Raw genomic sequence first — 57671 nt, forward strand, 5'->3', positions numbered from 1 at the left:
AACTCTTCGTCATCCAGTGCTACAGCTCTGATCATCTAAGGTCGATGTAAAGTTTAACGGCATAAAAGTCGCTTCGGTGGTCAATATCCAATTGGTATTTATCTGGATAAAAATAATCCAATCTTTTTTTGGTGTTCCGATTGCCTTCGGTGGTCTGCTCTAAAAGTGAATTTGGCTTCACCGTAATCTTGTTTTCCACAATGAGTTCCACCCCTTTGGTGTCCACATTTATAAAAATAGTGATTTTGGAAGGTTCATCCGGGTTGACCCCATATTTAAAGGCATTTTCAACATAGTTGACCAAAATGATAGGTGCGATCCGTTTGCCGCTCAAGTTGCCCTTCACTTCATAGGTAAAGTCGGTATGCTTTCCCATTCGTAATTTTTGAAGGTCGATATAGTCGGAAATGTATTGGATCTCATATTCCAACGGCACTTTTTCCGAATCACTTTCCGTGACCACGTAGCGCATCATTTCGGACAACCGCAACACGGCCCATGGGGCTTGGTCCGATTTTTTAAGGGTTAGCGCATAGATACTGTTCAAGGTGTTGAACAAAAAATGTGGGTTGATCTGTGCCTTCAGGTAGTTCACCTCGGCCCTAAGTTTTTCATTCTGCATTTCTTTCAACCTATTATCCAAGCGAAGCAACATGGACAAAATGGTCACGGTAAGGAACTGTATCAAAAATGAATCCCTTAACTCAAAAATATTGATGAATGGTTTTCCTCTAAAAGGCCCGAAAGGTCTTTTGGGAAAATTATCAGGGATTGGCATTCTTCCATCGGGTATAGGAAAAGGTGGATCGGGAAGTGTTGGGAACTGTGGTCGGGCCACTACAAGATTAGGGATAAGGGTGATGGCGGCAAAACAGACCAACAATATAACCGCGTAGGCAATCTTTTTTTTATTGGTGTATAACTGGGGTACGAACCAGTAATAATTGAGATAGTAAAAGACCAAAAGCAACAGGTAGCCCAAAAAATTACGTTGAAACCCAGTTGCTTTGAGCATATCTTCAAAAGAGCTCGAATCAGGGGAAGTTAGTATAGGGATGCTCAATAATCCCATACCGATGAGCAGGTTGATCCAAAGGTCCCTATTTTTTAACACAACAGTTTTTTTGAAATAGGGCTAAAACTATGTAAATCAAGTTTAGGCGTTTAAAAATTGAGGTAAACATACTTGATTCAGCGGTGAACAAAACCATGGCAACACGCTAAATTGCCTTTTGAATGACCTCAAAGACTTTGCTGCCATCGCACTTCAGCGTTTTGTGCGGGTACTTTAAAATCAAAGCGTAATCATGCGTGGCCATAATGATGGTGCGCCCATTTTGGTTGATATCCTGTAGCACCTTCATTACTTCAACACTGGTCTGAGGGTCCAGGTTGCCGGTAGGCTCGTCCGCCAAGATGAGCTCGGGATCATTCAGTAGGGCACGGGCAATGGCAATACGCTGTTGTTCCCCTCCGGAGAGTTCATGAGGAAATTTAAAACCTTTGGTTTTCATGCCCACCTTGGTCAACACCTCTTCTATTTTGTCGCTCATTTTTTTGGGGTCCGTCCATCCGGTTGCCTTCAAAACAAACTGAAGGTTGTTGTTAACGTTCCGGTCAGACAACAATTTGAAATCCTGAAAAACAATGCCCAGCTTCCTTCTTAAAAAGGGAATGTCTTTTTCTTTTAGCGTCTTCAAGTCAAAATCCACTACATTTCCTTCGCCCTGTTTTAGCGGAAGATCGGCATAAAGTGTTTTCATGAAACTACTCTTGCCGCTCCCGGTTTTTCCTATCACATACACAAATTCACCTTTTTTTACTTCAAGGTCGATGTGGTTCAAAACCATGTTCTCGTTTTGAAATACGGCTACATCTTGTAATTTTACAATGGTTTCGGGCATAGTGTCACTTTCTGGAATAAAGGTACTAAGTTCTAAAAATATTCGCCATTATTGTCCCGTCAACCAAACAAGTTTATGCCTAAATATACTTTGGCTTAAATTTTGACGTTATGTAAAAGTCAATCGAGAACAGCGTAGAACACTATGAATCGAACAAACCTCCTTTTTATTCCCATTTTGCTGGGATCTTTTTTTATACTTTCTGCCCAAGAAACCGAAATTTATTCCCACGAAAACAAAGCATACCAAGATGCTCTGGCGTTGTACAACGATCAGCAGTACCAAGCGGCGCAGACCATTTTCGAGAAAGTCAAGGCAAACACGAGCGATTACGAGACCGAGGCCAATAGCGCCTATTATGCGGCCAATGCCGCCATTCGGTTGAACCAACGTGGGGCCGACAAAATGATGGAAGATTTCGTGGAGCGATATCCAACCTCCACCAAACGCAACTCCGCTTTTTTGGATGTGGCCGATTATTATTTTGAAACGGGAAAATACCCTTATGCCCTAAAATGGTACAAGAAGGTGGACGAGTCCTCCATGTCCTATGGCGATAAGGAACGGTTCAACTTCAACAACGGTTATGCTTTGTATGCTTCCAAAAATCCGAAGGAGGCCGAACGATATTTGAACAAGGTGTCCACATCCCAAAAGTATGGTTCACAAGCCAAATATTATTTGGGTTACATCGCCTACGAACAGGATGATTATACCGAGGCAAGTGCCCGATTTGACCAGATTACGGACCCCGAATTGCTCAACGAAAAACTTTCCTACTATCAGGCCGACCTGAACTTTAAACTGGGAAAATTTGAGGAAGCCATCGCCATGGCGGAAAAGCAATTGCCCAAATCCAACAGGGAAGAAGTATCCGAACTTAATAAAATCATCGGGGAGAGTTACTTCAACCTCGGAAAATATGACCAAGCCATCCCTTATTTGGATAAGTATAGGGGCAAACGCGGTAAATGGAGCAACACCGATTACTATTTGTTAGGGTACAGCCATTATAAATTGGGCGATTACCAAAGTGCCATCCAACAGTTCAACAAAATAATTGGGGGCACCAATGATGTTTCCCAAAACGCCTATTATCATTTGGCGGAATGCTATTTAAAGTTGGACAAAAAACCGGAAGCCCTCAATGCATTCCGGAATGCTTCCCAAATGGATTTTAGTGCAAAGATCCAAAAGGATGCCTTGCTCAACTACGCCCGTTTGAGCTATGAGGTGGGTAATGCATATGAGCCTGTGCCGCAAGTGTTGACCACTTATCTTGAAAAATATCCAAGGGATGAACACCAAATGGAGATTCAGGAACTTCTGGTGGATTCCTACATCACCTCCAAAAATTTTGAAGGTGCCATGAAACTTTTGGAAGAGAACAAAAATTACGCGAGCAAGGAAACCTATCAAAAAGTGGCCTATTACCGCGGCGTGGAACTTTTTATTGATGGGGATTATGAAGGCGCATTGGAGCGTTTTTCCAAATCTTTGAAAAGTGCCGATAATACCAGTTTTCAGGCAAAAGCCTTGTATTGGAAAGGGGAATCGGCCTATAGGTTGAACCGTTTTGATGAAGCCTTGGCAGATTTCATGAAATTCAAGGGACTGTCTGCGGCCAAATCAATGCCCGAATATCAAGAATTGGACTATAATCTGGGCTACTGCTATTTTAAATTGAAGGACTACGGCAATTCCATTGCCTATTTCAAGAATGTGGTCAATTCCAATGCCCTTGATGACGATCGAAAAAATGACGGATATCTGCGTTTGGGGGACGGGTATTTTGTGACCAGTCAATACCAACTGGCCATGAAGGCCTATGATGCGTCATCAAAGATGAACGGTCCTGAAAGGGATTATGCGGCTTTCCAGAAAACCCTGTGCAGCGGATTTTTGGGGAACAATAAGGCCAAGATCGATGGGCTGAACGAGTTTTTGAGCATGTTCCCAAGTTCTTCGCTTCGGGATGATGCCCTTTTTGAGCTCGGTAATACGTATATCGCCAATAATCAAGAACAATTGGGTCTACAGACTTATGACCGATTGGTGCAAGAATTTTCCAAGAGCAAGTACGCACCACGTGGACTTCTGCGAGAAGGTTTGGTGCATTACAACGCGAGTAGAAACCAACAGGCATTGACCAAGTTGAAGGAAGTAGTGCAAAAATATCCAGAAACCCAAGAGGCCAAACAGGCTGTGGCCACGGCCAAATTGGTCTATGTGGATGAAGGCCGGGTGAGCGAATATGCTGCTTGGGCACGTAATCTCGATTTTGTGGAAGTTACCGACGCCGAGTTGGACAATGCCAGCTTTGAATCCGCCCAAAGAAAGCAGATGGAAGGGAAGACCGATGCTGCCCTTCGTGGATATGAGGATTACCTGAAACAATTCCCAAACGGACTACATGCCCAAAATGCCAACTTCGCTTTGGCGCAGTTGTATTTTGCTGCCGGAGATAAAAACAAGGCACTGCCCAAATACAAGGCCGTTGCCGATGGAGGCAATGGGGAATACACGGAACAAGCCCTGACTCGCGTCTGTGAAATTTATGTGGAAAAGCAGGATTACACCAGTGCCATTCCGTATTTGAAACAATTAGAGAATACGGCGGAAATTACGGAGAACCGAACCTTTGCACAATCCAATCTCATGAAGGGGTATTACGGTCAAAAGGATTATTCCCAGACCTTGGCCTATGCTGAAAAAGTGTTGAAGGCACCAAAAATCGATGACCGTATCAAGAGTGATGCACAAATCATGATCGCGCGTTCTGCCATTGCCACGAACAATGAAAACTTGGCCAAAACCGCTTATCAAGAGGTGAAGAAAATCGCCACGGGCGAGTTGGCTGCAGAAGCCTGGTTTTATGATGCTTTTTTCAAAAATGCTGACGGTAATTTTGAATCGTCCAATGAGTCGGTGCAAAAATTGGCGAAGGATTATTCCGGTTATAAGCAATGGGCCGGTAAGGGATTGGTGATTATGGCAAAGAATTTCTACGGTTTGGGCGATGCCTTCCAGGCAACCTATATTTTGGAGAGTGTGATTACCAATTTTGCGGAGTTCGATGAAATCGTCATCGATGCCAAAACACAATTGGCGACCATCAAGGCGAAGGAGGCCGAGAGCAATTCATCCGTAAACCCAAACCAAAATTAAATCGAGACACAACATGCAAACGAGAGCAACCTATATATTTTCATTACTTTTTTTGAGCCTTTTTGGAGCGATGTACGGTCAGGAGAAGACCGATGATATTGGTACGGAAACGGTGACGGTGGTAAAACCTTATTCGCCCACCGTTTCAGATGCCTTCAAGATCAAGTCGACACCAAGCCTGAACGATTCCATCGTCCTTCAAAAAAAGAAAATAGATTACAGCATATTTTCGGTGCCAGTGGCATCTACTTTCACGCCGGCAAAAGGCAAGGCATCCGCAGTGAAGAAGACCCCGCCTCCAACCTTGTACAATTCCTATGCATCGGTAGGGTTGGGCAATTACAACAATGCCTTGGTCGACTTTTACACCAGTAGGGAGTTCAATCGCGGAGAAGACTTGTTGGATTTTGGTCTTACCCATAATTCGTCTCGCGGCGATTTGGATTCCACACCTTTGGATACGGATTTTTACAACACCAAATTGGATGTTACCTATGGTAAAAAAGACCGTTATATGGACTGGGGAGCAGCTGTGGGGCTTCAACATCAACTGTACAATTGGTACGGTATCCAGAATGATGTGTATTCCGAAGATCTTGTGGCCAGCATGGATGCGAAACAAAACTATTTCAATGCCGAGGCAAAGGCCCATTTGAATATGGAGGATTCCTTTTTCAAAAATGGGACCATCTTGTTGAGACGTTTTTGGGATGCTACCGAGTCAGGGGAAAATAGGGTAGTGGTGAATCCAACGATCGAACTGCCCATTACCGAAGAACTGATCACCATTTCTGCCAAGTTTGATTATGTGGGCGGTAATTTCAAAAATGCATCCTTGAACAGCACCACCAATGATGGTGAAATCAACTACAGTCAATTTCAGGCTGGGGTAACACCAAGTTTGTTGATCTTGCGTGATGATCTTACCGTGAATCTTGGGGCCAACATCGTGTACGGTTTGGATGCCGAGAATAGCGACAGTAATTTTTATATCTATCCCGCGGTTACCGCTTCCTATCGCGTAATGGATGACAACGTGATCGCTTATGGTGGGATAGAGGGACAGTTAAAACAGAATTCATACCACGATTTTGTGGATGAAAATCCATATGTGTCCCCAACTTTGGATATTCAACCTACGGACCAACAATATGAAGGTTATGTAGGGTTGAAGGGACAATTGACTTCCAACATCGGGTACAACCTTAAAGGATCGTACATGGCCGAAAACCGTAAACCGTTGTTCTACTTGAATCCTGAAAATACTTTTAGGGATGATGAAAAAAGCTATTACTACGGCAACTCTTTTCAAGTGTTTTATGACGATGTTAAGACTTTGGGGGTGTTTGGGGAAATCAATGTAGACGTGAACCGAAACTTCACTTTAGGGGTCAATGCCGAGTTCTACGATTACGATACGGAAACCGACAATCCCGCTTGGAACCTTCCTTCCATAAAAGGATCTTTGTTCATGGACTATCAGATTACAGAACAATGGTACATGGGCGCCAATTTGTTCTATGTTGGGGAACGGGATGACTTGATGGCCGTGGCACAACAAAATGCCTTGCCGAGCGAGTTTCCTGCCATGATCGTGACCTTGGATGGCTTTTTTGATGCGAATGCCCATGTGGGGTATCGGGTGAACGACCAGTTGTCCATCTTTGTAAAGGCCAGCAATATTGCCGACAACAATTACCAGCGATGGGCCAATTTTAGGGTGCAGGGCTTTCAGGCTTTGGCCGGGGTTTCGTATAAGTTCGACTTCTGATTTGTAGGATAATACGCAATAAATAGCAGGTTAGGTCGTTTAATACTTCCTGCCAATCTTTTGAAAATCATTTGATTGGTGGTTCCAAGTAAATTGGAAACCATGCTATTACGACCTTTGCACATAGCGTCCCAACTAGTTCTTTGCCTCTGTTTTGCGATAGGATTTTCCCAAAATTTAGTGCGAAATGGAAGTTTTGAGGAGTTCAGTTCATGTCCAGAAGAAATGAGCAATCTTACTAAGGACGCGGATTATTGGAGCGCCCCTACCTTGGGCACCACAGATTACTTCAACGATTGTAGCAAAACCAAACTGGGCATTCCCATGAATTTTAAGGGAAAGCAAGATCCTTTTGATGGTAGCGCCTATGCCGGACTGTATCTGTATGCCCCGGACGATTATCGGGAATACATTCAGGTGCCTTTGACCGAAACCTTGGAAAAAGGCAGTCGATATAGGCTGACCTTATATGTGAGCTTGGCCGAAAAATCCGATGGTGCCGTTATGGACATGGGTGCCATTTTTGCCGAAAAGCCACTTTCCATCCATACCAAAAGGCATTTGTCTCAAGGCGTGCTTTTATCCGTGGCAACCGAAACTACACCCATCAAACAGTTTCCGGCCGATAACTATTATGAGGACAAGCAGAAGTGGATGGAACTGAGTTTCGATATGGTGGGCAAGGGGTTTGAAAAATATCTGATCCTTGGTAATTTTAAGAGCAACGCTGGAACCAGTTATCTCGATTTCGGGCGTACGACCAACAATAAAGGTGGGTATTCCTATTATTATTTGGACGAAATTTCATTGACGTACTTGGGTCCGGATTATCAACCCAATGAGGTTTATGTGCTGGATCATGTCAATTTTAATTTTGACAAATTTGACCTTCAGCCCAAGGCCAAACAAAGTTTAAAGGACGTATTTGAGTATTTACAAAAACATCCAAAATTGATGGTTTCCATAAGTGGCCACACTGATGACCTTGGGTCCGATGAATACAATAATGTCCTTTCCAAGGAAAGGGCTCAGACTGTGGCCAAATATCTAATGGCTTTGGGGCTCGATAAAAAGAGAATTGCCTCCAAAGGTTTCGGCGATAAGATTCCTTTAGATTCTGCTTTAACGGATGAAGCCAGAAGAAAAAACCGCCGTGTAGAATTTGTAATGACCGAGTTCGAGGACGAAAATCCATAATATTTCAAGGGCATTTTCTATTTTTGGAACAAACCATCATCCAAAATGAAAAAGCTCACCCTCCTTTTTTTAATCCTTTTAATTTTTGCTTGTAACCCAAAGGAAGAAGTTGACCTGATTGTCTACAACGCCAACATTTATACCGTAGATGATACTTTTTCCAAGGCCAATTTTGTCGCAATCAAGGATGGTAAGTTTGTTGCCGTTTCCGATAAGGCCGATATCTACAAAAAATACAACGCCAAAGAAGAATTGGATGCCGAAGGCAAGACCATTGTTCCCGGATTGATTGATGCCCATTGTCATTTTTACGGACTTGGATTGAACCAACAAGTGGTGGATTTGGTGGGTACCACCAGTTTGGAGGAGATTTTGGAAAAAGTGGTGGCATTTCAAAAAGAAAGACCTTCGGATTTTATCCGCGGTAGAGGTTGGGACCAAAACGATTGGGAAGTAAAGGAATTCCCGACAAAGGATAAATTGGATGAATTGTTTCCCGATACCCCTGTTGCCTTGGAACGTATAGACGGTCATGCCTACCTCGTCAATCAAAAGGCATTGGATCTGGCCGGAATTACGTTGGAAACGAAAGTGGACGGCGGGGAAATTGTGATTGTGGATGGCAATCTTACCGGTGTTTTGGTGGACAACCCCATGGGATTGGTGGATGCGGTCATTCCACAACCTTCTCTTGCACAACAGATACAGGCCTTGAAGGATGCAGAGCGCATCAGTTTGGATTACGGACTTACGACGGTCAATGATGCCGGTCTTACCAGAGAGACCATTGAATTGATCGATAGTTTGCAACAAGCGGGCGATTTGTCCATTCGCGTCTATGCCATGGTTTCCAACTATCCGGAAAACTTGGATTACTTTTTGGCGAAGGGAATTATTAAAACAAATCGGCTGAATGTTCGTTCCGTAAAAGTATATGGGGATGGCGCTTTGGGCTCGCGGGGTGCCGCTTTAAAAGAACCGTATTCAGATAAGCCTGGTCATTTTGGGGCCATGGTAACCCCTGTTGATGAAATTGGGGCCTTGGCCGAGCGTATTGCCGCTTCTGATTATCAAATGAACACTCATGCCATTGGAGACTCGGCCAATGTGGTAGTGCTCCGAGCTTATAAAAAATCCTTGGAGGGCAAAACGGACCGACGTTGGAAGGTGGAACATGCCCAAGTGATATCCATGGAAGATTTCGATTATTTTAAACTCGGCATTATTCCATCCGTACAGCCTACCCATGCTACAAGCGATATGTATTGGGCAGAGGATCGTTTGGGGTCTGAACGTGTGAAGGGTGCCTATGCTTTCAAGAAACTTTTGGATGAGGCTGGAATAGTAGCATTGGGAACCGATTTTCCCGTGGAGCAAGTAAGTCCCTTTTTGACTTTTTATGCTGCAGTGGCTCGTCAGGATTTGAAAAATTATCCGGAGGGCGGCTTTCAAATGAAAGATGCCCTATCTAGGGAAGAAACATTGAAAGGGATGACCATTTGGGCAGCCTATTCCAATTTTGAAGAAGGGGAGAAGGGAAGCATTGAACCTGGTAAGTTTGCCGATTTTGTAATCCTGAGCGATGATATCATGACGGTTCCCGTTTCGGAGATTCCCAATCTAAAAGCCGAGCAAGTTTTTGTGGGAGGAGAAAAACTCAAATAATCCCCACGTCATTCTAAACGAAGTGAAGGATCTCAAAAATACCCTGTTCCTTAAAAATCTCTTTTTTTCCTTGTTTCTGGTTACGCATTTCAGTTGCAATAGGGAAAATCAACCTAAATACGAGGATTATAATGAAGAGGATTTTTTGCTTGTACCTGGAATTGTTACTAAAGTAACAAGAACACCAATTTTTGCACGTGGTTGGTGGTATGATTACAATATTTTCTATGCATATTCCCTCGATTCAGATACCATTTCAGTTGGCAAAGAAATGGACGTGGATATGGCTGTAAGTGAGGGGGAAGCTATATATATTTTAGTGCATAAGTATAAAAAAGGCTTAAGCTTTCCGACGGGGAGAAGAATTACTCCAAATGATGAAAAGGTAATCCAACGCTATTTAAAAAAATCCCAGGATCATGGGGTGAAATATTTTGGAATTGACGAAAAATAAAAAAGCCCCAAAAAAGGGGCTTTCGTTTTTATAAAAGTTTGCATTAAATGCTGATCGGTACGGTAACCCTTGTGGTTCCCCAACCCATGACCATAGCGCCGCTATCATCAAAAGCAATGGAAAAAGCCTCCAATTCTTCACCGTCAGAACTTGCTTTTGCCATCACGCGGGCAACATCGGCTTCGCTGTCATAGGAAAAAGCGCCCCATTGGTTTAGGTTGCTGTTCAGGATAACGGTCCACTCACCTTCACCAGGAATGGTAAAAAGGGAATAGGTCCCAGCTTTTACGGATTTTCCACCAATAGTGGCATCCTTATAAAAAGTGATTTCGGTGCATTCATTGGCACCGGTTCTCCAAACTTTTCCTTCAGGAGCAAGCTCTGCAAGGCTACGACCTTTCAATTGTGGTCTGCTGTAAATAACCTTTACGGATTTTTGGGGTACACGAGAACTAGTAGGGAAAGTCACGATATCCGCGGGACTCTTGTCCAACCCGCTAAATTTTTGGGCGGTTGCTTCAGTGGAAAATACCATGGCAACGGCTAGTAGTGTAAATAAGAATACATTTTTCATGATTGTGATTTTAGTAGTTTTCAAAACTAGGGACTAATTGGCCCCTTTCGGTTTAAAAAGACGTTAAAAAAGGATAAACTTACAAAACGTTCGGGATTGCCATGGTATTTTTAAAATATGATTACAATCTATTATAGGTTTTATATAAAAAATTACAAATTGAAATTATTTAATTCTTTATTGTTTTATTTATAAAGTTGTAGATTCATTTTTGTATCAAAATTGTTACTAATTTATTTGAATATGTGTGGTATTGTTTGCGCATTTGATGTGAAGGAAAGTACGGAAGTACTTAGGCCCCAATTGTTGGAGATGTCGAAGAAAGTAAGGCATCGCGGGCCGGATTGGAGTGGAATTTATGCTGATGATAAAGCGATTTTGGCCCATGAGCGTTTGGCCATCGTGGATCCAGCTTCAGGAAAACAACCGTTGTTGAGTTCCGATGGAAAATTGGTATTGGCAGCTAACGGTGAAATTTATAACCATCAACAACTAAGAAAACAGTTCGAGGGGAAATATGAATTCAAGACCCAATCGGATTGTGAAGTGATCTTGGCCCTTTACCAAGAAAAGGGAGTTGACTTTGTGGACGAAATGAATGGTATCTTCGGATTCGCCATTTATGATAGTGAGAAAGACGAGTACTTCATCGCTCGGGACCACATGGGGATTATTCCACTTTATATTGGATGGGACAAAAACGGGACCTTTTATGTGGCTTCCGAATTGAAAGCATTGGAAGGGACCTGTTCCAAAATCCAACTTTTTCCTCCGGGGCATTATCTACACAGCTCCGATGGTGAGTTTAAGAGATGGTATTCCAGGGATTGGATGGAGTATGATGCCGTGAAGGAAAACGAGACCAGCATTCAGGCCATCAAGGATGCCTTGGAAGCCGCCGTACACCGTCAGTTGATGTCCGATGTGCCTTATGGTGTGTTATTATCAGGTGGTTTGGATTCCTCAGTAACCTCTGCCATTGCCAAAAAATATTCGCAAAAAAGAATCGAGTCCGGTGATACTGCTGATGCATGGTGGCCTCAATTGCACTCCTTTTCAGTAGGATTGGAAGGCTCGCCAGACCTTGCTGCCGCTCAAGTGGTGGCCAAGCACATCGGGACCGTTCATCACGAAATAAAATTTACGATCCAAGAAGGTTTGGATGCCATCAAAGATGTGATCTACAACCTAGAAACATATGACATAACCACCATTAGGGCCTCCACACCCATGTATTTGATGGCAAGGGTCATCAAGTCGATGGGTATTAAAATGGTATTGTCGGGAGAAGGAGCCGATGAGCTTTTCGGAGGATACCTGTATTTCCACAAGGCGCCAAGTCCTAAGGATTTCCATGAAGAAACAGTGCGTAAGTTGGATAAACTCCACATGTACGACTGTTTAAGGGCCAACAAATCCTTGGCGGCATGGGGAATTGAAGGACGTGTGCCCTTTTTGGACAAAGAGTTCATGGATGTAGCCATGCGTGTAAACCCAAAAGACAAAATGATCAATGGAGAACGCATGGAAAAATGGGTGGTGAGAAAGGCTTTTGAATCTTACCTTCCTGAAAGTGTGGCTTGGAGACAAAAGGAACAATTTTCCGATGGTGTTGGCTACAGTTGGATCGATACCTTGAAAGCGATGGTGGCAGAGGAAATTAGCGATGAGCAATTGAAGAATGCACACTTCAAGTTCCCAATCCAGACCCCTACTACCAAAGAAGAATATTATTACCGTTCCATATTTGAAAGTCATTTCCCTTCGGATGCGGCAGCATTGAGCGTTCCTCAAGAACCTTCCGTGGCTTGTAGCACCAAGATAGCGTTGGAGTGGGACGAAGCGTTCAAGAACATGAACGATCCTTCGGGCAGGGCCGTGGCCAAAGTGCACACCGATGCCTACGTGAAATAGCAGTAATTAGCAATCAAGAATTTGGAGCAGGAGAAGTTTTGTTTCATTTTCAATTAGTCGGAAAAGCCCCTCCATCGAGGGGCTTTTTGTTGTTCTTAACAGGACTTTCACGATCAGGCGGGAATATGCCGTTTTTCCACAGATTTTGTTGATAACTTAGGGGGTTCAATTGACCTGTTTAGACTAATTGCACAGGGTATTCTTTATATTTGTAGGATTTGAAAAATTCTAGGCAAATACAGAAAATATATGAGCGAAGAAGCTAACAAGAAACAATACTCGGCGGATAGTATCCAGGCCCTTGAGGGCATGGAGCACGTACGTATGAGACCTTCCATGTATATTGGGGATGTAGGGGTCAGGGGGTTGCACCATTTGGTATATGAAGTGGTGGACAACTCCATCGATGAGGCCATGGCCGGTTATTGTGATGCAATAGAAGTATTCATTAATGAAGATAACTCCATCACCGTTAAGGACAACGGTAGGGGTATACCCGTAGGGCTCCATAAAAAGGAGGGGGTTTCCGCCTTGGAGGTGGTAATGACCAAGATCGGTGCAGGGGGTAAATTCGATAAGGACTCCTATAAGGTTTCCGGGGGTCTCCACGGTGTGGGGGTTTCCTGTGTGAACGCCTTGTCCAACCACTTAAGGGCCACCGTTTACAGGGAAGGAAAAATTTGGGAGCAAGAATATGAAAAGGGTAAGGCCCTTTATCCTGTGAAAAGTATCGGGGATAGTGATGCCACTGGAACTGTGGTGACCTTCACTCCAGATGATACCATTTTCACCCAAACCACGGAATATATCTATGAGACCCTTGCCAATCGTATGCGGGAGTTGTCGTATTTGAACAAGGGAATCACCATCGACCTAACAGATAAGAGACACAAGGACGACAAAGGGGAATTTATCCATGAAACTTTCCATTCCGAGGAAGGATTGAAGGAATTCATCAAGTTCTTGGATGGTAACCGTGAGCCGCTTATCCAAAGCGTGATTTCTATGGAAGGGGAGAAGAACGGAATTCCTGTGGAAGTGGCCATGGTCTACAACACAGGGTATACCGAAAACCTTCACTCCTATGTGAACAACATCAATACCCATGAAGGAGGTACGCACCTTTCCGGATTTAGGAGAGGTTTGACCACCACCCTGAAAAAATATGCCGACAACTCCGGTATGTTGGACAAGCTGAAATTTGAAATTTCCGGGGATGACTTCCGTGAAGGACTTACGGCCATTGTTTCCGTAAAAGTGGCCGAGCCCCAATTTGAAGGTCAGACCAAAACAAAATTGGGTAACCGTGAGGTGACCAGTGCGGTGAGTCAGGCTGTTTCTGAAATGTTGACCGATTATTTGGAAGAGCATCCAGAAGACGCAAAACAGATCGTTGAAAAAGTAAAATTGGCCGCACAGGCAAGACATGCCGCTGCCAAGGCTCGCGAAATGGTACAGCGTAAAAACCCAATGAGTGTTGGGGGACTACCTGGTAAACTTTCCGACTGTTCCGAGCAAGATCCAACGAAATGTGAAGTATTCCTGGTAGAGGGAGACTCCGCAGGGGGTACTGCCAAACAAGGTAGGGACAGGAACTTTCAGGCCATTCTGCCACTTAGGGGTAAGATCCTAAATGTGGAAAAGGCCATGCAGCACAAAGTTTTTGAAAACGAAGAGATCAAGAACATCTATACCGCTCTTGGGGTTACCATCGGTACCGAAGAGGACAGCAAAGCCTTGAACCTGGAGAAACTACGTTACCATAAAGTAGTGATCATGTGTGATGCGGATGTGGATGGTAGCCACATTGAAACATTGATCCTTACCTTTTTCTTCCGCTACATGCGCGAATTGATTGAAGGTGGACACGTTTACATCGCCACACCACCATTGTATTTGGTTAAAAAAGGAACCAAACGTCGCTATGCTTGGAACGATAAGGAACGTGACGAGATTGTGGCCTCCATGAACGGTGGGGTGAACATTCAACGTTACAAAGGTCTTGGAGAGATGAACGCCGAGCAGCTTTGGGATACCACCATGAATCCCGAGTTCCGAACTTTACGATTGGTTAGTATCGATAACGCTACGGAATCTGATCGTATTTTCTCCATGTTGATGGGGGATGAGGTGCCGCCAAGACGTGAATTTATTGAGAAAAATGCCGTCTATGCCAACATAGATGCATAGATAACGGCCATTTCACAACAAAAACTCGCCCCAAAAAGGCGAGTTTTTTAGTTTTAGGAAAAATTTTACAAAATGAAGAAAATTGTTTTGTTGATGGCCTTGGCCTCAATAACCCTGGGAAGGGCTCAAGACCTGAACGATATTTTTGTTTCAGGTGTTGCTGATGCAGAACGTTTTGCCAATGCTTATTTGGCTCCCGTTTCGGAAGCATCCATTTATAGTATTTCAAACGGATGGTACAATTCTGCCGATTCCAAACCTTTAGGTGGATTCGAAATTTCCATTATTGGGAACATGACCGGATTTAAGAACAAGGATGATAAAAAAGCATTCCTTTTAGATCCTGCAGATTATGAAAACCTCGATTTTGTTCAGAATCCTGGTCAAGCACGCCTTGTTGCCACTGGGTTGGGAGATATTGAAGGAGTGGAGGTTTTTGTCGAAGGACAGAACGGTCTGTTCCGTGATGAATTTGAGCTTCCGTCTGGATTGGCTTCCGAAAATTTGAATTTTATTCCCTCCGGATATTTGCAAGGAAGTGTGGGATTGGTAAAGGGATTGGAGGTAAAAGCCCGTTTTTTGCCCAAGATCAAGTTTGATGACGATGCCAAAATTGGCTTGTTCGGAGCTGGCCTACAGTACGATTTCACTAAAATGCTTCCGGCCGATAAGGTTCTTCCGGTTGCCATTGCGGCAGTAATCGGATATACCAACTTGGACGGAGAATACGATTTCACGGATTCTTCCACCATCAACGGTAGCGATCAGCGTATTGAAGCCAATTTTAAAACCTGGAACTTCAGTGCCGTAGTGTCCACGACCAAGATTCCTGTAATCAATTTCTATGGAGGTTTGGGCTATATCAGTGGTAAATCAGATATCGACCTTTTGGGTACGTACGAAGCTAGGGGACCATTTTTTACCGAGACCGTTGTGGATCCTTTTACCGTGTCAGAAAAAGTAAGTGGCGTTTCCGCCAATTTGGGTACCAAGATCAAGTTGGGATTCTTCAGGCTTAATGCCGAATACAATATTTCCGAGTTCAGCACCTTTACCTTTGGTATCAACTTCGGATTCAGATAGTTTTTATGTCAGTTCGAGTTTTTTCCAAAGGAAAAAGTATCGAGAACAAAACCACCAACCGACCAACCAATAAAGAAGGCCCCAATGTTCGTTGGGGCCTACTATTTTCATATAAGTTGGTCTTCAGTCTATTCCCTAGTGGCGAAGACCGAGCCGTTCCCTAGGGTCAAAATTTCAGGATCTTGTGCTTTCAACAAGTTGACCGAAACATCGGTAACCTGTGGATCACCATATATAATGGTATAAGTACCGTTGTTAACGGACCATTTAAAATCGGTGTAAAAAACTAGCTTGTTATTGGAATAGCTCTGGTACCTACCCAGGTACACATCATTGAAAATCCATTCTTCCCGAGTGGTATCGGTACTCTTGCCATCGATATTGGAAGATTCGACTTTGGCCCAGATGCCCAAAATAGGGTCATTGTTCTCTGGGATACGGCTACAGTTGCTTACGGCTATAATGCCGATAATGGACAACAATGAAAAGAGCTTTTTCATAGGTCTAGTAGGTTAAATTGATTTTGGGACTATCAGAACGCCATTTTGTAGGAAAGTATTGCACCCAATTCTTCAAAATTGTTGTGAAATTCCAATTCTTCGATGAAAGGAAGGTTTTGTTAACATTTCACGATCCGGAAGATTTTGTGATTCTAACAAAATTGAGCAGCTAAAACTGGTGAGATTCAGTTTTTTTCTGCCCTAAATGCCGTATTTTTGAACATCAAAATTTAAACTTATACAAATGAAAGTTACCGTAGTTGGAGCAGGCGCAGTGGGAGCAAGCTGCGCAGAATACATAGCAATGAAAAATTTTGCATCTGAAGTAGTTTTGCTGGACATCAAGGAAGGATATGCCGAAGGTAAAGCCATGGACCTTATGCAAACGGCATCCCTAATGGGTTTCGATACCAAGATTACAGGAAGCACCAACGATTACAGTAAAACAGCCAATAGCGATGTGGTGGTGATCACTTCTGGAATTCCACGTAAACCCGGGATGACCCGTGAGGAATTGATCGGGATCAATGCCGGTATTGTGAAGACCGTTGCTACCAACCTTTTGGAACATTCTCCAAATACCATCTTTATTGTGGTGAGCAACCCGATGGATACCATGACCTATTTGGTGCACAAAGCCACAGGATTGCCAAAGAACAGGATTATTGGTATGGGTGGTGCATTGGACAGTGCCCGTTTCAAATACAGATTGGCCGAGGCTTTGGGAGCCCCTATTTCCGATGTTGACGGAATGGTGATTGGTGGCCACAGCGATGTGGGAATGGTTCCACTTATAGGCCATGCCACACGTAACAGCATAAAAGTTTCCGAATTCCTATCCGAAGAGCAAATGAGCTGGGTAGTGGAAGAGACCAAAGTAGGTGGTGCCACTTTGACCAAACTTTTGGGTACCAGTGCTTGGTATGCCCCAGGAGCTGCAGTATCATCCATGGTTCAGGCCATTGCTTGTGACCAAAAGAAAATGTTCCCATGTTCCACCATGTTGGATGGGGAATACGGATTGAGCGATATCTGTATCGGTGCCCCTGTGATCTTGGGCAAGGATGGTATCGAGAAAATCGTGGAAATCGAGTTGTCAGATGCCGAAAAAGCTAAAATGGCAGAAAGTGCCATCGGTGTTAGAAATACCAATGCACTTTTATAAACATAACCATATTTGACCGACCAGAGAACTTGTCATTTTGGGCTTGATCGGACCTTGGGCTTGCTAAGATGTATCCAAGGAAATTCTGATCCGTCCGAAATGACATTTTCGCTTTAACAGCAAAGGCTTAAGACCTTAATTGCAATTACATCATTTTCTATTGGCAAATCTTATCGGAAATGATATATTTGCACGCTGTTTAAGAAAACTTCTAAAAATTTAATAATCAATGCAAAATAAAGGACTTATAAGGCTTTTCGCGATCCTTTTTGGCTTGGTGAGTATCTATCAGTTATCATATACTTTCATCACCAATAAGTTGGAGAAAGATGCTGAGGACTATGCAGTTAGCCGAATTTCGGAAGCAGAGGATGATTATGTGGCCAAGCGTGAAGCTTTAGAAGCATCGTATCTGGATTCCATCAGTGACAACACTGTTTTGGGTTTTACGAGCTATGACGATGCCAAGAAAAAAGAGTTGAACAAAGGTCTTGACTTGAAGGGAGGGATCAATGTTACCTTGCAGATTTCCGTTAAGGATATTTTGAAGGGATTGGCCAACAACACCAAAAACCCCGTGTTCAACAAAGCTTTGGCCGATGCCGACAACGCATCCAAGAGTAGTGATCAAACCTATTTGGAGCTTTTCTTCGAAGCTTTTGACAATATCAAGGGAGACACCAAATTGGCGTCACCAGATATTTTTGCCAATAAAGGACTTAGTGACGAAATCAATTTCCAAATGTCCGATGATGAGGTAAAGCCTATCATCAGAAGAAAGATTGATGAGTCCATTGTTTCTGCATTTGAGGTATTGCGTGAGCGTATCGATGGTTTTGGGGTAACCCAACCAAACATCCAACGTGAAGGTAACTCCGGCCGTATTTTGGTGGAATTGCCAGGTGCCAGGGATATTGCCCGTGCACAAGAATTGCTTTCCAGTACCGCCCAGTTGGAGTTTTGGGAAACCTATTCCCAAAGCAACCAAAGTTTGGGAACCTTTTTGGTTGGAGCCAATGAAAGGTTGAAAGAAATCCTTAAGCCTGAGGAAAAGAAAGAGGAAGTGGCAAAGCCAGAATCTGAAATCGATTCCTTGCTTTCCGATGTGGCCCAAGATTCTTTGGATATGACCCAAGAGGCCAATCCATTGTTGGGCAAATTGATTCCTGCCAACCCAGGTAGCCATGCCATTGCTAGGGCCATGGTGACCGATACTGCCGAAATTGGTGGTTACCTTAGAATGCCCGAGATCAAGAGATTGTTGCCAAATGATATCCAGTTTACCAAATTCCTATGGGAAAGAGCCAGTAAGGATATGGAAGTGGTGGAATTGTATGCCCTTAAATCCAATAGGGATGGAACCCCAAGGATCAGCGGCGACGTAGTTTCCGATGCACAGGACACTTTTGACCAGTTCAACAAACCTGCGGTGAGCATGACCATGAATACCCGTGGTGCAAAGGAATGGGAAAAATTGACTGGGGATGCCTATAATAACCAAACCGGTATCGCCATTGTTTTGGACAATAAAGTATATACCGCTCCCGGTGTTTCTTCCGGACCTATTTCTGGAGGACGTTCAGAGATTACAGGTACGTTTACCGTAAACGAGACCAAGGATATTGCCAACGTATTGCGTGCTGGTAAACTACCTGCATCCGCAGAGATCATCCAATCTGAAGTAGTTGGTCCATCATTGGGTCAAGAGGCAATTGATAGTGGATTTATTTCCTTTATCATCGCCATGGTGTTTGTATTGCTATGGATGATTATGTATTACGGAAAAGCTGGACTTTTTGCTGATATTGCATTGGTTTTCAATATTTTGTTGATTTTTGGTGTGTTAACCAGTCTTGGTGCGGTATTAACATTGCCTGGTATCGCCGGTATCGTGTTGACCATAGGTATGTCCGTGGATGCCAACGTGTTGATCTATGAGCGTATCAAGGAAGAATTGGCTAAAGGAAAAGGAAAGGCACAAGCCATTGCCGATGGTTTTGGAAATGCACTTTCCTCCATTTTGGATGCCAACATCACAACTGGTCTTACGGCAATTATCCTTTTCATTTTTGGTTCAGGACCCATTAAAGGATTCGCGACCACTCTTTTGATCGGTATCGTAACATCCTTGTTCACTGCCATCTTTGTTACCCGTTTGATGATCGATTCCTATACCGCACAAAAAGGTAGAAGGCTGGATTTCACCACCGGAATCACCAAAAACTTGTTCAAGAACGTGAACATTGATTTCTTGGGTAAACGCAAGATTGCCTATATCGTTTCTGGAATTTTGGTTGCTATCAGTGTGTTCTCATTGTTCACAACTGGGCTACAACAAGGGGTCGACTTTATCGGTGGACGTTCCTACCAAATCCGTTTTGAAAAAGTGGTAAATCCATCCGAGATTGCCTCTGAATTGAATGATGTATTCGGCAGCGGAACCAGTGTGAAGACTTTTGGTGATGCCAACCAGATCAAAGTGACCACTCCATATAAAGTGGATGAAGAAGGGGTTGAAATCGATAATGAGATCCAGAACAAGTTATATACTACGCTTCAAAAATATCTTCCAGATGGAACTTCTTTTGAAGACTTTACTGTTGGGGCTTCCGAAAAATCTATCGGTATCCTTCAATCTGTTAAAGTAGGTCCTACCATTGCTGATGACATCAAGAAAAATGCCTTCTTGGCCATTTTGGGATCCTTGGCAGTAGTGTTCCTTTATATCTTGTTGCGTTTCAGAAAATGGCAATTCTCATTGGGTGCCGTTGTTGCGGTATTCCACGATGTAATGATCGTGTTGGGTATCTTCTCCTTGACAGGAAAGATCATGCCTTTCAACATGGAAATTGACCAAGCTTTCATTGCTGCGATATTGACCGTAATCGGTTATTCATTGAACGATACGGTGGTAGTGTTCGACCGTATTCGTGAAATTACCAATATAAAAGGCTTAAAAGGTGGCGAGAACATCAACGAAGCCTTGAACAGTACTTTGAGCCGAACCTTGAATACCTCGTTGACCACTTTGATCGTATTGTTGGCCATCTTTGTATTCGGTGGAGAGAGCCTTCGTGGATTTATGTTCGCTATGATCATTGGTGTGGTTGTGGGAACGTATTCTTCGATATTTGTGGCCACTCCATTGATGTTCGATGCGCTCAAGAAAAAAATTGCTCCTCCTACAGGAGCATAGTTTAAGTTTTTTTAGATTACACCAAGTAAAGGGCCACACGCACAAGTGGCCCTTTATTATTTTGTAATAATTCTACCTAAAGATTAATATTCGCTTGAGTCTCCGAGGGAGCCCTTAGGGGAGGGATTCAATGTGTACAAATATTTTGGGGTAAGGTCAGGTTCCGTACGGTGTGAAACGAATACAATGGCAGAATCGCTTTCTGCGGCAATCTTGTTCACCAAAGCTACAAATAAGGCAGCATTGGCATCGTCCAATCCGGCCGTGGGTTCGTCCAATATCAAAAGGGGAGGGTGTTTCACCATAGCGCGGGCCACCATCACCAATCTTTTGTCGCCTACGGAAAGATCACGGAAATAATCTTCCCTTTTCTCATAAAGATTCAACAGTTGTAACCATTGATGCGCCAGGTTTTTTTCAATGTCAGTCGGTTGCACATACAGCCCGACCGAGTCATGTAACCCAGAGATGATCATGTTTTCCAAACTATGATAACCCCTAAACTTGTCGGTTATGGCAGGAGTGTAGTACCCGATCATTTGTTTCAGGTCCCAAACACTTTCCCCGCTACCTTTTTTTTGTCCAAATAACGTAAGGTCCTGACCATATCCTTTATGACTGTCTCCAGTAATCATGGAAAGGATGGTGGATTTTCCACTCCCGTTCGGACCCATCAATTGCCAAAATTCTCCTTGTTTTATGGTCCAATTGATGTTTTGAAGCACCTGTCTGTCATCAAAGCTTACAGAAACATTCCTCATCACCACCAAGTCATCATGTGCAGTTGTCAATTTTTCCAACGGCGACGGTATACTCCCTTCAAAAACAACTGGGGCCGATTGATTTTCTTTCCAGAAAGCCTCTGGTGAAGAATAATTCTTTAGGTTTTGACCATCTAATTTTAAAAAATGAGTGGTGATGGGTAAAATATCATCCAAACGACTCACCAACTGTACCAAAATTCGCGATGTTCCAATCTCACACAATTGCTTCTTCAAGCTTGCTTGGGTGGCTACATCCAGATTATCATACGGATTGATGAGCACCAAAAAATCTGGATTTTGCAGCAATAAATAGTGAAGGAGTGCCTTTTTTTGTTCCCCGCTGCTCATGGTCTTGAGGGATTGTGGCTTTTCCTTGGTCAAAATTTTAATATCGTGCCGTTCCTCTTCGTCCATATATCGGTCAATTTCCGAACGAGAAAACAATAACCCGTTGAGAGAGGATAGTTCATGGAGTTCCTGTATCGGTTTTTGTCGTAGCAATTTTTCAACCACTTCTTGGGTGGAGGAGGTGTTGTTCGTAAGTATAGCGTAGATTTTGGGTTGGTCCATGTAGTGGGAACTTAAATCACAAAATTACGATTATCCTTTGTTTACCCGAAAAATATGGACCGGATTGTCCTTGTAGGTAGTGGTCTTTTCCAAAAACATTCCATTTTTAAGGGCTACTTTTTGTGAAGGAATGTTGTCCACATGGATGATGGAAATCAAGGAATCTGAAAAATGGTTCTGGAACGCGAATTCTTTACATTTTTGGGCCGCTTCAAACGCAAAGCCCTGTAACCAAAATTCGGGGAGCACGGAATAGCCAATTTCCAGTTCATGTAATTCGTCCACCTCCTGTACCAAAAGGCCACAGATGCCCACTAATTTTCCGGATTGCTTTTGGATGAGTGCATTCATGCCTCCCAAATCGTTTTCGTACCGTTCAAAAATGCGGTCAAACTGTATTTGACAGGCCTCCATGGGGTCAGTTGGCAACCCTTCCCAGAATTGTGTGGAGCGGGAATCGTAATAAAACGGAAGCCAATCATTAAAATCGGATTGCCGCAACCGTCTGAACAACAGTCGATCTGTTGATTCGTTTTCCAACAGGTATTTTGGCATCAGTTTCTGGAATAGGAAATGCTATCGCCTACTTTAAGGCCCCATTGGTCGGACAATCCAGCATTGATTTCCAAGACATATTTGGCTGGGAAATTGGAGGGTAGACTGGTTTCATCATATGCCTTGGCATTCTTCTGAAAGCTTACAATTTTCTGATTTTCATCAATATAGATGATGTCTAAAGGAAATTCTGTGTTCTTCATGTAAAAGGAACGAACACTAACCTTGGGAAAAATAAACAGCATCCCCTGGCCTTTTTCCATGGAAGGACGGTACATCAATCCCGTCTGGGTTTCGTATTCGGTTTCGGCAATTTCAATATCCAAATCTACCTTGGTGGAGTCGGATTGTATTTTCCAAACGGAGAGGTTTCCTTCTTGGGTAAAAGCGACGTTTTCGGTTTTGATTTCAGTTTTGCTATCGGTTTTGCAGGAGGCGAGTACCAATAGGAAAACCAAAAGCAATCTTTTTACAACAAGCATAGTTATTCTTTTTCAAGAGGGGGTCTAAACATAAAAAACAGACCGATGATGATCATAGGAATACTGAGCCATTGTCCGGTGGTGAGCACGTCTCCCAGTGAATCTTCAAAACCGCCTTGACTTTTCTTGAAGAATTCCACGACAAAACGCACAATGAACAAAAGGGCCATGAACAACCCAAAAAGATATCCAGGTTTATCTTTTTTATTGGTTTTCCAATAGAGTTGATACAGAATTACGAAAACAAAGATGTAGCAAATGGCCTCGTACAATTGTGCGGGATGACGATAGGGAATCGATTCCAGCACATTTGCAAAATCCGGGTTGTGCTGAATGGCTTTGTAAGCTGCATTTTCAGTTGTTTCCTTTGTTAACTGCATGGCTTTATACGCTGGCATATCGTCTGAATCCCTGATGAAACGAGTGGCCAAAAAATAGGATTTGTCCACGATTCTTCCGTTGATCTCCGAATTGAAAAAATTACCCAATCTAACAAAACAGGCCCCGATGGCCGAAGGGATGACCAATCGGTCCAACAACCAGAGCATTTTAATATCCTTCCATTTTCTGCAGTACAACCACATCCCGATGATGGCCGCAATAGTGGCGCCATGACTAGCCAAACCTGTAAATCCGGTAAACTCATAACCGTTGATGATTCCAAAGAGATTGCCGTTGGCGCTTTCACGTATGGGAAGTAGTATTTCCACCAAATGGTTTTGATAATAATCCCAATCATAAAAGAAAACATGGCCCAATCGGGCACCCAACATGATGGAAACCACAGTATAGATGAAAAGGGAATCCAGCTTTTCCATGGATCTCTTTTCGTTCTCGAAGATTTTCTTCATGATGAACCAACCCACCACAAAGGCCGCGATCCAAAGCAGATTGTAATATTTTATCTGTATGAAACCCAGCTTAAAAAGGGTTCCTTCGGGGTTCCAGTCAAATCCTAGGAAATACATCAATATAAATTTTGGACTAATATAACTACTTTGAATGGTTGATGGGTGGGATTAAGGAATTTTTGGCTAGGGTTACCGAAATATAACCCTTCATATACCTTGGATTAAGGTACGGGGTCGTAACCACTGCCTCCCCAAGGGTTGCAACTGGCAATACGTTTAATGGATAACCAACCTCCTTTAAATAACCCGTGTTTTTTTAAGGCTTCCAAAGTGTAGTGGGAACAGGTAGGGGTATAGCGGCATGTTGCTGGAAACATGGGTGAAATCAGGATTTGGTACAATCTCACCAAAAGGACGAACGGCGCTATCAAAATTTTCTTCATGGAAGTCCGATATGGGATACAAGGTAAAAAAAAGCCCCGACAAAGTCGGGGCGAAATCTATGCTTCTTCGGATGCGTAAACCACGGGGTCGAGATGCTCCCGTTCCTCATCCGTAAATAATCTTGACTTGATGACAAAACGCAATCCCAAAGGAATCTCCAGACTAAAACTGGAACCTCTTCCCGTAGTGATGTCCACAGTAAGTTGGGTATGCTTCCAATATTCAAACTGATCTTTGCTCATGTAAAAATGGCAACCGTGAATGGTTCCCAATTTCACATCGGTTTCGTTGAGCATCAATTCTCCTTTTGGAAAACACATGGGCGATGAGCCATCACAACACCCGCCACTTTGATGGAACATGAGCTCGCCATGTCTTTCCCTCAATTGGTCGATGATCTTTGCGGCCCGGTCCGTTACCAATACACGTTCTGTCATATCCCTATTTTTAGAAAAAGCCCAACTTGTTCTTGTCGTAGGAAATCAACATGTTCTTGGTCTGTCTGTAGTGGTTGAGCATCATTTTATGCGTTTCCCTACCAATACCCGACTTTTTGTAACCACCAAACGGCGCATGGGCAGGGTAAGCATGGTAGCAGTTCACCCAAACCCTACCGGCCTGTACCTGTCTTGAAATTTTGTACGCTTGGTGCATGTCTCGCGTCCAAACCCCGGCACCAAGACCATAAAGGGTGTCGTTGGCAATTTCCAGAGCCTCAGCTTCATCCTTGAAAGTGGTCACACAAACCACTGGACCAAAAATTTCTTCCTGGAATACGCGCATTTTGTTGTTTCCTTCCAAAATGGTAGGCTGAATGTAATATCCGCCTTCCAAACCTTCGTTGTAAGCTGCCTCACCTCCGGCAAGAACCTTGCATCCTTCCTCTTTTCCTATTTGGATGTAGTTCAGGATTTTTTCATACTGATCGTTGGAAGCTTGTGCACCCATCATGGTGTTTGGATCTAGTGGATGGCCCAATTTTACTGCTTTGGTACGTTCCACCACACGCTCGATGAACTTGTCGTAAATACTTTCCTGCACCAAGATTCGGGATGGGCAGGTACATACTTCACCTTGGTTCAAGGCGAACATCACGGCACCTTCCAAACACTTATCGAAAAATTCATCATCGGCATCCATTACGCTTTCAAAGAAGATGTTAGGGGACTTACCACCCAACTCCAAAGTAACGGGAATGATGTTTTTGGATGCGTACTGCATGATCAATTGCCCTGTGGTGGTTTCCCCAGTAAAGGCAATTTTGTTGATCCTAGGACTGGAGGCCAAAGGTTTACCAGCTTCCAAACCAAAACCGTTCACCACGTTGAGTACCCCAGCTGGAAGGATATCCTCGATCAATTCCATCAAAACCAAAATTCCTACTGGCGTTTGCTCGGCTGGTTTTAAAACCACACAGTTTCCTGCAGCCAGGGCAGGCGCTATTTTCCAAGCGGCCATCAACAAGGGGAAGTTCCATGGAATGATTTGCCCAACAACGCCAAGTGGCTCCAAAACGTTCATGGAAACCGTGTTGGCATCCAATTCACTCACGGAACCTTCTTCTGCACGGATAACCCCTGCAAAATACCTGAAATGATCTATGGCCAATGGAAGGTCGGCAGCGCGGGTCTCACGGATGGGCTTACCGTTGTCCCAAGTTTCGGCACGGGCCAAAACTTCAAGGTTTTGCTCCATACGATCGGCAATCTTTAGTAATAAGTTGCTTCTGTAGGTTGCCGACGAGTTGTTCCACTGAGGTGCTGCTGCCCAAGCAGCATCAAGGGCCTTGTCAATGTCTTCTGAAGTAGATCGGGCAATTTTGGTGAAGGCGTTGCCGTCTACTGGTGAAATGTTGTCAAAATATTCTCCTTTGGTGGGTGGGGTCCACTTGCCACCAATATAATTTTCATACTGGTCCTTGAACTTGGGTTTGTCCAAGACACTACGTTCTGTGGTTTGCACATTGCTCATAATACGTACTTTTAGTTGTTAATTTTTATGTGACGGACCTAGTGGTCCAACTGACTGATTTTAAAAGTATTGATTTTGATGCCCCTTCATCTGACGTATTCTATTATTGATATGACCAATCCTCTTTGTTTTTATATTTTTAACAATAATCAATCCTATATTTTCTATATTTAATAAAGAATTATATAATAAATTAAGGAGTAGGTATCGGATATGCAGCTTTCAGACAGATTCTATAAAGAACGCAAGCTTGAACATTTGGTGGAGAACCAAACTTCATACACCTTGAACAATGCCGCTATGCACGTGTTCGAGACGCATCTTCAAGCGGAGCGTGTAATGCTGCAGTTTGACCAACCCGTATTGGCTTCCATGCTGATCGGTAAAAAGGTAATGCACCTTCGGGATAAGAAGGCTTTTGATTTTTTGCCAGGGGAATCTTTGATATTGCCTCCCAAGGAAGTCATGTGTATCGATTTTCCTGAAGCGAACCATGACAATCCCACTCGCTGTTTGGCCATGGCCATTTCCGATGAAAAGATCAACAAGGTTATCCATTTGATGAACGAGTCAATGCCCAAGCATGATGGAACCGAATGGGCCTTGATGGATTACAACTACCATTTTACTAATGATGCCAGTATTTATGGTATCATCCAAAGATTATTATATCTCTTCACAGAAAACCATCCCTCCAAGGACTTTTTTGTTGACAATATGCTCCAGGAACTCATTATTAGGATCCTTCAAGGGAACGAAAAGGAGCATTATATGGAAAATGCCTCCAAGTTAAGTTCCCACAACCGATTGGCCTATGTGATCGAATACATTGGGGCGCATTTGCATGAACCTATTTCCGTAAGTGATTTGAGCAAAAAAGCCTGTATGAGCGAGTCCCACTTTCATAAGACCTTCAAAGAAGAATTGGGGATTACACCCATCGACTACATCAACAGCCAACGTATTAAGCTGGCCATCAAATTATTGAAGGATCCCACCCGAAAAATCAAGGAGATTTATTTGGAATGTGGTTTTGAAAACCGTTCGTATTTCAACAGGCTGTTCAAACGAAAAATTAATGTATCACCAGGAGAATACCAATCCAAATTTATGGACGATACGTTACATTGAATTTAATTCAAGGTAAAGGTGGTGCCGTCTTTGCCGTCCTTCAATTGAATACCTAAGGCAACCAATTCATCTCGAATCTTATCCGAAGTAGCAAAATCTTTATTGGCGCGAGCTTGGTTCCTAATTTGGATCAAAAGGTCCATGACCCCGTTCAATGCATTGGAATCGTCCTGGGCCAAAGATTGATTTTCAACACCGAGCACTTCATAAACAAAAGCCTTTAAGGTAGTTTCCAAAAGGGTTTTGTCACCTTCGGTGATGGTTTCTTGGTCTTCCTTGATCAGGTTGATGTGTTTTACGGCATCGAATAAATGTGCTATCAGAATCGGCGTGTTGAAGTCATCATTCATGGCATCGTAGCACTTTTGTTTCCAAGCCTCGACATCAAAATCCGAAGTAGCTCCTGTTTTAAGAGAATCAAGATTTCCAATAGCCTCCATTAAGCGGTTGTACCCTTTCTCCGAGGCTTGTAATGCGTCGTCACTCAAATCAAGAATACTGGTGTAGTGGGCCTGCATCATAAAAAAGCGGACCACCGCAGGGGAATAGATTTTACTCAAGATGGTATTTTCACCGCTAAAAATCTCTGACGGATAAATGTTGTTCCCTGTAGATTTGGACATTTTCTTGCCGTTCAAGGTCAGCATATTGGCATGCATCCAATATTTTACCGGTGATTTACCCGTGCTGGCTTCCGCTTGGGCAATCTCGCATTCGTGATGCGGGAATTTCAAGTCCATTCCACCACCATGTATGTCAAACGTTTCACCTAAGTATTTGGTACTCATAGCAGTGCATTCCAAATGCCAACCTGGGAAACCATCGCCCCAAGGGGAAGGCCATCTCATGATATGTTGTGGCTCGGCTTTTTTCCAAAGGGCAAAATCCTGAGGATTTCTTTTTTCGTCCTGTGCGGTAAGTTCACGGGTGTTGGCGATCATGTCCTCCAACTTTCTGCCGCTCAACTTGCCATATTCATGGGCTTCGTTGAATTTGATCACATCAAAATAAACGGACCCATTGATCTCATAAGCATATCCTTTTTCCAGGATTTCCTTGATGATCTCTATTTGCTCAATGATATGACCCGTTGCCGTGGGCTCTATACTTGGGGGCAACAGGTTGAATTTTTGAAGCGTATTGTGAAAATCCACGGTATAGCGTTGCACTACTTCCATGGGTTCAATCTGCTCCAATTTTGCCTTTTTTGCAATTTTATCCTCCCCTTCATCGGCATCGTTCTCCAAATGCCCTGCATCGGTAATGTTCCTCACATAACGGACCTTGTAGCCCAAATGCTTGAAATACCTAAAGATCATATCAAAGGACATGAACGTGCGGCAATTGCCCAAATGTACATTGCTGTACACAGTGGGGCCACAAACGTACATGCCAATGTAGCCTTCGTTTATGGGTTCGAAAGTTTCTTTTTTTCCTGTAAGTGAATTATGGATGCGTAATGGTTGGTGTTTATAAAGTTGCATTTAAACGTTTCGGTTTAAAATTCGGTTTCTAGGTTGATGTAATCCAAAAATTCCCTGCGTACGGCTTCATCCTTAAATTTACCACCATATTCGGCGGTAACCGTACTACTTTCAATATCGCGGATACCTCTGGAATTTACACAAAGGTGTTTGGCATCGATAACACAGGCAACATCTTCCGTTCCCAAAACTTTCTGCATCTCCTTAACGATCTGAATGTTCAAACGTTCCTGAACCTGTGGTCGCTTGGCATAATAATCCACGATACGGTTCATTTTGGAAAGCCCTACCACGGTGCCGTTGGAGATGTAAGCGATATGTGCCCGACCCACAATGGGTAATAAGTGATGTTCGCAAGTGGAATAGAGCACAATGTTCTTTTCCACCAACATTTCACCGTATTTGTATTTGTTGTCAAAAGTGGACGATGTTGGTCTTCGGTCCGGATGGAGTCCCCCGAAAATTTCCTTCACGTACATTTTGGCTACCCTTTTTGGGGTGCCCTTCAAACTATCGTCATCAAGGTCAAGACCTAGCGTTAGCATAATTTCCCTAACACTTTTTTGGATGCGTTCTATTTTTTCCTCGTCGCTCAATACAAAAGCATCTTCGCGCATGGGGGTATCCGTTGAAGAGCCAACGTGGTCGTTGCCCCTTTCCTCATATTGTTCTTCCAAAGCCCGCTCTAGTTTCATAGCTGTTTCTTCAAGAAAGCAAAGATATACATTAATGAATGATTTAACATCTGGTATCGGCCGTTTGACAACATAAATTATTGTTAACCTACATGCTGCAATACTTTTATAATGCCCAAACCTACAGTCTTTTATGGTAAAGTCAGTCGTAAGGACCTTTTTCATCTTACTTGTTTGTCAATTTGCGCAATCCCAAGTTGCCCAAGATTGTTCAGATGCCATTCCTATTTGTAACAATACACCGGTAAATGGTGGGACCAATGGTTATGGTATGGACGATTTTTATGGCGATGCTACCACAGGATGTTTGGAACAGACCGTTTCCGGGTCTATTGAATCCAATTCGGCATGGTACCGATTCAGGACGTCTGCGGCGGGCCAATTGGGGTTCAATATTGGGCACAATAACACCGAGGATTGGGACTTTGCCCTCTACAAGGCTTCGGATTGCAACACTTTGGGAGATCCCATCCGTTGTAATTTCTTCGATAATAGTGAAGGGGTCAGCTTTATAGGTGTTGGGGAAGATCCCACCGGGAATGCTGATTCTGTGCATTTTGAAGATTGGCTTCAGGTGGAAGCAGGTGAGGACTATTATCTTTTCATCAATAACTTTAGCAATGTAAACTCTGGTTTTTCCATTCAGTTTACGGGAAATATTTGGACAAGCAACCCATACGATGCGTTGGATTGTTCCATCGTGAGCAATTTGTTGGGCCCACCCGTGGCGGCCTGTGAAAATGAATCGGTATTCCTTGATGCCACAACTACAGGAGCCACAAACTATTCTTGGTACGTGAATCAAGGAAACGGATACCAACAGATTTCCGGCGCTACGGCGGCCAATTATCAAGTGACCAGTTCAGGTCAATACAGGGTTGTAGTGGTTACAGGTAGTGGAAACATTATCAGTGATGTGCAAGTTGGTTTTAATCCCGTTCCGGTTACAGGAAATATATCGGACGAGTCTTTTTGTCAAACCTCGGGAATCCTTTTCGATTTGGCATCCAAAGATAATGAAGCACTGGATGGCCAAAACCCTTCGGAATTCATGGTCAGTTATCACAGTACACAAACTGATGCCGTTTCAGGCATCAATCCTTTGCCAAGGCAATATTTAGTGAATCCAGGACAGGAAACCATTTATGTAAGGACCACCTCATTGGCCAACCCAAATTGTTTTGATGCTTCCGAAAATTTTGTGATGAACGCGGTGGAGACCCCGGATCTGAACTTCAATGACCAAGCAGTTATTTGTGAGGCGGTGGGCATTATCTCCATTGGGGAAATGTACCCTGACCCAAATTACACCTATGCTTGGAGTACAGGAGAATCAACACCGAATATTACGGTCTCGCAAGAAGGAGAATATACGGTAACGGTTACCCATTCTTCAAACGGGACGGTTTGTGAAGCCAGTAAAACGGTAACGGTCTCCATATCTACAATGCCCGTAATCTCCAGTATCGATATTGAAGACATGAGTGCCAACAATACGGTTACCATCAATACAGATGCCCTTGGCGAATATGAATTTCGCTTGGGTGATGGGGAATATCAGACCAGTAATGTTTTTGAAGGAGTTCCACCGGGTATCCATAAAGTCTATATGCGAGATTTGTACGGTTGTGGCGAAGTAGAGGATGAAATTGTAGTAGTGGGTTTCCTTGCCATTTTTTCGCCCAATGGCGATGTACTTAATGAAACCTGGCAGATTGAGGGCCTTTCTACCCTGAATTCGCCCATTGTCACCATTTATGACCGTTACGGAAAGCTCATCAAACAGATGAACGAATATGATCCAGGGTGGGATGGTAATTTTAATGGAAAACCATTGCCCTCCACGGATTATTGGTTCAAATTGTCCTATATCGGAGCGGATGGAAACCGAACCTATGCCAAATATCTCCAAAGTCATTTTTCCTTGAGAAGATAAGTCGGGTGCATTTCATCGATTAAGTGTATAATTTTTTCGACAAAGCATACTAAATGCATCACTTGTAGAGTTATAGAGGGTAATGTAGGAACCTTTTTAGCCCCAAAATTCTATGAGAGCCCTATTTAGCGCTATCTGTGTTTTCTTTTTGACCTTCATTACAGCGAGCGCGCAGAACTCCCCGGATTGTAGAACGGCCATTCCTGTTTGTGCGGATGCACCCATTATGGGCGTTACCGATGGTAGCGGCGACATTGATGATTTTGATCCCGAAGTGATCACTCAAACCGGATGTTTGGAAAAAGGAAGTGTAAGTTCGGCCAACATCGAAAACAATACAGGTTGGTTTGTGTTCAGGGCAGGTACCGATGGTCAAATCGGATTTGACATTGAGGCGCTTCCGGTTACTGCCGGGGCTCCCATTACCGCTGAATGGGATTTTGCACTCTATGGTCCCTTTGATCAAACTGCCGGACAAAATTTTTGTACCATTATTGGCGATGGGACCTCCCAACCCATACGATGTAACTACGAATACAACGATACAGGTTTTACCGGAATCGGGGTGAATCCGGTTGATGGTAGGGAAGGTGCACCTTTTGTAAAAAGCAGCCAGAACACCTATGATGAATGGCTGGACGTGACCGCTGGCGAAATCTACTACCTCTACATCAACAATTACAACACCAACTTTGACGAAGAACCGGAGTCTTTCATTTTAACGTTCACGGGTACCTCAGTGGATGAAGACCAGAATACGGCTTTGGATTGTACCCTTCGCGATGAATTTTTAGGATTGGACATTGTAGCCTGTGAAGGCGATCCAGATATTACCTTATCCGCTTTGAACTCACCCGCTGGTTCGGACATCGCTTCAGTGGAATGGACCGTGGATTATGACGATGATGGAACCATTGATGCCACTTTGGTTGGATCGGGTCCTTTTGGAGCGGAACTTGTGGTGAGTAGCCCAAATTCAGGGCGGTATTTTGCAGAAATTACAACGGCTTCCGGAACCCCACCCACAGTAGTAGATCAAGGAGGTATTTTGATAACCTTTTACGGTATTCCGAGTCTTACGGTAAATGTGCTGGACGATTTTGTGAACAGTGATCAGACCGATCCCTATAATGTGGAGTTTATTCCAGATGGGGATGGGGATTACGAGTATGCCATTAATGGTGGTGAATTTCAGGACGACCCTATTTTTTATGATGTGCCACCTGGTATGAATACCGTAATCATCAACGATAAAAATGGATGTGGGACTTCCGAGCCTATACCGTTCTTGATTGTGGGGTATCCTAAATTCTTTACGCCCAATGGCGATGGGGTACACGATAATTGGAATGTGTTTGGCGTGGAGCAATTGGTCAATCCCGTAGTCTTTATTTTTGATCGTTACGGAAAACTGTTGAAACAAATCGACCTTAATTTTGGATGGGACGGTACCTTCAACGGCAGGGATATGCCTTCTTCCGATTATTGGTTCCGTTTGGATTACGACCGCGATGACGAAGGAGTTCTTGTGGCCACCCAAGTACGTAGGCACTTCTCCTTGGTGCGATAAAAAAAGGCTGGAATTTCTTCCAGCCTTCTGTTTTTTCAATTTGATATTTTAGAATTTCACGCTGTAGCCTAGTGAAATATTGGTGTTGATTTGGTTCACTAACGCGGCATTGTCAATTCCTGCATCAAAGAAATAGGAATTTACATCCTGTTCGGTTCTGCTAAAGGCCAAGTCCAATCTGCTTCCACCAAAATTATAACCGATTCCGGCGGAAAATCCGGTAAGGTCGCCCACTAGATCCCCATTCTCATAAGGACTGCTCTCAAATCGGTAGCCGGCACGTAAACTAACTTCTTCAATTCGGTACTCACCACCCACACGGTAGGAGTTTACGGCCCCAAGTGCGTTTGCAATAAATGCGTTTTCAGAGGAAAAATTAGGATCGGAAGTTGGTCTAAGCTCGGCTTTGGACATGTCTTGATAGCTGTAATCAAAACTCAACAGCCCATCCTGACCAAATACCATGGCAAGACTTCCCGTAAATTTCTCAGGAGTTTTGATGCGGTATTCATCGTACAGGTTCACTATGTTGAAGTTGATGTAGTCGATGTCGGAAACCGCCAAGGAGGAATTGACTCGTTGTGAGGTATCATCCGTTAAAGTGTACCAAGTGGGGGACTGATAGCTACCACCAACGCGAATGCTCTCGTTCAATTTGGCAATGGCACCCAATCCGAACGAAAATCCATATCCTTCGGTATGTAATAAATTGTCAAAACTGGTGAATTGTATCGGGGAAGACTGATCATACCCGTCCTCATCCAAATAGGTGAAACGGTCGTACATGATGTTGTGGAAGTTCAGGTTGGCGCCGATGTATAGGTTCTCCTGATACTGACCAGCAAAGTTTAAGGTGAATTTACTGTTGTAGCCACTGGTATTTTGCAGGTATTGTTGGTTCACACTTCCATATTCCGCGTTGGAAAAATAGGAGGTGTTGGCATCGTCATCCGCGGTAGGTTCAATGATCCCTGCCTGAAAGCCCAAAAAGGCCTGTTGGGCAGCATATCCAAGGCTGGAACCAATATCCAAGTAGGCTTCCTCAATATACTCACCTTGCTGAACACGTAGGGGTCCCAAAGCTTGTCCTTGCGCAAAGTTTAAAAAGTAATTATCGATACCGACTTGTGTATTGCCCCTAGCATAGAATTCGTTGTCAAAATTCTGCACCATATCATAATTAAAGGCCAGGGCAATTTTTTTCCACGGACTGTTGTTGGATTTGAAGACGAAAACACCGCCCACTTGGTTCAATTCTAAGGAATTGTCGGTATTGTTGCTGATGCTATTGCCGAAGGTGGCATCGTTGTTCCTATGGTAATTCGAGCCGGTGACCCCTATTTCGCTAAAGTTGAAGACTGCTGACCCAGCCGGGTTTACGTTAAGGGCCGAAAAATCACCGCCCAAGGCTCCAAATGCGCCACCCATGGCTTGAAACCTAGCGGTTCCCAAGGTATTTTCGGTGCTGTAGCGCAACACGTCATCAATGGTTTGGGCACTTGCAAAGGTGCATGCCAATACCATTATGAAAGTTGAGATTCTTTTCATTTCTTATGATTTAGATATTGAGAGTGTTAGTAGGATTTATGGTCTGCCTCCCCTGCTACCGGATGATCTGGAAGCTCCTCCAGAAGATCTACTTACGCCGCCTGAACTTCTTGAACTACTTCCGCCCGAGCTTCTATAGCTACCTGAACTTCTGGAAGAATTTCCTCCGCTGCTTCTGTACGTTCCAGAACTTCTTGGAACACTGGAAGATCGGTTATAGTTACTAGATCTTGGTGCCGCACTGCCAGAGGACTGGTAACTTCTGGTGCTTCTACCCGAATTATAATTGGGAGATGAATAGCTTCTGGTTGCAGAACTGCTCCTGTTGTAGGTGCCACTGCTTCTTGTGGTTGGCGTGGTACCATAAGAACGGTAGGTTCTACTACTACCATTGTAACTTGGATTGCTACGAGTAGTTCTATTTGTTCTGTAAGCTTGGTTCCTAGCCATGGCATCGGCACTACTGTATCTACGAACTGTTGAGTTGCCATTGTAGCTTCTGGAACTTCTATTGGCCATGTTATTATTGCTACGTGCCACAGAATTATTGGAGCGACCACTATTAGTTCTATAAGCGGCTGTAGTTCGGTTGCTTCTGGAAGCTAAACCTGTGCTGTAATTGCTGGTGTAACCCCTTCTTCCGGACATGTAGGCATAATTTCTGCCATAGTACCTATTGTTGTAGTAAGGTCTGTTCCAATAACCGTAGTAACCGCCATATCCATAATAACCGCCCCAGCCGTAATAGCCAGCATATCCCCAACCGTAATTAGGATAACCCCAACCATAGTATCCGGCCCATCCCCAACGGTTGTATCGCCATGGGTTGTACCATCCCCAAGAATAGTATGGGTTGTACCAACCGTAAGACCAGTTATAATAGGGATATCCCCAACCAAAATTACCAGCCCATCCCCAGCTATTGTCATATACATTGATACTTACACTGGAAGGGTTGTCGCCCCATCCAGGATTGCCATTATAGGTATTGAACTCGTCGTCATAGGCAAAATAATCGTCTTCATTGCCCAAGGGAATGGAGTCGGTGGCCATTCTACTTGAATAGCTATCCACATCGGTAAAAATCTCGCTGTCCAAAATTTCACCGTATTGGTCAGCCTTTTCTCCGAAGTAATCTCCATACATATTGCTCTCTTGCCGTTCGTAGCGAACCGCTTCTGGATTTCTTTTCTCTACTTGAACAACTCTGTTGCCGCTAGAGTAAATGCCATCGTCATAATAAGAAGACTGTTGGTACGTACCACATGAAGCCAGCAAAAGTGTGGCAACAACGGGTGTGGCAAAAAATTTGATTTTGCTGTGGGGTAAAGACTTTAACATGGCGCAATTTTTATTGTTGAACATACTAAAAATAATTAGTTTTACCGAATTATTCTATTAAAGAAAACACAAGTTTTGTGCCAAACTAGAGCAGATGGGTAAAAATTTAACGAGCCGAGCAGAAGATTATTCCAAGTGGTATAATGAACTTGTTGTAAAATCGGATCTAGCGGAAAATTCAGGTGTAAGGGGCTGTATGGTCATCAAACCATATGGGTATGCCATTTGGGAGAAGATGCAGGCCCAGTTGGACAAGATGTTCAAGGAAACAGGTCATGAAAATGCCTATTTTCCGTTGTTCATCCCCAAATCCTATTTGAGCAAAGAAGCGAGTCATGTGGAAGGCTTTGCCAAGGAATGCGCCGTTGTTACCCACTACCGACTTAAAAATGCCGAGGATGGCAGCGGAATTGTGGTGGACGAGGATGCCAAGTTGGAAGAGGAACTGATCGTTCGCCCAACTTCCGAAACCATTATTTGGGATACGTACAGAAAGTGGATACAATCCTACCGTGATCTGCCTCTAAAAATAAACCAATGGGCCAATGTGGTGCGTTGGGAAATGCGTACCAGATTGTTCTTGCGAACGGCGGAGTTTTTGTGGCAAGAAGGGCATACCGCCCATGCCACTAGGGAAGAGGCCATTGAAGAAGCGGAGCAAATGATGCATGTGTATGCCGAGTTTGCGGAAGACTATATGGGTGTGCCCGTGATCAAAGGAACCAAAACGGCGAGTGAGCGTTTTGCAGGTGCTGAGGAAACCTATTGTATCGAGGCATTGATGCAGGATGGAAAGGCCCTTCAAGCCGGTACTTCCCACTTTTTGGGGCAGAATTTTGCCAAGGCTTTTGATGTGAAATTTGCCACCAAAGAAGGCCAACAAGAACATGTTTGGGCAACCTCATGGGGGGTTTCTACCCGATTGATGGGAGCATTGGTCATGACCCATAGTGATGATAACGGATTGGTGTTGCCTCCAAAATTGGCGCCTATTCAAGTGGTGATCGTTCCTATTTATAAAGGGATGGGTCAATTGGATGCCATTTCTGAAAAAGTGGAACCATTGGTGAAGGAACTTCGTGCCAAGGGAATTTCAGTAAAATACGACAATAGAGATACCCACAAACCAGGTTTCAAGTTCAATGAATATGAATTGAAGGGAGTGCCCGTACGTTTGGCCATTGGTCAACGTGATCTAGAAAATGGTACGTATGAAGTAGCCCGAAGGGATACTTTGGAGAAAGAATCCGTGAATGCTGCGGACATTGTCGCCAAGGTAGAAGCGTTGTTGGAGGATATCCAAAGCAACATCTATCAAAAAGCAATCGATTACCGTACGGAACATATTACCCGAGTGGATTCTTATGACGAATTCAAGAAGGTAATAGAAGAAAAAGGCGGTTTTGTGTCTGCACATTGGGATGGAACACCGGAGACGGAGGACAAGATCAAGGAAGATACCAAGGCCACCATTCGTTGCATTCCGTTGCATGCGGAACAGGAAGAAGGTACCTGTATTGTAACGGGTAAACCATCGTCACAAAGGGTGCTCTTTGCAAAGGCCTATTAATTAGGTTGTAAAAAATAAATTTTACTGTTGCAAGACTTAAAAATAGTTGTATTTTTGCATCCGCAATTGTGCAACCATGGCCCGTTCGTCTAGGGGTTAGGACGCCAGGTTTTCATCCTGGTAACAGGGGTTCGATTCCCCTACGGGCTACAAAGTTCAATGAACATGGTGATTTTGGGAAGGTAAAAGTTCCCGTGTTAAAATAATGGCCCGTTCGTCTAGGGGTTAGGACGCCAGGTTTTCATCCTGGTAACAGGGGTTCGATTCCCCTACGGGCTACAAAAAAGGAATTTACAAAGTATAATTTAAGATAATGGCAAACCATAAGTCAGCATTAAAGAGAATCAGAAGAAACGAAGCGGTACGTTTGCGTAACAGGTATCAGCACAAAACTGTGCGTAATGCCATCAAAAAATTACGTGGCGAAGAAGATAAAAAAGCCGCCGAGGCTTTGTTGCCCACTGTGGTTGGAATGATCGATAAGTTGGCCAAGCGCAACATTATCCATAACAACAAGGCAGCTAACCTTAAGAGCAAATTGATGAGCAAGGTTGCTACTATGTAAGCCTTATGCGAAAAAGATATTGAAGAACGCCTCCATTTTGGGGGCGTTTTTATTTTGTTACCCTTACTGGAAAGTAGTCCGTCTTCCTAAAAGGGCACCAATCATAAAAGTTCCGTACATAAAAATGATCAGTACCTTTAAAACGTCACGCAGTTGATATTTGGCCCAAACCCCAGGTGCTTCGTAGGCGATCAAGAACAGATATGGGAATATGGCATGGAAAACCGCCAGTCCGAGAGTGGTCCAGAACATCAGGTTTCGTTTCATGGGGTAAGGTGCTGTTCCTGCACGTTTTTCCTTTACATATAGACCAATATCGAACAATAATACCATAGAGGCTATCAGGTCTGCATAGTACAAGTTCATATGCAACGGATCTTGAAAGAATAGGCTGATCAAATAGGCCAATAAACTGAGCAAACCTCCATAAACTACCCACCTTTTGTGTTTTTTTTCTTGTAAAACCTTCCAATAGATATAAAAGAAAAAGGAGAAAGCGATTACGGAGTATATATTGAAGATGATCACATTGTGCCAATTGTATTTTTCTTCAGAGAAGAACTGAAATTCATCGGTGTACTTCACCAAATATCCCAACAATTCCGTCAAAAACGTATACATGAGATAAATGGGATAGTACTTGAGTGGTGTGTCAAAAAAAGTGCGGTAACGTGCCACGGCCACCAACCAGACTAATAAATAAAAGGGAAGAAAGTATTGTTCAGAAATAAAATTAAAAAACTCCTCCATGTTTTTCGTGGCAGCTGTTCTACATTGGTTTTGTTTGGGTCTTAAATGTACACAATAAAAAACGCCCCCAACATGGAGGCGTTTATATTTAAGTGGTTTTTTACTATCGAAAAGCTTTCCGCTGTCCAGTGAGCAATCCAAATATGATCAACCCATACATTACGGCAATGGACGTTACCAAAGCAGGTCTAAGGTATACCAGAAAACGTAGATCCAACTTTATTCTATATAGGATTAAAATGGTTGGGAAAGTTACATAAAAAGCTAAGAGCCCGATACTTACCCAAAACAATAGATTGTGTTTTAAAGAGGGTGCGTCTGTTTCCGATTTTTTTTCCTTGAGATAGAAGAATATGATCAAAACCAACAGTATCGACCCAATGATATGGGCATAGGTCATCTGATTGATCAGTGGATTTACCAGCATGGCATTAATGACGTAAGAAGCGGTACATAACAAAGTTAAATACAGTGTCAATTTTCTTAAAAACCTATTTTTAAAAGTCTTTCTGTAGACCTCAAAGAAAAAAATAAAGAAAACTAATTGATAAAGGTTGTAAATGATCACGTTGTTCAATTGATATCTTCCGTCGGAAAAGAATTGAAAATCATCATTATACATGATAAAATATCCCAAGAGTTCTGTAAAAAAGGTATACATGACCAACATTGGAAAATACTTCAGTTGGGTGTCAAAAAACCTTCTATATCTATACACGGATATAATCCAGGTTACTAGGTACAGCAACATGAAGAACTGGCTCCAAAGCAGTTTTAAAAATTCTTGGAATGTCATCCCTTATTGAAAATCAGTAAATGGTGGGGGGTTGGAATTTCCATGGTTCAGATTCAAGCTGGTAACATCCTTCTGAAATAACGTAGGAACCATACTGGCCTTTGAGGTATTTCCTTTGTCCATGGATCCAATGCTTGACTCACCAACAAGATTTTTTATCGGCTTTGCCTTGCCGTCCGCATCAATATAGAAACCGTATTCTTCCCCATCCATCATTGTAGTGGGGACCACAAAAATAGAATTTTGCCTTGGATGGACAATCTTCTTTCCATCGGGAAAACGTTCTTGATCTGGATAGTTGGCAAAGTAGAATCGAAGGGATTCAATTTTCACACCCGCTTCTTTGGCTTCCTGTTCTACGTAAGCCATGTATTGTTTGATATCGGCATAGGTAAAAGCAGTCAAACGGGCTGGAATGAATGCTTCATCAGGGCTTCGTTCCGCCTCATATTGTTGGATCATGTCCACCCTGTTCTTGGTGTAATTGTCGTACAGGGATTTCGATTCTTCCAAAGAAATAATTCCTTCGGGCGGGGACACTTTTTCTTCCTGTGGCGGTTCGGAATTCCTTGGTTCATCCTTTTTGGGTCCTTCTTGGCATGCACCCAAAAAAAGCAAGAAGATGCTTAAAAAAGCAAGAGCAACTTTTCTGTTGTTTTTCATGGTATAAGTATTTAAAAGTTCAGTTTTGAGGAAACTGATTTAAAGATATGCCTTTTCTTTAAAATGGGTCAATAAAAAACCCTTCAAGAAATTTTGAAGGGTTTTTAAGTTATTGATATCTAGAATTTTACTACTCGTTCATCGTCAGTAAAAATTCTTCGTTGTTCCGGGTCTGTTTAATACGCTGCTCCATGAATTCCATGGCTTCCACTGGGTTCATATCGGCAAGGTATTTTCTAAGGATCCACATGCGCTGAATGGTGTTTTCATCCAACAAAAGATCGTCCCTTCTGGTAGAGGAAGAAATAAGGTCGATGGCAGGGAAAATCCTTCTGTTGGAAATCCTACGATCCAATTGAAGTTCCATGTTACCGGTACCCTTGAATTCTTCAAAAATTACCTCGTCCATTTTAGATCCGGTTTCGGTAAGGGCTGTTGCAATGATGGAAAGTGATCCTCCATTTTCAATATTCCTGGCCGCACCGAAGAAACGTTTTGGTTTGTGCAACGCATTGGCATCCACACCACCACTCAATACTTTGCCAGATGCTGGCTGCACGGTATTGTAGGCACGTGCCAAACGGGTGATGGAATCTAAAAGGATCACCACATCATGGCCACATTCCACCAATCGCTTGGCTTTGTCCAACACAATGTTGGCCACTTTCACGTGTTCGGAAGCTTCTTTGTCGAAAGTTGAGGCAACCACTTCTCCACGAACGTTTCGCTGCATATCGGTAACTTCTTCAGGTCTTTCATCGATCAATAGGATGATCTGGTAAACCTCTGGGTGGTTGGCCGCAATGGCATTGGCAATATCTTTCAACAACATGGTCTTACCCGTTTTTGGCTGGGATACGATCATGCCCCTTTGTCCTTTTCCTATTGGGGAGAACAGGTCCATGATCCTAGTGGAAATGGTACTCTGTTTTTCTGCCAATTTAAATTTTTCCTTAGGGAACAATGGGGTCAAGTGTTCAAAGGAAACCCTGTCCCTGACCACTTGAGGGTCAAGTCCATTAATTTTGTTCACCTTGATCAAAGGGAAATATTTTTCACCTTCTTTTGGTGGTCTGATGTTACCCAAAACAGTATCACCGGATTTTAGACCGAACAAACGGATCTGGGATTGGGAAACATAAATATCGTCAGGAGAAGATAAATAGTTGTAGTCAGAAGATCTAAGAAACCCATAACCATCCTGCATAATGTCCAGTACACCTTCACTTTCAATGATGCTATCAAACTCGAATTCAGGCTCTTTGTACCTGTTTTTCAGGTCTTTGTCAAAGTTGCTGTTCTTCTTGTCGTGGTGACTGTTCTTCTTGTCGTGGTGGTTGTTCTGGTTTTGGTTAGGATTCTGGTTGGGATTTTGGTTTTGGTTCGTCCTCCTGTTATTGTTCTGGTTCTTTTGGGGATTGCCCTGTTTGTTTTCTTTTTTAGGAGTAAATTCCTTTGTATCCTCCTTTTTTTCAACGTTTTCCGTCACCGGTCTCTTTTCAGGGGCGTTTTCGGTTTTCGGTTTTTGTTCGTTATTGGGTCGCGGGGTTCTCGCGCGTTTTGGTTTAGATTCTGTTTTGGCGTCCGTAGTGACCACAGTTTCGGTAACTGCCTTTGGGTTAGAGGCTTGAACGTCTAGGATTTGGTAAACCAAGTCCAGTTTTTTGAGGGTTTTGAATTTGGGAACATTTAGATCCTTAGCAATATCTTGCAATTCAGGAAGCTTTTTAGCTTTTAGATCGGAAATCTCGAACATTAAGTAAAGAATAAGTTAGACTTGTGTAATTCTGAAAATATTGAAGTAAAAGTTATTTGGGTGCTACTGGAGGAAAGTTTTCCTAGGTAGGTGTCTTGCTAATAACAGGACAATAATACGAATAATTTTTGAAGATTAACGCTACAATTATCAAAAAGACATCTATTTTTGCATTTCGAAATCGATTTGCACAATGATTCAACGAATTCAGACGTTTTTTTTACTGGTTGTGGCCCTTTTGGTAGGGGTGCTGCCTTTTTTTCTGAATCTGTGGGTCGAAGTGGGAGGAAAGGACGTGTATGCCCAGGATGAAGTATTGGTGAGCATCGTTTTTTACGTTTCGGCCGTGTTGGCGGTAGTTTCGATTTTGATGTACAAAAACAGACAAAATCAATTTGTGGTGAACAGATTGAATATGATATTGAACCTTTTTTTACTAGGATTTTTCGTTTATCGATCGCTAAGTCTATCCGGAGAAACTGTGGTTTCTGAGAAGGGTATTGGGATGCTGATTCCTGTATTTTCTATCGTTTTTCTGGTCCTGGCCAACAGGGCTATCAAAAAGGATGAAGATCTTGTAAAATCTGTTGATCGCTTGCGTTAAACCTAACATCTTAGTAGTATTAGTGCGAAAGAATCCCGGCCTAGGTCGGGATTTTTGATTTTGCAAACTACCTTTTTCCCAATTCGATCACTTCCAAATCCGTGATCTTGTCCCTGTGAATTACAAAACGGAGCATGGTCCGCACCTGATGGAATCCCTGTTTACCACAAGCACCCGGATTCATGTGCAGCAAGTCCAATTTTTTATCGAACATCACCTTTAAAATATGGGAATGGCCACAAATGAACAATTTGGGCGGATTCCTTTTGATTTCCTCCCTGATCCGCACATTGTAGCGATGGGGGTAACCGCCAATGTGGGTGATCCACACATCCACCTCTTCGCACAAAAATCTGTTGTTCTCCGGAAATTCCATTTGGATCATATGGTCATCGATATTGCCGTGCACACCCCGGACAGGTTTCAAAGCCTTCAATTGGTCGGTGACCGATAGACTTCCTATATCCCCGGCATGCCATATTTCATCAGCCTGTGCAGCATATTTAAGGATGGTGTCATCCATATATCCGTGGGTATCGGAAAGCAACAAAATTTTGGTCATAACGCTAAAAATATGCTAAAAAAATAGGGCTGGAATAATGTTGGAAGGGATTGGATTATCTTTATCGACTTAAAAGTAAGGGATTCCTTTGAGATATTTCATCCAATTTTCCTATTTCGGCAAAGCATATCATGGGTGGCAGGTGCAGCCTAATGCCATAACGGTACAGGCTGTTTTGGAAAAAGCCCTTTCTACCCTGTTGAGGGAAAAATTGGAAGTGGTAGGAGCAGGAAGAACGGATGCCGGGGTACATGCCAAACAAATGTACGCCCATTTTGACCACTCTGGTATTGGAGATCTTGAGGAATTGGCATTTCGGTTGAATTCGTTCCTGCCGGAAGATATTGCCGTGCAAAAAATGTATGAAATGATTCCCAGTGCCCATGCAAGGTTTGATGCCTATGAGCGAACTTATGAATACTGGGTGGTACGGGAAAAGAACCCATTTTATTTGGATCATGCCCATTTGGTGAAATATCCTTTGGATATGGAAGCCATGAATACGGCAGCGCAACTGTTATTGGACCACAAGGATTTTGAAAGTTTTTCCAAATCCAATACCGATGTGAAAACCTATACCTGTGATGTTCGAAAGGCATTTTGGGAAGATCGGGGTGACATTTGGGTGTTCACCATCACCGCAGATCGTTTTTTGCGAAATATGGTACGCGCTGTGGTCGGTACCTTATTGGAAGTTGGGTTGGGCAAGATGCAACCAGAAGATATCCATTCGGTGATCGAAAGTAGGGATAGGAGTGAAGCGGGAGTTTCGGTCCCTGCAAAAGGTTTATATTTGACAAAGGTTTTATATCCAAAAGAGCTATTTAATGAGCAAAACTGATGAAGTAGGTAAAGCGTTCGACTTTAGGTTGTTCAAACGGGTTTTTGCACACACCAAACCCTACAGGGGCATATTTTGGTTGGTGGCAATCGTGGCCATTTTGTCCGCAGCGTTCGCCATCGGTATTCCAATTTTGGTGAAGGACATCATCAATGATTCTTTGGAAAGCAAGGACGCTCAGCAATTGTTCACTGCTGTCATGTGGATGCTGATTTTCTTGTTGGGCCAGGTGATCACCCAATTGTTGTTCAATTACTATGCGAACCTTTTGGGAGAATCGGTGATCCGAGATATTCGTATTCGCCTGTTCGAAAAGATGACCAGCTTTAAGATGACTTATTTCGACAATTCCTCCATTGGGGTTTTGGTTACCCGTGCGGTGGCCGATATGCAACGTATCGGGGAAATTTTCAGCCAAGGATTTTTTATGATCGTTGCCGATGTGCTCAAAATGATCTCGGCGGCCATTATTATGCTGGCCATCAACTGGAAATTGGCCTTGATCGTATTTGCTATTCTTCCTGTAATTTTGATTGCCACCCGACTCTTTCAACAGGCCATGAAGGTTGCCTTTATCGAGGTGCGGTCCCAAGTGGCCAATCTTAACTCATTTGTTCAGGAACGTATCGCAGGGATGAAGATCGTGCAGTTGTTCAACCGTGAAGAAATTGAAAAGGAAAAGTTCAGGGTCATCAACGAAAAACATCAGAACGCTTGGTTAAAAACAGTTTGGTACAACTCCATTTTCTTCCCAGTTGCGGAAATCTCCAACTCCATTGGTATAGGTTTGGTGGTGTATTTTGGAGTGGTACAGAATATTCAAAACGTAAGCTTGGACAACAAAGGTGCTATCGTGGCCTTCTTTTTCCTGATGGATCTTTTGTTCCGTCCGTTGCGACAGATTGCGGATAAGTTCAATACCCTTCAAATGGGAATGGTTGCCGCAGGTCGGGTTTTCAAAATATTGGATACCGATAGCCACATTGCCGACGAAGGTAGTTTGGAGAAAAAAGATGTGTTGGGCGATATCGATTTTAAAGATGTGCGTTTCAGTTATGTGAAGGATGAAGAAGTGTTGCACGGTATTTCCTTCCAGGTAAAAGCAGGGGAGACGGTTGCCATTGTGGGTGCCACTGGTGCCGGAAAATCAACCATCATCAACTTGCTCAATCGTTTTTATGAAATCGATTCAGGGCATATTTTGGTGGATGGCATCGATATTAAAGAGTATACCTTGCGTTCGTTACGTTCCCATATCGCCATTGTACTTCAGGATGTGTTCCTTTTTGCGGACACCATTGCGCACAACATTTCCCTTCGGGATGAATCCATAACCACGGAACAAATTGAAGCCGCCGCCAAACAGATTGGGGTACATGAGTTCATATCCAGTCTGCCTGGGGGCTATCAATACAATGTGAAAGAGCGTGGCACCATGCTTTCCAGTGGACAGCGACAGTTGATCGCTTTCTTGAGGGCGTATGTGAGCAACCCCAGTATTTTGATCTTGGATGAGGCTACGTCCTCTGTGGATACCTATTCCGAGCTATTGATCCAACAGGCAACCGATAAGATTACAGAAGGTAGAACTTCCATCATCATTGCGCACCGATTGGCAACGATTAAAAAAGCGGACAAGATCATTGTGATGGATGAAGGCAAGATCATTGAAGTGGGAACACACAAGGAACTCCTCAAAAAAGGCGGTTATTACAACGACCTATATACTGCCCAATTCTTGGCGGAAGAGGTGGCTTAGTTATTTTTTGGGTGCAAAATCTTCCAAAGAGATGGCCCGGTGAGCAATATGAGTATCGGACCAGGGCGGATAGCATAAAGTAAAGAATCCCCACCAAAAGGTAAAACAATATGTGTCGGGTAAATTAACTCACACTTAAGCAAACATTGTTTAAATAATTCCAATCCCAAATCCTGCTTTGCTGAATTTCATTTTTTTATTTCGTTGTTTTTATGTTCTTTTAAAAATTTTCGAACTTCCGATTTAACGGATATAGTATAATCAGTCTTAACTTTAATAGGGGTCTGGTCAATTTCTTTGGCGATATTGATGCTAGCTTCTTGGTCTTGGTAAATTTCTTTATAAATTCTGAAGAGCTCATATTTTGGTAAGAATCTCGAAGGAACCATATATTTGGCCAAAAAGAAGCTTTCTTCTTGCATATAGAATTTCCCCTTGCTCTTCCATCAGGACAGCTTCACCTTTCTCAACTTGACTATTGATTGTCTGCAGGTTTTCTTTTATGTAGTCATAGATTGGTTCTGCAACTCCTATTTCCTTTCCTGAGCGGATGTTATGTTTATATAGACCATCTTCTAAATAAACATGTTCCATGAATTTGTTATAAGCTTTGTTGTACAGTTCTCGATTGGATTCTTCCCACATTGTTTCAGGATTCTCGAAATTAGGAATGTCAATAATTTCTGTCTGTAGGGTAGTTGATGAATCATTAATAAACTGCCCATCATCTTGTTCCGAACATGAGATAATTGTAGCAATAGTAACTCCTGTTACTAGCAGCAAATGTTTGAATTTCGTTTCCATAAAGATAGGTTTTTTGTTAAAAAATTGATTTACCAACCTTTAAAGTGAGATTTTTCAATCAAAAAAAGTGGCCAAATTTATGGATGCATTAGTTTAGTTTATAGATGGCTATTTTGAGTTGACAAATGCCAATTTTGAAGTTATAAAAGGAAATGGACGCTATAAGTGTAATTTTTTTTGTCTTTTCGGTATGGGGCCCGCCACAATATGGGCCAAAAGTCTTGTTTAAGTAGGCATTGTATGGAAGGAGCGGACCAAGAACTACTTAAAAAAGGAGGTTCTCTATACTGCCCAATTCTTGGCGGAAGAGGTGGCGTAGTTATTTTTTGGGCGCAATATCTTCCAAAGTAATTTGACCTGTAAGTAAAAGGATTACTGGAATCAAGGCGGTAACCAAGAAGTATAAAATTCCCAATAAAAAGAAAAACAATAGGATTCTTGCGGCCAACGCCATTCCTGTTGAAGAGGAAATCCTTGCAACTACGTAACCAGAATAAACTACCATGGATAGTGATCCAATAATTGAAAAGCCCAAATAAAAACTTGGAGCAAAGGCCAGAATTAATATTGACGGGATAAAAGTAAATAGGCTGAAATGTGCCAAGGTGTACATGAAAATAGTGGTCCTTTCGGCAAAATTGTATTTTTTCTGATCAAAGCACAACCAACCCGCAACAGCCATAACCGGAATATAAAAGATGAAAAGGAGGGATTGATAATCCAGAACAAAATCCATCAATTTTTCTTGATAGACCGTTTGAACGCCAGTATTGAAAACATCAAAATCCATGTCTCCCAAAGATCTGGTCATCAGAAAAACGATAAGTCCGGATAGGGTAAGTGCTATTCCCAAATAACTGATAGGGTTCAGATATTTTTTTCTTTGACCGTGGAGATAGCCTTCAATAACTACTTCAGGTTTGGTAAAAAGATGAACAAAGGTTCTCAGGAAGGTATTATCCAAATTGAAATACCGATCCAAGATATCGTGCCACAGGTTTTTGACCGTAATCCTGTTGTGAATTACTTTTCCACCGCAACTGGGACAATACATATAATCTGTCCTTAAGGTTCCTTCGCAGTTTTTGCACCTCATTACTCCAAATCTTTTTTAATGAGTCTGGCAAGTTCCTCGGTTCCTTTAAAAGGAACAAACTCCCCATTTTTAATGAAGGATATGGCACCTGTTTCTTCACTGACCACCAAACAAAGGGCATCCGTTTTTTCCGTAATACCTACGGCGGCCCTGTGCCTCAATCCAAACCGAAGCGGAATGTTCCGATCGTTGGAAACGGGTAAAATCACCCTCGTAGCAGTTATGAAATTATCTTGGACCACGATGGCTCCATCGTGTAAAGGGCTGTTTTTAAAGAAGATACTCTCCAAAATCGGTTGGGTTACCTGAATGTTCATAGTGTCACCTGTTGATTTCACAAAGTCGAGGGAATTGTTCCGTTCTATCACGATTATGGCGCCAGTCTTCGTTGAGCCCATTCGTTCGCATGCTGCTATGATGGCATCCACATCGGTAGTGGTAGAAATGGCTTCTTGCCGTAAAAATTTGAAATGTTTAAGGAAACTGCGCTTGGTGGCAAAATTGGTGGAACCGATCATCAAAAGGAATTTCCGAATCTCCTGTTGAAAAACAATGATCAGGGCAATCAACCCAATGTTCATGAACCCGCCCACCATACTGCTGATCATTTTCATCTGGAGGAGTTCGGTAAGTTTCCACAGTGCCCAAACAATCACGATCCCGATAAAAATATTGATGGCGACGGTACCTTTGACCAGCTTGTAAATGTAATAAAGCAATGCGGCCACAAGGACAATGTCGATGATGTCGGTAATCTTGAACTCGAGAAAATTTAGAAAATCCAACCGCGGTGTTTTTGTAAAAATAGCAAAATTAGGAGAACAAAAAATCAGAGGGCATTCGCTTTCAATGCTTCCACAAGTTTAACACATTCCACAGCTTCCATTACATCATGGGCCCTAATAATATTGGCACCTTTTAACAGGGCTATGGTATGCAGGGCCGTGGTGCCGTTCAAAGCCTCTTGGGGTGTGGAACCCAATATTTTATAGATCATGGATTTCCGGCTCAAACCAATTAAAATGGGCAAGCCAAAGGTTTGGAACAAGTCCAGATGATTCAATAAGGTGTAATTCTGTTCCGTAGTCTTGGCAAACCCAAACCCTGGATCAATGATCACGTCATTGATTTTTAGTTGGGTGGTTTGTTCAATTTTTTCAGAAAAGTAGTAACGCAAGTCTTTGATCAAGTCGTCGTAAACGGCTTCTTTTTGCATGGATTGTGGTGTTCCCTTCATATGCATCATGATGTAGGGAACTTGATGTTTGGCAACCGTTGCGAACATTTGCGGGTCCAAATTTCCAGCGGATATGTCATTGATAATAGCCGCTCCATGGACAATACTTTCCTCAGCAACCTTACTTCGGAAGGTATCTATGGAAATGAGGGTTCCGGGAAAATGTTTCAAGATGAGTTCCACAATGGGAATCATCCGTTTCAATTCTTCCTCCTCCGGAACATGTTCCGCCCCGGGCCGCGAACTGTAGGCACCCATATCAATAAAGGTAGCACCGTCCTTCAACATGGTTTCGACCCTGTTCAAAATGGAGCTTTCGTCCCTATATGATCCGCCATCAAAAAAAGAATCCGGGGTAAGGTTCAAAATACCCATCACCTTGGGCGTGGTCAGGTCGATCAAATCACCTTTGCAGTTTATGGTCATAAAAAATACCTGCTTTGTTGGGTTTCATTATCTTTGGCAATGTGCATGCAAGCACATTCAATTGGACGAAATTTACGCAAATTAGCAACAATACATGCAGCAGACTTCCCAACAATACGATGCGGTAATCCAAACCTGCCGGGAATTGTTTTCGAAAAAAGCACAAGATTACGGGACCGCTTGGCGGATATTGAGGCTTCCATCGTTGACCGACCAAATTTTCATAAAGGCGCAACGCATCCGAAGCTTGCAACAAAATGCTGTGAGAAAGGTGGATGAAGGGGAGCAACCCGAGTTTATCGGAATCATCAATTACGCCATCATGGCCTTGATCCAGATTAAAAAAGGGGTAGTGGAACAACCTGACCTTACTGCTGAGGAGGCCATTGCCCTGTACAATGAAGAAGTTGCCCTTACCAAAAAATTGATGGAAGACAAAAACCATGATTATGGGGAAGCTTGGCGCGATATGCGGGTAAGTTCCTTGACCGATCTGATCCTGCAAAAAGTGCTGCGTGTAAAGCAAATAGAAAACAACCAGGGGGCTACCCTGGTGAGTGAGGGCGTGGATGCCAATTATCAGGATATGGTCAATTATGCCGTGTTTGCCCTAATTCATTTAAGCGAAGAAAAATGAAATATCTAGTTTGGATTTCAAGGGTCATCGTTGGGGTGCTCTTTATCATCAGTGGTTTGATCAAATTGAATGATCCCATGGGGTTCTCGTTCAAACTGGAGGAATATTTTAGTCCCGGAGTGTTGGACCTTCCCTTTTTAACGCCATTGGCTTTAAGCATTTCAGTGGTTTTGGTCATTGTTGAGGTGCTTTTGGGCATATTGTTGCTTATCGGGTTTAAGCCCAAGTTTACCGTTTGGAGCTTGTTGCTCATGATCGTTTTCTTCACATTCCTGACCTTTTATTCGGCGTATTTCAACAAGGTGACCGATTGTGGTTGCTTTGGCGATGCCGTAAAACTGACACCGTGGGAATCGTTCACAAAGGATGTGATTCTTTTGGTGTTGATTCTGGTTTTGTTCTTCGGAAGAAAATATATTCAGCCATTGTTGAATCCAAAAGCCAATTGGATTGTTGGTGGCGTTGCCTTGGTGGCCTGTGCCCTGTTCGCCAACCATGTGTTGAACCACCTGCCATCCGTGGATTTTAGACCGTATAAAATTGGGGCAAACATTCAAGAAGGCATGTCGGTGCCTGAAGGTGCTCCGCAGGCCCTTTACGAATACGCTTGGCGATTTAAAGTCAATGGCGAAGAAAAAATTGTGATTACCAATGGGGATTACCCATCAGTGGATGGCGAATTCATCGATGTGGAAACCACGGAGCTTCAAAAAGGATACGAGCCACCTATCCATGATTTCACCATTGAAAAGGAAGGACAAGATTATGCTGCAGAATTGCTGGATGAAGATAAACTGGTCATGGTAATTGCCTACGATTTGGCCAAAAGCAATTACGATGCTTTTTCCGAAGTAGCGAAAGTTGCCAAAAATGCAAAGGAGAAGGGATATAAAGTGATCGGCATGTCCGCCTCAAGTGATGAAATGGCCAATACCATTAAGTCGAAATACGGTTTAGACTTTGACTTTTATTTTACTGATGAGACGACCTTAAAGACCATTGTGCGTTCCAATCCGGCCATTTTGGTGCTGAACCGAGGCACGATTAAACAAAAGGTACATTATAACGATATTGAAGATGTTGAGTTATAGTGTTTGTTGTTTTTCCGTTTAAAAAGGTTTGACAAAGCATGGGTAGGATAGACAGATTTGAGGATTTGGAAGTCTGGAAGATTTCAAGGGAATTGTGTCAGTTCGTTGAGCAACTTTTTCAAACTACCCCATTGGGAAATAACCTTGCCCTAAGAAATCAAATGGAAAGAAGTTCAGGTTCGATAATGGACAATATAGCTGAAGGCTTTGGTAGAGGCGGGAATAAAGAATCCCATAATTTTTTGAGTTTTTCCAAAGGATCATGCACTGAATTAAAGTCCCAATTTTATCGTTCGATGGATAAAAAATTGATATCCGAAGACGATTTTAATACTGCGTCAAATATGACAGAACATTGTGAAAATAAGATTGGTGCATTCATGTATTATCTTAGAAACTCGAATATTAAAGGTCAGAAATTCAACAGCAAATAATAAACACCAAACAGTAAAACATAAAAACAGAACACATGAGAACAAAAATAGTGGCAGGAAACTGGAAGATGAACAAGAACCTTCAAGAAACGGAAGCATTGCTATCCGAACTTTCGGCCATGTTGCCAGATAGTACTGCCGATGTAATCGTTGCACCGACCTTTGTAAACCTACAGGCAGCCGTAAATTCACTTCAAAGTTCAACTATGCAAGTAGCCGCCCAAAACATGCACTTTGCTGAAAGTGGAGCTTACACCGGAGAAATTTCAGCCGATATGCTACTAGGCTTAGGAGTGGACATTGTTATTTTAGGTCACAGTGAGCGTAGGGCCTATTTTGGTGAGGACGATGCCCTATTGGCCAAAAAAGTAAAGACCGCCGTGGAAAAAGGTCTAAAAACCATTTTCTGCTTCGGTGAGGAGTTGGAAGATAGAAAATCCGGAAACCATTTTTCAGTAGTGGAAAGCCAATTGAAAAATGCCTTATTCGATTTGGATGCCAGTGCTTGGAAAAGCATCATTTTGGCCTACGAACCGGTCTGGGCCATCGGAACGGGTGAAACCGCTTCTCCAGAGCAAGCGCAGGAAATGCACGCTTTTATTCGTAAAACTATTGCCGATGCCTACAACGCATCAGTTGCGGATGCTGTGTCCATTTTGTACGGTGGAAGCGTTAAACCTAGCAACGCTGCCGAAATTTTCTCCAAGCCAGATGTGGATGGTGGGTTGATCGGTGGAGCTTCTTTGGTAGCTTCCGATTTTGTGGCCATTATCGCTGCCATTTAAGTACAAGTATGGCCATAGTTTATCTGGAATATAATTTTAAGATTACCCCCCTGCAACCGGCGACCGATATATTGATCGCTGAACTGGGGGATGCCGGTTTTGAAAGTTTTGTTGAAACCGAAGAGGGGCTTTTGGCCTATATCTTAAAGGATGAATGGAAGGAAGGGAAGCTGGATGACCTGTTTGCCATGCAGCACCCTGATTTTGAAATTTCATGGACCAGCACCGAGATCGAACAGCAGAACTGGAACGCGGAATGGGAGAAAAATTTCCATCCGATACAGGTTGGGGGCCGCTGTATGGTTCGTGCCCCTTTCCACGACCCTATTGATGTGGAATACGATATTGTGATCGAACCCAAAATGAGTTTCGGAACGGGCCATCACGAAACGACCCATATGATGCTCCAACATATTTTAGATCATGATTTTGAAGGGAAATCCGTCTTGGATATGGGTTGTGGAACGGGTGTATTGGCCATTTTGGCCATGAAGAAAGGGGCAACTCCCGTTGAGGCCATCGATATTGATGAGTGGTGCGTGATCAATTCCCAAGAGAACATTGAACGCAACGACTGTGCTTCCATTCATGTGGAACAAGGCATTAGTGATGTGTTGGTAGGTAGAAAATACGATGTTATTTTGGCCAATATCAATCGCAATATCTTGCTGGACGACATCCCTGTTTATGCAAATTGTCTCAACAAAGGAGGTGCTTTATTTCTAAGTGGCTTTTATTTACAGGATTTGGATGCCATTTCTGCAAAATGTGCCGCCCATGGTTTGGAATTTGAAAAAAAACTGGAGAAGAACAACTGGATATCAGCAAAATATGTAAATTAGAAAGAGATAAACTCCACCAAACATGGGCACTAGAGAAAAAGAACTGGAAGATGTCCTTCTAGAGGAAGAGACCGAAAACCTGAACGAGATCGTACTTTTCAATGACAATGTGAACACTTTTGACCACGTTATCGAAACCTTGATAAGTGTTTGTGAGCATACGCCCGAACAAGCGGAACAATGTTCCTTAATTGTTCACTACAATGGAAAGTGTACCGTTAAAACTGGGGAGTATACCTATCTTAAACCCAAGTGCACCCAATTGCTGGAAGCCGGTTTAAGTGCTGAAATCGTTTAAGGTGTTTATTTAAATCGTGATTTTTTCCCTTCGGGATTTTCTCAATGATTATCTGACTGCAACCTGAAAAATCACAAATTCTTTACATAATCCCTTGGAGACATATCGGTTAGAAACCTAACTTTGGTTTATAATCGAAAACCAATCAACCAAAACCTTCCTTTAACCCTTTATGAGCGAGTTTTTTAAGGCCGAACTGAAAGATCGATTTTTGGAATACGCCTTGGAACGCACGGACTATTTCGAGATTCAGTCTCTTTACGATGAATTCCTGAGACCAAATTATAATCTGCAGTTTGTGGAAAAATTGGTACGCGAAATATTGGAATACGATCCGGGTCTGCTTGATGTCATGAATGGCAATGGAATGGATATGTTCTTATTGGCATCAACCAATACTACCCAGGATTTTTTGGATGATGGCGGTTTTATGGACATGTATGTTAAGGAAGAGGAAAGGTGGGATGTTTTTTTAGATCAGCTTTCCGGACCCAAAAAAAATTCCAAGATTGAAAAAAAACGCATTGGCAAGGGAAATCCTGGTTTAAAAAAGGAAAAAACATTATTAATCGTGTTGATTTCGGCCATTGCGATTAGTTTTCTCTTCACCTTGGGAAGCATTTTTAAAGAAACACTTTGGGAACCCGATTATGTCCCTGCAGATGAATTTGAACGTAAAATACAACAGTTGCAGGAACAATACATCCAGGAAAACCAAAGGTTGCAAACCCAATTGCAACAAGCGGAACATGCCTTGGACTCCCTAACGAGATAATGTAGACTGGAATAATCCTTCGACCACTTTTTCTATTTTTAATAGTGCATCCTTGATTTGTTTGGGGTTTACGGAACAAAATCCCATGACCAATCCGTTCTGATCAGTGGGTTGCACATAATATTTGCTCAAGGCATGGGCAAGGATGTTGTGGTCCAATAATTCCCTTTCCAAAGCCACATCCTTCATTTCACCTTTAATATGTCCGATGACATGAAGCCCGGGATTTGAAGTGTCCAAATCAAAGTGTGCTCTCAAATTCTTATTAAAATGTTCCACAAAAATTTCCTTTCGTTCTTGGGAAACTTCCATCACGTTACGCAGATGCTTGTTCAAATAATCCCTCTCAATAAAAAGGCTCATGGCTTTCTGGTTCTCTCGCGAAACAAATCTGCTCGATTGACGGTACAGTGCCGTTACCGCATCCAACAGATAATACGGAACAATCATATAACCCAAGCGCATGGATGGGTGGATCAATTTATTAAAAGTGCCCAAATAAATGGTCCTTTCCTGTTGGTCCATCCCAAATAGGGAACCCAATGGTTTCTCCCAATTGCTGAACTCGTGGTTATAGTCATCTTCAATAATGAAGGTTTCTTTTTCCGAAGCCCATTTCAATAGTTCCTTTCTTCTGGACATACTCATTTTTATTCCCGTAGGATACTGACAGGAAGGAGTAGTGTAAACAAATTTGGGTTTTGTACAGCTTATTCCATTTAAATTAAGCCCTTGCTCGTCCACTCGGCCGGCACAAATCTTCGCCCCCAAACTTCTAAAAAGACCATGCGCCATAGGGTAGGTGGGGTTTTCAACAACTACTTCATCATCAGTTTCCAGTAGGATGTTGGATACCAGATAAAGTGAATGCAGCGATCCCGTGGTCACGATGATCTGTTCCGGGTCACATTGAATATCCCGATAGATTTTCAGGTAGTTGGACAAGTTGTTCCGAAGGCATTGCAGTCCAATGGTGTTGCTGTATGAAAGCTCCGACGGCGTAATGCATTTCCAATAGTCATCCATTAGTTTTTTCCAAAGCTGCACGGGAAATATATCGAGAGGAGGAAGTCCCGGTCTAAAGGCCACTCCTTTGTTGGAATCCTCGCCGGGCCAATGCGCATTTTCACAAAAAGCCTTTCCTCTGCTGGATAACTGGGGATAGTTTCCTTTTGGCACAACAGAAGGAATCTTCAATTTCAATTTTTTGTTCTTCGGACACAGTACATAGTATCCAGATCCTTTTATTGCCGTAATGTATCGCTCAACCAACAAAAGGTCGAATGCCTTGAGTACCGTGCTACGGGAAATACCCAAATCATTGGCCAATACCCGAGAGGGCGGCAACTTGGAATCCGGCTCCAAGAACCGATTAAGAATGGCTCTCTTGAATGCGTCGTATAGACTTAAATATATGTGAGGTTGGGGTTTGGCATCCAAGGAAAAGCCATTTCTGATAAGAAGGCCTTTCATGTTGAAATGCATAATTGGTATGCTAAATCTGATAAGATTGGTATGCTGAAGGTAGATGTTTATCCTTTAATTTTCAGTTTTTTAACATAAAGTTCACTATGAGAATCCCAAATCTTACACTCCGAACTTTACTTGTCCCGATAATCGGTAAGCGAATTCTTATGAATTGTTACGGGATGGTAAAAGTGATTCAGCCCTATCCAGTTATCCCAATTCCAATATTCCCAAAAAGTCAAGGCATCTTAATCGTCGACACCCCTGGATGGTTAAGAAAATAGGCTAGGCCCATTTAGGTCCACAATACTTCAAATCTTACCCAAGAACACTTAAACGAAATTGATTATGCTGAAAACCCGATTCTTATGTTCATCCATGTTGTTCCTTTTCATAGGGATGGTGTATGGTCAAAGACAAATAACAGGAACTGTTGGGGATGTTAATGGACCGCTGCCCGGAGCAACGGTTTTGCTCAAAGGAACCAATGTGGGGGTCACCACCGATTTTGATGGCAATTTCTCCATTACCCTTCAAGATGGGAATGATACTTTGGTTTTTAGTTATATAGGTTACCAGGCCAAAGAGATTATTATAGGTCAGCAATCTGTTTTACAAGTGATTTTGGAAGAAAGTACCCAATCACTTCAAGAAGTAGTGGTAACGGCACAGGGGATTAAAAAATCAAAGAAAGCTTTGGGGTATGCCATTGCCAATGTGCAATCCGAAGAAGTGGAAAAACGGCCCGAAGCAGATTTGGCCCGAACCCTACAAGGTAAAGTGGCAGGGGTTTCCATAACACCGGCCGATGGGCAAACGGGCTCCTCATCTACCATCCGGATCAGGGGTACCGTTTCCCTTACCGGTTCCAACGCACCATTGATCGTTGTCAACAACATTCCATTCAACGGATTGTTACGTGATATTGATCCCAACGATATTGAAAGTATTAGTATTCTAAAGGGATTCAATGCTGCAGTGTTGTATGGAAGCGAGGGACGCAACGGCGTCATTTTGATTCAGACCAAAAGTGGTTCGGCCAGAACAGGTGATGCCAGTACATCTGTTACCTATTCCTCTACCGTGTACACCAATACGGTATCCCAATTGCCGGAGTTTCAGAACACCTATTCGAATGGTACGGAGGGCATCGAATTCAACCAAACTATAATCTCCAACTTTGGGCCGGCTTTTTCTACTTTGGGAGAAGTGCCACATCCGTATGCAACCATGGCGGATATCTTTCCGGAGTATGCGGATAAAACCATAAAAATTGCAGCCAAACCTAAAAATGTTAGGAATATTTTCAGGTTGGGAATGGGAACAACACACTCCCTCACCTTGGCAACCACTCGTGAAAAATTAGGGCTCAATCTATCCGCAGGGTATACCGATGAGCAGGGCATCATTGCGAATAACGACCTAAAGCGCTTTAACCTTTCTGTTGGGGGCAAGGTCCAATTGATGGAGAAACTCAACCTATCGGCCAATTTGGGGTACTCTACCCGAAAAGTAAACCTGGTGAACGATGAGGATATTTTTAGTACGGTCTACCATTTACCCAGATGGATTGATTTAACGGAATTGCCATACCAAAATCCGTTGACAGGTGGTTCCGTATACTATAGAAATGCTACCAATCCCCTTTGGATCTTGCACAACTCTGGCAATTATGACGACAAGGTGAGGGTTTTCGGAAATTTCACGGCCGATTATCAGTTGGCCAATCCCTTGAACGTAACCTATCGGGTTGGTTTTGATAGTGAAACCTATTCCGGTTTTGATTATTC

Annotated in this window: 52 protein-coding genes and 2 tRNA genes (2 of these 54 cut by a window edge); 28 read left to right on the forward strand and 26 right to left on the reverse strand. The window is 43.0% G+C overall.

The window, feature by feature from the left end:
* The 3 genes from LKX84_RS01105 to LKX84_RS01115 all read right to left on the reverse strand — a co-directional run.
* Positions 1-35, reverse strand: the 5' portion of a protein-coding gene (locus tag LKX84_RS01105) for a LytR/AlgR family response regulator transcription factor (RefSeq protein ID WP_228235175.1). The gene continues 649 nt to the left of window position 1, outside the view; 35 of the gene's 684 nt are visible here — the first part of the coding sequence; its start codon is at positions 33-35; its stop codon lies beyond the left edge, outside the window.
* Positions 32-1114 carry a sensor histidine kinase gene (locus LKX84_RS17975; RefSeq protein WP_228235177.1) on the reverse strand — a complete coding sequence of 361 codons (1083 nt, stop codon included), beginning with the start codon at positions 1112-1114 and terminating at the stop codon, positions 32-34. Before LKX84_RS17975 ends, LKX84_RS01105 begins: the two co-directional genes overlap by 4 nt.
* Positions 1115-1220: 106 nt before the next feature.
* Positions 1221-1904, reverse strand: a complete 684-nt coding sequence (locus tag LKX84_RS01115) for a cell division ATP-binding protein FtsE (protein WP_228235187.1) — start codon at positions 1902-1904, stop codon at positions 1221-1223.
* Between the two features lie 144 nt (positions 1905-2048).
* On the opposite strand from LKX84_RS01115, the gene LKX84_RS01120 reads away from it, so the two are divergent.
* From LKX84_RS01120 to LKX84_RS01140, 5 genes are all read left to right on the forward strand, one after another.
* On the forward strand, positions 2049-5072 hold the full coding sequence (locus tag LKX84_RS01120) for a tetratricopeptide repeat protein (protein ID WP_228235189.1): 3024 nt from the start codon (positions 2049-2051) through the stop codon (positions 5070-5072).
* Between the two features lie 13 nt (positions 5073-5085).
* A complete protein-coding gene (locus LKX84_RS01125; protein WP_228235191.1) occupies positions 5086-6843 on the forward strand; it encodes a TonB-dependent receptor in 1758 nt (585 codons plus the stop codon).
* A gap of 180 nt (positions 6844-7023) precedes the next feature.
* Complete coding sequence (locus tag LKX84_RS17980; protein ID WP_228235193.1) at positions 7024-8040, forward strand: OmpA family protein; 1017 nt, start codon at positions 7024-7026, stop codon at positions 8038-8040.
* A 45-nt stretch (positions 8041-8085) separates the two neighbouring features.
* Positions 8086-9705, forward strand: a complete 1620-nt coding sequence (locus LKX84_RS01135; protein ID WP_228235195.1) for an amidohydrolase — start codon at positions 8086-8088, stop codon at positions 9703-9705.
* Between the two features lie 22 nt (positions 9706-9727).
* Positions 9728-10159: a hypothetical protein gene (locus LKX84_RS01140; RefSeq protein WP_228235199.1), complete on the forward strand. Its 432-nt coding sequence runs from the start codon at positions 9728-9730 to the stop codon at positions 10157-10159.
* A gap of 43 nt (positions 10160-10202) precedes the next feature.
* Here the strand turns inward: LKX84_RS01140 and LKX84_RS01145 are convergent, their stop codons facing one another.
* Positions 10203-10733 (reverse strand): DUF2911 domain-containing protein, encoded by a 531-nt coding sequence (locus LKX84_RS01145; protein WP_228235200.1) that lies wholly within the window; start codon positions 10731-10733, stop codon positions 10203-10205.
* 243 nt (positions 10734-10976) lie between these two features.
* Between LKX84_RS01145 and asnB the strand changes: the two genes are divergently transcribed.
* The 3 genes from asnB (at position 10977) to LKX84_RS01160 (ending at position 15920) form a co-directional block, all read left to right on the forward strand.
* Positions 10977-12647: an asparagine synthase B gene (gene asnB / locus LKX84_RS01150; protein ID WP_228235201.1), complete on the forward strand. Its 1671-nt coding sequence runs from the start codon at positions 10977-10979 to the stop codon at positions 12645-12647.
* Positions 12648-12896: 249 nt separating this feature from the next.
* Positions 12897-14837: a DNA topoisomerase (ATP-hydrolyzing) subunit B gene (gyrB, locus tag LKX84_RS01155; protein WP_228235203.1), complete on the forward strand. Its 1941-nt coding sequence runs from the start codon at positions 12897-12899 to the stop codon at positions 14835-14837.
* 72 nt (positions 14838-14909) lie between these two features.
* The gene (locus LKX84_RS01160; protein ID WP_228235205.1) at positions 14910-15920 is read left to right on the forward strand and encodes a DUF6588 family protein; all 1011 of its coding nucleotides are present in this window, start codon (positions 14910-14912) and stop codon (positions 15918-15920) included.
* A gap of 128 nt (positions 15921-16048) precedes the next feature.
* On the opposite strand, the gene LKX84_RS01165 is transcribed toward LKX84_RS01160, so the two are convergent.
* The gene (locus LKX84_RS01165; RefSeq protein ID WP_228235206.1) at positions 16049-16420 is read right to left on the reverse strand and encodes a hypothetical protein; all 372 of its coding nucleotides are present in this window, start codon (positions 16418-16420) and stop codon (positions 16049-16051) included.
* Between the two features lie 244 nt (positions 16421-16664).
* Here LKX84_RS01165 and mdh point away from each other — a divergent pair, with 244 nt between their 5' ends.
* Both mdh and secDF read left to right on the forward strand, forming a co-directional pair.
* Complete coding sequence (gene mdh / locus LKX84_RS01170) at positions 16665-17585, forward strand: malate dehydrogenase (RefSeq protein ID WP_228235207.1); 921 nt, start codon at positions 16665-16667, stop codon at positions 17583-17585.
* 229 nt (positions 17586-17814) lie between these two features.
* Entirely contained in the window at positions 17815-20781 is a 2967-nt protein-coding gene (secDF, locus tag LKX84_RS01175; RefSeq protein WP_228235208.1) for a protein translocase subunit SecDF, read from the forward strand.
* Between the two features lie 83 nt (positions 20782-20864).
* On the opposite strand, the gene LKX84_RS01180 is transcribed toward secDF, so the two are convergent.
* The 7 genes from LKX84_RS01180 to LKX84_RS01210 all read right to left on the reverse strand — a co-directional run bounded on the left by LKX84_RS01180 (position 20865) and on the right by LKX84_RS01210 (position 26418).
* Positions 20865-22115, reverse strand: coding sequence for an ATP-binding cassette domain-containing protein (locus tag LKX84_RS01180; RefSeq protein ID WP_228235209.1), 1251 nt, complete (start codon positions 22113-22115; stop codon positions 20865-20867).
* A gap of 30 nt (positions 22116-22145) precedes the next feature.
* Positions 22146-22670: a GNAT family N-acetyltransferase gene (locus tag LKX84_RS01185; protein ID WP_228235210.1), complete on the reverse strand. Its 525-nt coding sequence runs from the start codon at positions 22668-22670 to the stop codon at positions 22146-22148.
* A complete protein-coding gene (locus LKX84_RS01190) occupies positions 22670-23152 on the reverse strand; it encodes a DUF192 domain-containing protein (protein ID WP_228235211.1) in 483 nt (160 codons plus the stop codon). Before LKX84_RS01190 ends, LKX84_RS01185 begins: the two co-directional genes overlap by 1 nt.
* Positions 23153-23154: 2 nt before the next feature.
* Entirely contained in the window at positions 23155-24120 is a 966-nt protein-coding gene (gene lgt, locus LKX84_RS01195) for a prolipoprotein diacylglyceryl transferase (RefSeq protein ID WP_228235212.1), read from the reverse strand.
* Between the two features lie 104 nt (positions 24121-24224).
* Entirely contained in the window at positions 24225-24446 is a 222-nt protein-coding gene (gene yidD, locus LKX84_RS01200; RefSeq protein WP_228235214.1) for a membrane protein insertion efficiency factor YidD, read from the reverse strand.
* 57 nt (positions 24447-24503) lie between these two features.
* Positions 24504-24884: a DUF779 domain-containing protein gene (locus LKX84_RS01205; protein ID WP_228235216.1), complete on the reverse strand. Its 381-nt coding sequence runs from the start codon at positions 24882-24884 to the stop codon at positions 24504-24506.
* A 10-nt stretch (positions 24885-24894) separates the two neighbouring features.
* The gene (locus tag LKX84_RS01210; protein WP_228235218.1) at positions 24895-26418 is read right to left on the reverse strand and encodes an aldehyde dehydrogenase family protein; all 1524 of its coding nucleotides are present in this window, start codon (positions 26416-26418) and stop codon (positions 24895-24897) included.
* 213 nt (positions 26419-26631) lie between these two features.
* Between LKX84_RS01210 and LKX84_RS01215 the strand changes: the two genes are divergently transcribed.
* Positions 26632-27549, forward strand: coding sequence for an AraC family transcriptional regulator (locus LKX84_RS01215; protein WP_228235220.1), 918 nt, complete (start codon positions 26632-26634; stop codon positions 27547-27549).
* A 2-nt stretch (positions 27550-27551) separates the two neighbouring features.
* On the opposite strand, the gene cysS is transcribed toward LKX84_RS01215, so the two are convergent.
* Together cysS and folE are read right to left on the reverse strand one after the other, a co-directional pair.
* Complete coding sequence (gene cysS, locus LKX84_RS01220; RefSeq protein ID WP_228235222.1) at positions 27552-29033, reverse strand: cysteine--tRNA ligase; 1482 nt, start codon at positions 29031-29033, stop codon at positions 27552-27554.
* 14 nt (positions 29034-29047) lie between these two features.
* Positions 29048-29728 carry a GTP cyclohydrolase I FolE gene (gene folE / locus LKX84_RS01225; protein ID WP_228235224.1) on the reverse strand — a complete coding sequence of 227 codons (681 nt, stop codon included), beginning with the start codon at positions 29726-29728 and terminating at the stop codon, positions 29048-29050.
* Positions 29729-29861: 133 nt separating this feature from the next.
* On the opposite strand from folE, the gene LKX84_RS01230 reads away from it, so the two are divergent.
* Positions 29862-31664 (forward strand): T9SS type B sorting domain-containing protein, encoded by a 1803-nt coding sequence (locus LKX84_RS01230; protein ID WP_228235226.1) that lies wholly within the window; start codon positions 29862-29864, stop codon positions 31662-31664.
* Positions 31665-31776: 112 nt separating this feature from the next.
* A complete protein-coding gene (locus LKX84_RS01235) occupies positions 31777-33234 on the forward strand; it encodes a T9SS type B sorting domain-containing protein (protein ID WP_228235228.1) in 1458 nt (485 codons plus the stop codon).
* 48 nt (positions 33235-33282) lie between these two features.
* On the opposite strand, the gene LKX84_RS01240 is transcribed toward LKX84_RS01235, so the two are convergent.
* Together LKX84_RS01240 and LKX84_RS01245 are read right to left on the reverse strand one after the other, a co-directional pair.
* Entirely contained in the window at positions 33283-34782 is a 1500-nt protein-coding gene (locus LKX84_RS01240; RefSeq protein ID WP_228235230.1) for an OmpP1/FadL family transporter, read from the reverse strand.
* A gap of 36 nt (positions 34783-34818) precedes the next feature.
* Positions 34819-36123: a hypothetical protein gene (locus LKX84_RS01245; protein WP_228235232.1), complete on the reverse strand. Its 1305-nt coding sequence runs from the start codon at positions 36121-36123 to the stop codon at positions 34819-34821.
* A gap of 94 nt (positions 36124-36217) precedes the next feature.
* Here LKX84_RS01245 and proS point away from each other — a divergent pair, with 94 nt between their 5' ends.
* From proS to rpsT, 4 genes are all read left to right on the forward strand, one after another.
* The gene (gene proS / locus LKX84_RS01250) at positions 36218-37693 is read left to right on the forward strand and encodes a proline--tRNA ligase (protein ID WP_228235234.1); all 1476 of its coding nucleotides are present in this window, start codon (positions 36218-36220) and stop codon (positions 37691-37693) included.
* 78 nt (positions 37694-37771) lie between these two features.
* A tRNA-Glu gene (locus tag LKX84_RS01255) sits at positions 37772-37843 on the forward strand.
* A 57-nt stretch (positions 37844-37900) separates the two neighbouring features.
* A tRNA-Glu gene (locus tag LKX84_RS01260) sits at positions 37901-37972 on the forward strand.
* A gap of 34 nt (positions 37973-38006) precedes the next feature.
* Entirely contained in the window at positions 38007-38258 is a 252-nt protein-coding gene (rpsT, locus tag LKX84_RS01265; protein WP_228235236.1) for a 30S ribosomal protein S20, read from the forward strand.
* Between the two features lie 63 nt (positions 38259-38321).
* Here rpsT and LKX84_RS01270 read toward each other — a convergent pair whose 3' ends face one another.
* The 4 genes from LKX84_RS01270 to rho all read right to left on the reverse strand — a co-directional run bounded on the left by LKX84_RS01270 (position 38322) and on the right by rho (position 42223).
* Positions 38322-39008, reverse strand: coding sequence for a hypothetical protein (locus LKX84_RS01270; protein WP_228235238.1), 687 nt, complete (start codon positions 39006-39008; stop codon positions 38322-38324).
* A gap of 103 nt (positions 39009-39111) precedes the next feature.
* Entirely contained in the window at positions 39112-39804 is a 693-nt protein-coding gene (locus tag LKX84_RS01275; protein ID WP_228235243.1) for a hypothetical protein, read from the reverse strand.
* 3 nt (positions 39805-39807) lie between these two features.
* Positions 39808-40467, reverse strand: a complete 660-nt coding sequence (locus LKX84_RS01280) for a hypothetical protein (RefSeq protein WP_228235244.1) — start codon at positions 40465-40467, stop codon at positions 39808-39810.
* A 130-nt stretch (positions 40468-40597) separates the two neighbouring features.
* Positions 40598-42223: a transcription termination factor Rho gene (gene rho, locus LKX84_RS01285; protein WP_228235245.1), complete on the reverse strand. Its 1626-nt coding sequence runs from the start codon at positions 42221-42223 to the stop codon at positions 40598-40600.
* A 193-nt stretch (positions 42224-42416) separates the two neighbouring features.
* Between rho and LKX84_RS01290 the strand changes: the two genes are divergently transcribed.
* Positions 42417-42827, forward strand: a complete 411-nt coding sequence (locus tag LKX84_RS01290; protein ID WP_228235246.1) for a DUF4293 domain-containing protein — start codon at positions 42417-42419, stop codon at positions 42825-42827.
* Between the two features lie 67 nt (positions 42828-42894).
* Here LKX84_RS01290 and LKX84_RS01295 read toward each other — a convergent pair whose 3' ends face one another.
* Positions 42895-43389 carry a metallophosphoesterase family protein gene (locus LKX84_RS01295; protein WP_228235248.1) on the reverse strand — a complete coding sequence of 165 codons (495 nt, stop codon included), beginning with the start codon at positions 43387-43389 and terminating at the stop codon, positions 42895-42897.
* 88 nt (positions 43390-43477) lie between these two features.
* On the opposite strand from LKX84_RS01295, the gene truA reads away from it, so the two are divergent.
* Together truA and LKX84_RS01305 are read left to right on the forward strand one after the other, a co-directional pair.
* Entirely contained in the window at positions 43478-44230 is a 753-nt protein-coding gene (gene truA / locus LKX84_RS01300) for a tRNA pseudouridine(38-40) synthase TruA (RefSeq protein WP_228235250.1), read from the forward strand.
* Positions 44217-45989, forward strand: coding sequence for an ABC transporter ATP-binding protein (locus LKX84_RS01305; RefSeq protein WP_228235252.1), 1773 nt, complete (start codon positions 44217-44219; stop codon positions 45987-45989). The genes truA and LKX84_RS01305 overlap by 14 nt, the downstream gene beginning before the upstream one ends.
* A gap of 357 nt (positions 45990-46346) precedes the next feature.
* Here the strand turns inward: LKX84_RS01305 and LKX84_RS01310 are convergent, their stop codons facing one another.
* The 4 genes from LKX84_RS01310 to folP form a co-directional block, all read right to left on the reverse strand.
* Entirely contained in the window at positions 46347-46793 is a 447-nt protein-coding gene (locus LKX84_RS01310; RefSeq protein WP_228235254.1) for a hypothetical protein, read from the reverse strand.
* Positions 46794-47112: 319 nt separating this feature from the next.
* Positions 47113-47889, reverse strand: coding sequence for a DUF3667 domain-containing protein (locus LKX84_RS01315; protein WP_228235255.1), 777 nt, complete (start codon positions 47887-47889; stop codon positions 47113-47115).
* Positions 47889-48674, reverse strand: a complete 786-nt coding sequence (cdaA, locus tag LKX84_RS01320; RefSeq protein ID WP_228235256.1) for a diadenylate cyclase CdaA — start codon at positions 48672-48674, stop codon at positions 47889-47891. The genes LKX84_RS01315 and cdaA overlap by 1 nt, the downstream gene beginning before the upstream one ends.
* Positions 48675-48718: 44 nt before the next feature.
* A complete protein-coding gene (gene folP / locus LKX84_RS01325; protein ID WP_228235257.1) occupies positions 48719-49552 on the reverse strand; it encodes a dihydropteroate synthase in 834 nt (277 codons plus the stop codon).
* Positions 49553-49646: 94 nt separating this feature from the next.
* Here folP and LKX84_RS01330 point away from each other — a divergent pair, with 94 nt between their 5' ends.
* From LKX84_RS01330 to LKX84_RS01360, 7 genes are all read left to right on the forward strand, one after another.
* Positions 49647-50189: a DUF1599 domain-containing protein gene (locus LKX84_RS01330; protein ID WP_228235258.1), complete on the forward strand. Its 543-nt coding sequence runs from the start codon at positions 49647-49649 to the stop codon at positions 50187-50189.
* Positions 50186-51280 (forward strand): BT_3928 family protein, encoded by a 1095-nt coding sequence (locus tag LKX84_RS01335; protein ID WP_228235260.1) that lies wholly within the window; start codon positions 50186-50188, stop codon positions 51278-51280. The genes LKX84_RS01330 and LKX84_RS01335 overlap by 4 nt, the downstream gene beginning before the upstream one ends.
* A gap of 38 nt (positions 51281-51318) precedes the next feature.
* The gene (locus tag LKX84_RS01340; RefSeq protein ID WP_228235262.1) at positions 51319-51714 is read left to right on the forward strand and encodes a four helix bundle protein; all 396 of its coding nucleotides are present in this window, start codon (positions 51319-51321) and stop codon (positions 51712-51714) included.
* Between the two features lie 35 nt (positions 51715-51749).
* The gene (tpiA, locus tag LKX84_RS01345) at positions 51750-52499 is read left to right on the forward strand and encodes a triose-phosphate isomerase (protein WP_228235264.1); all 750 of its coding nucleotides are present in this window, start codon (positions 51750-51752) and stop codon (positions 52497-52499) included.
* Between the two features lie 8 nt (positions 52500-52507).
* Positions 52508-53341: a 50S ribosomal protein L11 methyltransferase gene (gene prmA / locus LKX84_RS01350; RefSeq protein ID WP_228235266.1), complete on the forward strand. Its 834-nt coding sequence runs from the start codon at positions 52508-52510 to the stop codon at positions 53339-53341.
* 22 nt (positions 53342-53363) lie between these two features.
* On the forward strand, positions 53364-53639 hold the full coding sequence (locus LKX84_RS01355) for an ATP-dependent Clp protease adaptor ClpS (RefSeq protein WP_228235268.1): 276 nt from the start codon (positions 53364-53366) through the stop codon (positions 53637-53639).
* 172 nt (positions 53640-53811) lie between these two features.
* Positions 53812-54414 carry a hypothetical protein gene (locus tag LKX84_RS01360; protein WP_228235270.1) on the forward strand — a complete coding sequence of 201 codons (603 nt, stop codon included), beginning with the start codon at positions 53812-53814 and terminating at the stop codon, positions 54412-54414.
* Here the strand turns inward: LKX84_RS01360 and LKX84_RS01365 are convergent.
* Positions 54403-55887 (reverse strand): PLP-dependent aminotransferase family protein, encoded by a 1485-nt coding sequence (locus tag LKX84_RS01365; RefSeq protein ID WP_228235271.1) that lies wholly within the window; start codon positions 55885-55887, stop codon positions 54403-54405. The two genes, LKX84_RS01360 and LKX84_RS01365, sit on opposite strands and share 12 nt — an antisense overlap.
* A 342-nt stretch (positions 55888-56229) precedes the next feature.
* On the opposite strand from LKX84_RS01365, the gene LKX84_RS01370 reads away from it, so the two are divergent.
* Positions 56230-57671, forward strand: the beginning of a protein-coding gene (locus LKX84_RS01370; protein WP_228235272.1) for a SusC/RagA family TonB-linked outer membrane protein. The gene runs 1636 nt beyond the window's last position; the window shows 1442 of its 3078 coding nt (coding positions 1-1442); the start codon lies at positions 56230-56232; its stop codon lies beyond the right edge, outside the window.

It is taken from the genome of Allomuricauda sp. M10 (assembly GCF_020782875.1).
GTDB lineage: Bacteria > Bacteroidota > Bacteroidia > Flavobacteriales > Flavobacteriaceae > Flagellimonas.

Excerpts from the sequence above, each read along its gene's own strand:
- LKX84_RS01115 (WP_228235187.1), bottom strand. The coding sequence starts at position 1,904 with ATGCCCGAAACCATTGTAAAATTACAAGATGTAGCCGTATTTCAAAAC.
- LKX84_RS01120 (WP_228235189.1), top strand. The coding sequence starts at position 2,049 with ATGAATCGAACAAACCTCCTTTTTATTCCCATTTTGCTGGGATCTTTT.
- LKX84_RS01125 (WP_228235191.1), top strand. The coding sequence starts at position 5,086 with ATGCAAACGAGAGCAACCTATATATTTTCATTACTTTTTTTGAGCCTT.
- LKX84_RS01135 (WP_228235195.1), top strand. The coding sequence starts at position 8,086 with ATGAAAAAGCTCACCCTCCTTTTTTTAATCCTTTTAATTTTTGCTTGT.
- LKX84_RS01145 (WP_228235200.1), bottom strand. The coding sequence starts at position 10,733 with ATGAAAAATGTATTCTTATTTACACTACTAGCCGTTGCCATGGTATTT.
- asnB (WP_228235201.1), top strand. The coding sequence starts at position 10,977 with ATGTGTGGTATTGTTTGCGCATTTGATGTGAAGGAAAGTACGGAAGTA.
- gyrB (WP_228235203.1), top strand. The coding sequence starts at position 12,897 with ATGAGCGAAGAAGCTAACAAGAAACAATACTCGGCGGATAGTATCCAG.
- LKX84_RS01160 (WP_228235205.1), top strand. The coding sequence starts at position 14,910 with ATGAAGAAAATTGTTTTGTTGATGGCCTTGGCCTCAATAACCCTGGGA.
- LKX84_RS01165 (WP_228235206.1), bottom strand. The coding sequence starts at position 16,420 with ATGAAAAAGCTCTTTTCATTGTTGTCCATTATCGGCATTATAGCCGTA.
- mdh (WP_228235207.1), top strand. The coding sequence starts at position 16,665 with ATGAAAGTTACCGTAGTTGGAGCAGGCGCAGTGGGAGCAAGCTGCGCA.
- secDF (WP_228235208.1), top strand. The coding sequence starts at position 17,815 with ATGCAAAATAAAGGACTTATAAGGCTTTTCGCGATCCTTTTTGGCTTG.
- LKX84_RS01180 (WP_228235209.1), bottom strand. The coding sequence starts at position 22,115 with ATGGACCAACCCAAAATCTACGCTATACTTACGAACAACACCTCCTCC.
- LKX84_RS01185 (WP_228235210.1), bottom strand. The coding sequence starts at position 22,670 with ATGCCAAAATACCTGTTGGAAAACGAATCAACAGATCGACTGTTGTTC.
- LKX84_RS01190 (WP_228235211.1), bottom strand. The coding sequence starts at position 23,152 with ATGCTTGTTGTAAAAAGATTGCTTTTGGTTTTCCTATTGGTACTCGCC.
- lgt (WP_228235212.1), bottom strand. The coding sequence starts at position 24,120 with ATGTATTTCCTAGGATTTGACTGGAACCCCGAAGGAACCCTTTTTAAG.
- yidD (WP_228235214.1), bottom strand. The coding sequence starts at position 24,446 with ATGAAGAAAATTTTGATAGCGCCGTTCGTCCTTTTGGTGAGATTGTAC.
- LKX84_RS01205 (WP_228235216.1), bottom strand. The coding sequence starts at position 24,884 with ATGACAGAACGTGTATTGGTAACGGACCGGGCCGCAAAGATCATCGAC.
- LKX84_RS01210 (WP_228235218.1), bottom strand. The coding sequence starts at position 26,418 with ATGAGCAATGTGCAAACCACAGAACGTAGTGTCTTGGACAAACCCAAG.
- LKX84_RS01215 (WP_228235220.1), top strand. The coding sequence starts at position 26,632 with ATGCAGCTTTCAGACAGATTCTATAAAGAACGCAAGCTTGAACATTTG.
- cysS (WP_228235222.1), bottom strand. The coding sequence starts at position 29,033 with ATGCAACTTTATAAACACCAACCATTACGCATCCATAATTCACTTACA.
- folE (WP_228235224.1), bottom strand. The coding sequence starts at position 29,728 with ATGAAACTAGAGCGGGCTTTGGAAGAACAATATGAGGAAAGGGGCAAC.
- LKX84_RS01230 (WP_228235226.1), top strand. The coding sequence starts at position 29,862 with ATGGTAAAGTCAGTCGTAAGGACCTTTTTCATCTTACTTGTTTGTCAA.
- LKX84_RS01235 (WP_228235228.1), top strand. The coding sequence starts at position 31,777 with ATGAGAGCCCTATTTAGCGCTATCTGTGTTTTCTTTTTGACCTTCATT.
- LKX84_RS01240 (WP_228235230.1), bottom strand. The coding sequence starts at position 34,782 with ATGAAAAGAATCTCAACTTTCATAATGGTATTGGCATGCACCTTTGCA.
- LKX84_RS01245 (WP_228235232.1), bottom strand. The coding sequence starts at position 36,123 with ATGTTAAAGTCTTTACCCCACAGCAAAATCAAATTTTTTGCCACACCC.
- proS (WP_228235234.1), top strand. The coding sequence starts at position 36,218 with ATGGGTAAAAATTTAACGAGCCGAGCAGAAGATTATTCCAAGTGGTAT.
- rpsT (WP_228235236.1), top strand. The coding sequence starts at position 38,007 with ATGGCAAACCATAAGTCAGCATTAAAGAGAATCAGAAGAAACGAAGCG.
- LKX84_RS01270 (WP_228235238.1), bottom strand. The coding sequence starts at position 39,008 with ATGGAGGAGTTTTTTAATTTTATTTCTGAACAATACTTTCTTCCCTTT.
- LKX84_RS01275 (WP_228235243.1), bottom strand. The coding sequence starts at position 39,804 with ATGACATTCCAAGAATTTTTAAAACTGCTTTGGAGCCAGTTCTTCATG.
- LKX84_RS01280 (WP_228235244.1), bottom strand. The coding sequence starts at position 40,467 with ATGAAAAACAACAGAAAAGTTGCTCTTGCTTTTTTAAGCATCTTCTTG.
- rho (WP_228235245.1), bottom strand. The coding sequence starts at position 42,223 with ATGTTCGAGATTTCCGATCTAAAAGCTAAAAAGCTTCCTGAATTGCAA.
- LKX84_RS01290 (WP_228235246.1), top strand. The coding sequence starts at position 42,417 with ATGATTCAACGAATTCAGACGTTTTTTTTACTGGTTGTGGCCCTTTTG.
- LKX84_RS01295 (WP_228235248.1), bottom strand. The coding sequence starts at position 43,389 with ATGACCAAAATTTTGTTGCTTTCCGATACCCACGGATATATGGATGAC.
- LKX84_RS01305 (WP_228235252.1), top strand. The coding sequence starts at position 44,217 with ATGAGCAAAACTGATGAAGTAGGTAAAGCGTTCGACTTTAGGTTGTTC.
- LKX84_RS01310 (WP_228235254.1), bottom strand. The coding sequence starts at position 46,793 with ATGGAAACGAAATTCAAACATTTGCTGCTAGTAACAGGAGTTACTATT.
- LKX84_RS01315 (WP_228235255.1), bottom strand. The coding sequence starts at position 47,889 with ATGAGGTGCAAAAACTGCGAAGGAACCTTAAGGACAGATTATATGTAT.
- folP (WP_228235257.1), bottom strand. The coding sequence starts at position 49,552 with ATGACCATAAACTGCAAAGGTGATTTGATCGACCTGACCACGCCCAAG.
- LKX84_RS01330 (WP_228235258.1), top strand. The coding sequence starts at position 49,647 with ATGCAGCAGACTTCCCAACAATACGATGCGGTAATCCAAACCTGCCGG.
- LKX84_RS01335 (WP_228235260.1), top strand. The coding sequence starts at position 50,186 with ATGAAATATCTAGTTTGGATTTCAAGGGTCATCGTTGGGGTGCTCTTT.
- LKX84_RS01340 (WP_228235262.1), top strand. The coding sequence starts at position 51,319 with ATGGGTAGGATAGACAGATTTGAGGATTTGGAAGTCTGGAAGATTTCA.
- tpiA (WP_228235264.1), top strand. The coding sequence starts at position 51,750 with ATGAGAACAAAAATAGTGGCAGGAAACTGGAAGATGAACAAGAACCTT.
- prmA (WP_228235266.1), top strand. The coding sequence starts at position 52,508 with ATGGCCATAGTTTATCTGGAATATAATTTTAAGATTACCCCCCTGCAA.
- LKX84_RS01355 (WP_228235268.1), top strand. The coding sequence starts at position 53,364 with ATGGGCACTAGAGAAAAAGAACTGGAAGATGTCCTTCTAGAGGAAGAG.
- LKX84_RS01360 (WP_228235270.1), top strand. The coding sequence starts at position 53,812 with ATGAGCGAGTTTTTTAAGGCCGAACTGAAAGATCGATTTTTGGAATAC.
- LKX84_RS01365 (WP_228235271.1), bottom strand. The coding sequence starts at position 55,887 with ATGAAAGGCCTTCTTATCAGAAATGGCTTTTCCTTGGATGCCAAACCC.